We start from the raw sequence: 57055 nt of genomic DNA on the forward strand, positions 1-57055 counted from the left end.
TTCACTGGAGTAGGACATCCATACCCTTTGATAAAAATTGCCGCGCTTTAACGCCATCACTGCGAGCGTGCTGTATTCATGGACACGCCTGCGAATTTATTCCACGCCGATGCCCCAACGAATTTTATTTAGAAAGCCATAAAGATCGCGCCTTTCATCAAAACACAGAAAAACATCAACCTATATCTAATGAGAAATAGTGATTTGTTCTAATTCAACTCACCTCACCCGGCAATTTCAGAGCATGCCGGAGCGAGTGAAATGGATGAAGCGAATCATTCGGGAGATATTACGATCATTGTGACAAATGAAGGTGTAGGACTATTCCGAGAACCCGCTAGGAAAATTCCTTAAACTGTATTTTTTGCGAAGAAACAACTTAATAGCGAACTGCGTAGAGTGCGCAAAAAATTGCACGTTAAATTGTGGACAACCCTGTAGATGAATTTCTGCAGGGCTTGTATTTCATCACACACAGACACGTGCGCAAGAAGTTGTGCAGATCTGTGCAACTTTTTGCGCACTTTTCACCGACACCATCTGTATCAATCAGGAACTGAAAATTCGTTTTTCTCTGTATAAGCCTGATAAATAGGGAATTTAATTTAACTGGCATAAACCTTGATCGTAGCTTTGGAACCCACGACGCAATAAAGCCTGTGGGTTCCCTAATTTCAGCAAGGAGAGTATCCATGGCTATGCCCGCCTATATGACCATCAAGGGTACGACGATGGGTAATATCACTGAAGGAGCTTTCACCGTTGAGTCGGTCGGCAATATCTACCAGGAAGGTCATGAAGACGAGATTATGATTCAGGCCTTCAGCCACGAAGTGATCATTCCTCGCGATCCGCAATCAGGCCAACCGACCGGTCAACGCGTTCACAAACCGTTCAAAATCTCTAAGGTGTGCGACAAAACCTCGCCACTGTTGATGCAAGCATTGACTACCGGCGAACTCTTGAAGGAAGTTACCATCAACTGGTACCGCACCTCGGCGACATCTTCTCGAGAGCTCTACTACATCACGAAACTTGAAGACGCGATCATCGTCAACATCAAGGGCTATATGCATAACTGCCAGGACCAGACGACCGCGCACTTGACGCAGATGGAAGACGTGGAGTTCAGCTACCGAAAAATCACCTGGGAACACAAAATCGGCAATACCGAAAGCTCTGATGACTGGCGCACCCCCGCCGCTGCAGGCTGAAACTGACAGGTGGTTTCACGGCATCGACCTTTTTAGCGGTTGATGCCGTTTAAGGCGCCCTCCCAATCGACCATCAAGCCTGAGCCGCACGCACCTTCTCTGCGTTCAGTTCTTCCTTTCGCACAAACCGGTTCGCCCGCGCAAACGTGCCGAAATCATTAAACCGAACCCCCATTTCCCGCATCACCTTATGCCCCACCGGCACGGTCAGCTGGCGAATGTAGAACGGTTCCTTCACCACAAAGTGATGGATGCCATGACTGCTGCCGAAGTTGAAGCAGAACGCCTGCAACGGCCACAGCCACCAGGCGTTCAGCACCTGGCACTGTTGCATCACGTTCCCCGGCTCGATGTCGCCGTAGTAGTGCATGTTCGAGCTGATGAAGTGCAGGCAGAACGTGCGCAGCACGTTCGGGCCGATGATCACCACCGCCGCGATGTCGATCACGCTCATTACCGACAGCGTGGTCGCCGACCATTCAATCGGGGTGCCCAGCAGATGCGCGATGCCGTTTGCGGCGTGGAAGCCGAGAAACGCGTACCACGCCCCCCAATGCACCAGCGCCAACGGCGCATAGACCTTCAGCGTGCGTTTGATGATGCTGAATTTGTGGGCCCAGGTCTTGGCCCGCAACATGCGAATAAACGCCGACATGACGTTGTCGCCGACCATTAGCAGCCGCGCCAAGCCCCAAGGCTCGCCATTGGTGATCGCACGCTCTTCCATGTCGGTCTCGGAGCCGGAGACCTTGTGGTGGTTGAGGTGCAGGTGACGGCGAATCCAGGGGTTGATGGTGCTGGGTCGCGCCAGCCAGACCAGGCCCATCATCAGGTTGTGCGGCGCCTGCTGTTTGCGGAAGTACATGCTATGGATCAGGTCGTGCTCAAGTTCGTGGGTCAACGAAGCGAAGAACGCATTGAGCAGCAGACACGCCCACCAGGCCATGTGCCCGGTGATGTAGAGCGCCGCCGAACCGATCATCCCGGCCAAGGCGAAGGCCAGGATGCCCGCGCCCAGCGCGTCCTGATGCTTGAGTATCGGGTAGCGCTGACGCAGTTCGACGCCCTTGGCCAACACCACTTCACGAATATGCGCTGATCGCTGCGCTGCATTCAGTCGTTGGGGACTTGCAGAAGTACCGTGCATGCTTCCATCCTCTGGTTATTGATGTTCGCATCCTGCCCGCTTCACACTCCCGAAGCGGTAGCCGTGAACGCCAACCTGTTGACCGGAAGCGCCAATCAGCATGACTGAACCGACCTCCCTCGCCAGCTGGACCCGCGCCCTGCGCAAGCAACTCGACGCCCTGGGCCTCGACAGCACCGCCCTGTGTCGCCAGGCCGGGCTCGATCCGCAATGGATGGACGACCCGAACGCCCGATACCCGTTATCCGGTACCACGCGCCTGTGGGAACTTGCGGTGCAAGCCAGTGGCGACCCGGCGATTGGCCTGCGTGTCTCACGTTTCGTCAGCCCCACCACCTTTCACGCCCTCGGTTATGCACTGGTGGCCAGCGGCAGTTTGCGCGAAGTGTTCGAGCGCATCGTGCGCTATCACCAGGTGGTCAGCGATGCCCTGGAACTGGAACTGACCCGCGGCGAGGATCGTTACCGCTTCCGCCTGAAAGTTCCGATCGGCAATCCGGCCCCGGCCTACGAGGCCATTGATGCGTTCATGGCGATTTATGTGCGCACCTGCCGCAATCGCCTGGGCCGCGACTATGCCCCGTTGGCGGTTTACCTGCGCCGGCCGGAACCTGAAGACTCGCATCAATGGCACAAAGTCTTCCGCTCACCCGTGCACTTCGGCACCGACGAAGACCGACTGGAATTCGCCCTCGTTGACTTCGACAGTCACCTGGACGACGCCAACCCGGAACTGGCCGAACACAACGAAACCGTGCTGAAGCGCGCTTTGGCGCAACTCAAGCCGTTGACCTGGGAGCGCAAGGTCCGCGATGCCATAGAAGAGCAATTGCCGGAAGGTGAACCCAGCGCCGAGCACATCGCCAAGGCCCTTCACCTGAGCTTGCGCAGCCTGCAACGGCACCTGGCGGATGAGGGTTGTCGGTTCGATACGCTGCTCAATGAAAGCCGCGAGAACCTGGCGCTGCTGCACCTGCGTGATCCCCAGGTTTCGCTGAGCGAGATCAGTTATTTACTGGGGTTTGCCGATACCAGCAGTTTCAGCCGCGCATTCAAGCGCTGGACCGGGATGACGCCGGGGCAGTTTCGGGATGGGTTGCGTTAAGGACGTTGAAATCTTCGCTGGTTTTGCCGGCCTCTTCGCTGGCAAGCCAGCTCCCACAGGCTTTTCGGTTGACCAGACATTTAGGATTCACACAAGCCACTGAGCTGGCTTGCCAGCGATAGCGATTGTTCAGGCACCACAGAAATCACTACCGCCCCTGACCCCGCCGCAACAACTTGCGCACCCGTGCCACCAGCTCACTGACGGCGAACGGCTTGAGCAGGTAGTCATCTTCATGCAGCTCCAGCCCGCGCAGGCGATCCTCGATGCCGTCCCTGGTGGTGAGGAACAGCACCGGCGTTTCACCGAGCTTGCGGATCTGTTGCAGCAGCTGCCAGCCATTGAGCCCCGGCAGCATGACGTCGAGGATGATCAGCTCGTATTCGCCGGACTCAATGAAGCGCCGGCCGTCCATCCCGTTGACCGCCACATCCACCGCATAACTCGCTTCGCTCAAGCCATCGGCCAGGCGCTTGGCAGTCTCGGGTTCGTCTTCCACTAACAGGACACGCATTTGGCACACCTCGATTGTCGTCAGCACAGGCTAGGCGTGTTCGGGGATAAAGCCCACCTTTAAAAGATCGCCAGCGCCCGCAACCGTTCGATATCGAGGATTTCGATCTCGCCGTAGCCCAGATTCAAGATCCCCTGCCCCTGCAGATCCTTGAGCATTTGATTGGTGGTCTGGCGCGACAACGACAACATTGAAGCCAGTTGCTCCTGGGGCAGTTGCAGGCGCAGGCGTGGCGGGTCGATCTCGCCGTAGCCGTGGGCGATCATCAACAAGCGATGGGCCAGCCGCGTCGAGGCCGGCATCAGGCTCAGCTGTTCGAGGTGGATGAAGGTCAGGCGCAGTTTCTGGCTCATGAGCAAGGCCAGTTGCCGCCAGTACTCCGGTTGTTCGTCGAGCAACTTTTGCAGCGCCATTTGCGGGATGTGCAACAGGGTGCAGTTGCCCAGGCCGAACGCATCGTGGGTACGCGCCTGGCCATCGAACAGACAGATCTCGCCGAACCAGTGCGGCGCCTCCACCAGGCTGAGCAACGCTTCCTTGCCTTGCTCGCTGACCGTGCCAATGCGCACGGCACCTTCGAGCACCGCGTACAGACCACAGGGCGGATCACCCCGCTTGAACAAGCGCTGGCCCGGCGACAGGCGCCGGACCCTGGCGACGGCCAGCAGACTATCCTGAAAGGAAACAGGCAAATGACTGAACCACTGACCGTGCATCAGGCGTGGACGCCAGACCTGCATATCCATGAAAACTCCTAGAGATTGTCGCCTGGCTGACAGAGTGAGCAATGGCCCCGGGGCATGATCAATCACCCTACAGGAGGAATAACAATGAAAAGCCTCGTTGACCATCTCAGTCAATACGCCGCGTACCACCGTGACCCGCGCAACATCGCCACCCACTTCATCGGCATTCCGCTGATTGTGCTGGCGGTGGCTGTGCTGCTGTCTCGTCCGCAATGGGCCGGGGGCTGGCTTTCACCGGCGGTGCTGGTGTCGTTGGCTTCGGCGTGGTTTTACCTGCGGCTGGAGTTACGCCTTGGCGTACTGATGACGGTGTTGCTGGGGTTGTGTGTCTGGGCCGGTCATGCGCTGGCGCAGCAAAGCACTGGCATCTGGCTGGCCAGCGGCATTGGAATGTTTGTGGTGGGTTGGGCGATTCAGTTTGTCGGCCATCACTACGAAGGGCGCAAACCGGCGTTCGTCGATGACGTGACGGGGTTGATTGTCGGGCCGCTGTTTGTGGTGGCTGAGCTGGCGTTTTTGCTGGGGATGCGCCATGAGCTGAAAGAGCAGATCGAGGCGCGGGCGGGGGGTGTGCGGGTCAATCCGAAGCGTGCGGCTGTTTAGATCGCAATCGCGAGCAAGCTCGCTCCCACAATGGATCGGTGTTGAGTACAAAATCTGTGACCGACACCGAACCCTGTGGGAGCGAGCCTGCTCGCGATGCTCTTGCTTTAGAGGTTGGCGACCTTCTGCCAGACCTTCGGCTTGAAGAACAGCGTCTCGCCCTTGGCCAGCCCGATCAGGCTGTCGTGGTCCTTCACCACTTCGGCTTCGATCAAATCGCTCTGCCCTTCGACCTTCAGGGTCACCCGCGTGGTCGCGCCCAATGGACGGATATCGCGCACTTCGGCCGCATGGTGGTCTTCCAGTTCATGCCGCGAAAGCGACACTTCGTGCGGGCGGAACAGCACGTGATTGTCTTCGCCCAGATGCAGACGGTTCGAATCGCCGAGGAAGTGATAAACGAAATCGCTGGCCGGGTTTTCGTAGACGTCGCCCGGTGAGCCGATCTGCTCGATCACGCCCTTGTTCATCACCACGATGCGGTCGGCGACTTCCATCGCTTCTTCCTGGTCGTGGGTCACGAACACCGAGGTCAGGTTGATGTCTTCGTGCAGGCGCGCCAGCCAGCGGCGCAGTTCTTTGCGGACCTTGGCGTCGAGGGCGCCGAACGGCTCGTCGAGCAGCAGTACTTTTGGCTCCACCGCGAGGGCACGGGCCAGGGCGATCCGCTGACGCTGGCCACCAGACAGTTGTTCCGGGTAGCGATCCGACAGCCAATCCAGTTGCACCATGTTCAACAGTTCGTGGACCTTGGTCGCGATCTGGCTTTCGCTCGGGCGCTGGTTCTTGGGCTTCATGCGCAGGCCGAACGCGACGTTGTCGAATACCGTCATGTGGCGGAACAAGGCGTAATGCTGGAACACGAAGCCGACGTTGCGATCACGCACGTCGTGGCCGGAAACGTCTTCACCGTGGAACACGATGTTGCCCTGGTCCGGGGTTTCCAGACCGGCGATGATCCGCAGCAGCGTGGTCTTGCCGCAACCGGACGGGCCGAGCAGCGCCACCAGTTCACCGCTCTGGATGTCCAGGCTGATGTTGTCCAGCGCCTTGAACGCATTGAATTTCTTGCTGACGTTACGCACTTCGATCGACATGAATTATTCCTCCGCGGCGCTGGCGCGCAGGCGGTTAATACGGTTTTCGCTCCACTGCTTGAGCAGCAGGATGAAGAGCGCCAGGATCAGCAACAGGCTCGCCACGGCGAACGCGGCCACGTGGTTGTATTCGTTGTAGAGGATCTCGACGTGCAGCGGCAAGGTGTTGGTCACCCCGCGAATGTGCCCGGAAACCACCGACACCGCACCGAACTCACCCATGGCCCGCGCGGTACACAGCACCACGCCGTAGATCAGGCCCCATTTGATGTTGGGCACCGTGACGTGCCAGAACATCTGCCAGCCATTGGCCCCGAGCAAACGCGCGGCCTCTTCCTCCTGGGTGCCCTGCTCCTGCATCAGCGGGATCAATTCACGGGCCACGAACGGCACGGTGACAAAAATCGTCGCCAGCACGATACCCGGCAAGGCGAAGACGATCTGGATGTCGTGGTCCTGCAACCATGGGCCGAACAGCCCTTGGGCGCCGAACATCAGCACGTAGACCAGACCGGCGATCACCGGCGACACCGAGAATGGCAGGTCGATCAGCGTGACCAGCATGCTCTTGCCACGGAACGAGTATTTGCTCACGCACCAGGCGGCGCTGACACCGAACACCAGGTTCAGCGGCACCGATATCAGCACGGCGATCACCGTGAGTTTCAGCGCGGACAGCGCGTCCGGTTCAAAAATCGCGGTGAAGAACGCACCCAGGCCATTCTTCAGGCCCTGGGACACCACGATGAACAGCGGCAGTAGCAAGAACAGCGCAAAAATCAGCCAGCCGAGGCCGATCAGGACGCGCCGCGAAGTCGCACTGCCACGACGGGCAGCGTTGGCCGAAGAGGCGGCAGCAATGGACGATTGGGACATGTGTGCGCCTCCTTATGGGGTTTCGATACGGCGCTGCAGCAAGTTGATCAGCAGCAGCAGGACAAAGGAAACCACCAGCATCAGTACACCAATGGAGGTAGCGCCGGTGTAATCGTACTGGTCGAGCTTGACCATGATCAGCAGCGGCAGGATCTCGGTTTTCATCGGCATGTTGCCGGCGATGAAAATCACCGAACCGTACTCGCCGACCCCGCGGGCAAAGGCCAGGGCGAAACCGGTCAGCCAGGCTGGCAACAATGCCGGCATCAGAATATGGCGGAATACCTGCAACGGTTTTGCCCCCAGGCACGCCGCCGCTTCTTCCACCTCACGAGGAATATCGGCCAGTACAGGTTGTACGGTACGTACTACGAATGGAAGTGTCACAAAAGTAAGGGCAAGGGTAATGCCCAGGGGGGTGTAGGCGATCTTGACCCCCAGATCGGCTGCGAACTGACCGACCAAACCGGTGGGGGTGTACAACGCGGTCAGGGCAATACCGGCCACTGCGGTGGGTAATGCGAAGGGCAAGTCGATCATCGCATCGATGACTTTGCGCCCAGGGAAGGTATAGCGCACCAGCACCCAGGCCAGCAGCGTGCCGATGATGCCGTTGATAATCGCCGCATAGAGCGCGGTGCCGAAGCTGAGCTTCAACGCCGCCAGCACCCGTGGCGCGGAGATGATTGCCCAGAACTGATCCCAGGTGAGTTGAGCGGCATGCACGAACATTGCCGCCAGCGGTATGAGCACAATCAGGCTGAGGTACACCAAGGTGTAGCCCAGCGTCAGCCCGAAGCCGGGTATGACGGGGGAGATACGACGCGACATAAAAGTCCTTGGTTGAGAATGCGCAAAGCCCCGTCGCCAAGATCGGGGCCCGTTGGCCAAAGCCGGCCGGTTAAGGGCTTGAACACCGCAACTTCTGTGAGAGCGAGCCTGCTCGCGATACCGGTGGGCCAGCCAACATCCCTGTTGTATGTACCGCCATCATCGCGAGCAGGCTCGCTCCCACACGTTGCGCCCCTTAACTGACAGGCATCCGGCCGGTTGTCAGGTCTACTTCAGGTTATTGCGCCTGGTAGATCTGGTCGAACACGCCACCGTCGTTGAAGAATTTCGGTTGCGCGGTTTTCCAGCCGCCGAAGTCTTTATCGATGGTGACCAGCTCCAGTTTCGGGAACTGGTTGGCGTACTTGGCGGCCACCTCCTTGTCACGTGGACGATAGAAGTTTTTCGCCGCGATTTCCTGGCCAGCCGGGCTGTACAGGTGTTTGAGGTAGGCTTCGGCGATCTGCTCGTTGCCCTTTTTCTCGGCATTCTTGTCGACCACGGCCACCGGTGGCTCGGCAAGGATCGACAGCGAAGGCACAACGATGTCGAACTTGTCGGCGCCGCCGTCTTCTTTCAGTGCCAGGAAGGCTTCGTTTTCCCAGGCCAGCAACACGTCACCCTGACCGTTGTTGACGAAGGTGATGGTCGAACCGCGAGCACCGGTGTCCAGCACAGGCACGTGTTTGAACAGGGTTTGTACGTATTCCTTGGCCTTGGCTTCGTCACCGCCATTGGCTTTCAGGCCATAGGCCCAGGCGGCGAGGAAGTTCCAGCGTGCACCGCCGGAGGTTTTCGGGTTCGGGGTAATCACCGACACGTCATTCTTGACCAGGTCGCCCCAGTCCTTGATGCCTTTGGGGTTGCCCTTGCGCACCAGGAACACGATGGTCGAGGTGTAAGGCGTGCTCGCCTCCGGCAGGCGTTTTTGCCAGTCGGCCGGCAGGGTCTTGCCGAGCTTGGCGATTTCATCGATATCGCCGGCCAGGGCCAGGGTCACGACGTCGGCACGCAGACCGTCGATCACCGCCCGCCCCTGCTTGCCCGAACCACCGTGGGACTGCTGGATCTTCACGGTGTCGCCGGCATGGTCCTTCTGCCAGAACTTGATGAACTCAGCGTTGTAGTCCTGATACAGCTCACGGGTCGGGTCGTACGACACGTTGAGCAACTCGTAATCCTTGGCTACCGCGGAACCGGCAAAGAGGGCACTGGCCAGGGCGGCCAAAGCGAACTGACGAATCGACGACATGGTGAAAGCTCCTGGAATTCTTGGGTATTGGCTTTTTTTATGATCTGGAATCGGATGCTTGCTCAAAGATCGCAGCCTGCGGCAGCTCCCACACAATCCCCCGCAGAAACTACCGCAGGCTGTGATCTTTTGATTGGTTTCGCTTCAGCCCGGTTTGTTGCCCGGTTGCTGCAAGCGGAATTTTTCCTTGCGTTCGATCTGAACCACCTGGGCGTTGTGGACGGTGATTTCCACTGCGCCAAAACGCAGATCGCGCAGGGCGCTCTGGATTTCACGCAGGATGGTTGCTTCGTCCTGGCCGTCAACGCTACGTAGAGATGCGCTCATGGTGCTGCTCCTTCGACTGAGAGGTTGCCTGGCAGTGGCGGCACTGCTTGCGGCGTGAGACCAATAGTAGAGAGGCGCAGATATTCTTAAAAAGACTATTTAAGAATGTTTATATAACCAGAAGACATTATTTGATGGGCAAGGGTTTGCGAGGGGAATTCTGTAGGAGCGAGCTTGCTTGCGATGGACGCGAACGAAAACCAGGGCTGCCTGGATGAACGCGGCGCTTTTGCCACCATCGCGAGCAAGCTCGCTCCTACAGGTTTTGCGCAACAGATTCTTAATGGATTGACGGTGCATGCACCCAATTCAGTTGTCCGGGAGGCACCGGCCGCCCGAACCAGTATCCCTGGCCCAGATGGCTGCCATGTTCAAGCAGGAACGACGCCTGTTCGACCTGCTCGATCCCCTCGGCCTGCACCTGCATTCCCATGCTGTGCGCCAGGGCAATGATCACCCGCACAATGGCCGCGTCGTCTTCGTCCCCCGGCAGCCCGGCGACAAAACCCTGATCGATCTTGAGTTTCTGTACCGGCAGGCGCTTGAGCCGCAGCAGCGACGAATAACCGGTGCCGAAATCATCGATGGCCAGCCGTACACCCAACTCGCGCAGTCTGTGCATTTGCTCAAGCGCGACCTCGGGATCTTCCATCACTGCGCTCTCGGTGACCTCCAGCTCAAGATAAGCCGGGTCCAGTCCGGTTTCGCGCAGCACCTGGGCCACTTGCTGGTACAGCTCACGACCGGCGAACAGGCGCGATGAAACATTCACCGCGACGAACGACAACACCACGCCGGCCTGATGCCACTGGCACATCTGCTGACACGCTTGCTGCATGACCCAGGCGTCGATTTCGGCAATCAGGCCAGTGCGTTCGGCGACGGGAATGAATTCAGCCGGCGACACCAATCCCCGCTCGGGATGCTCCCAGCGCACCAGCGCCTCGACACCGATCAAGCGGCTGGTGGGCAAGTCATGGACCGGTTGGTAGTAAACCCGCAATTGCTGCTGCTCCAGCGCGCGACGCAATTCGAATGCAAGCTCGACCCGTTGCTGGGCGTGGGCCGTCAATTCTTCGGTGTAGAGGGCATAGCCATTGCGACCGGCACTCTTGGCCTTGAACAGCGCCGAGTCGGCGTTGCGCAATAATTGCTCAGTGCTCAAAGCATCGCCGGGGAACAGGCTGATGCCGATGCTGGTGTTCATGAACAGCTGATGCCCGTCGATAAAGAACGGTTCTTTGAGGCCATCGATGATCCGCTGGGCCAGCGCCGCGGCCTGGACCAGTTGCGGGCAACTCTCGGCCAGCACGGCAAACTCATCGCCCCCAAGCCGCGCCAGGGTAATGCCCGGCCCGAACATCGCGTCTAGACGCTCCGCCACCGCCTTGAGCAACTGGTCGCCGATGGTGTGTCCGAGGCTGTCGTTGATCATCTTGAAATGATCCAGATCGACCATCAGCAGTGCACACCCACGCTTGTGAGTCTGTGCCGAAGCCAGCGCCTGTTCGGCGCGATCGGTGAACAGCAGGCGGTTGGGCAGATCGGTCAACGGATCGTGGTGCGCCAGGTGCATCAGTTCGTGTTCAGAGTTCTTGATCGCGCTGATGTCGGAAAACACCGCCACGTAATGACTACGACGTCCCCGTTCGTCGTGAACGATGCGGATGGTCTGCCACTGCGGATAGATTTCGCCGCTTTTTCGACGGTTCCAGATTTCTCCGCTCCACTCGCCGTTACTGTCGAGTGTCGCGAACATCGCCTGATAGAAGGCGGCCGGATGACGGCCGGACTTGAACAAACTGGGCCGCTGGCCCAGCACTTCCTGGCTTTGATAACCGGTGATCTGGATGAAGGCCCGGTTCACATGGACGATCAACCCTTCGTGATTGGTGACCAACACGCCTTCACGGGTGCAATCAAACACGGCGGCGGCCTGACGCAGTCGCTCTCGGTCTTCACGGCGCTCACGCAATTTGGCCCCGATACCGAGACAACGGAGCAATCGCGCCCGGGCAATGAAGACCAACCCGGCACTGATCACCACCCAGACATAACCGTTGATCAGTTGCCATCGCGAAAGCTCGGCAGAACTATCGAAGAAGCTGTTCAATAAATAGCCACTGAGCTGCAGCCATATCAAGGAAAGCAAGAGGTAAAGCAGCGCTGCGCGCGAGGCTTCGCGATAGCTGGCAGACATAAGGCTGTCCATGTCCCTATACAAAAAACGGGATTATAGGTTAAAGACACATCCAGCCACTCATATCTGAAAGGGCGACTGGTTTTCTCTGTGGGCTTAGTGATAATGCACCGGCTGTTTTTTTCTTTATCGAGGGCCCTATAGCCTATGTGGTACGAAGGTTTTCTCGGCTTGTCGCCCTGGTCACTGGTGGCAGTCACCCTGCTGATGACCCACGTGACAATCGTCGGCGTCACGGTCTATCTGCACCGTTACTCAGCCCATCGCTCGCTTGAGTTGAATGCCGGCCTGAAGCACTTTTTCCGTTTCTGGCTGTGGCTGACCACCGCGCAGAACACCCGCGAGTGGACCGCCATCCACCGCAAGCACCACGCCAAATGCGAAACCGAGGATGACCCGCACAGCCCGGTCATCAAGGGTCTGTCCACCGTTCTGCGCAAGGGCGCCGAGCTGTACCGCGCCGAAGCGGAAAACCCCGAGACCCTGCGCATCTACGGCAAGAACTGCCCCGAAGACTGGATCGAACGCCATCTCTATACCCCCTTCCCGCTGCTGGGTGTGGCGATCATGGCCGTCATCGACCTGCTGCTGTTCGGCACCATCGGCATCACCATCTGGGCCGTCCAGATGATGTGGATCCCGGTGTGGGCCGCCGGTGTGGTCAATGGCCTGGGCCATGCCGTCGGCTACCGCAACTTCGAATGCCGTGACGCGGCGACCAATCTGGTGCCCTGGGGCATCCTGATCGGCGGTGAAGAACTGCATAACAACCATCACACCTACCCTAACTCGGCAAAACTGTCGGTGAAGAAGTGGGAATTCGATCTGGGCTGGGCCTGGATTCAAGTGTTCAGCTTCCTGCGCCTGGCCAAGGTCCAGCGGGTTGCGCCGATTGCCCATCGTGTCGAAGGCAAAGGCAACCTGGACATGGACACCGCCATGGCGATCCTCAACAACCGCTTCCAGATCATGGCCCAGTACCGCAAATTGGTGATCGGGCCGCTGGTCAAGCAGGAGCTGGAAAAGGTCGATCACTCGGTCCGTCACCAGTTCCACCGCGCCAAGCGGTTGCTCTCGCGTGAAACCAGCCTGCTGGACGACAAACACCATGTCCGCATCCAGACCATGCTCGAGCACAGCCAGGCACTGAAGGTAATTTACGAGAAACGCCTGGCCTTGCAGCAGATCTGGGTCAAGACCAGCTCAAATGGTCACGACATGCTGGCCGCCATCAAGGATTGGGTACACGAAGCCGAAGCCAGCGGGATTCAATCCCTGCGTGACTTCGCCAACCAGCTCAAAACCTACTCCCTGCGTCCGACCGCTGCCTGACTGTGGCGAGGGAGCTCGCTCCCGCGCGGCTGCGCAGCAGACGCATAATCGGCGACGCGTTTTAATCGAATAAAACGCGTCGCCGATACCGCCCAGCGGGAGCAAGCTCCCTCGCCACAAAATGTGGGAACTTCGCTTCAAATCCTCCCTCTCAAAGACACTTCGCCACCCAGGCGGGCTTCGTTGTGGCCGCTTTCGAATCCAGAGCGGTGCACGCCCTTTGAGATTTGTTCCCATGGTCATTAAAAACCAACAAGACTCATCCCCTTCGCAGTGGCCCGAGACTGCGCAAACCCTGCTGGCACTGATGCACGCTCAAGGTGAAGTGGCGCGACTGAGCGAACGCGAACAGTTGTTCAGCACCCTGCTGGTGAGCGTCAATGCCGTGCTCTGGGCATTCAACTGGGAAACCCGCCAGGTGCTGTACGTCAGCCCGGCCTATGAGCGGATTTTCGGGCGCTCCGCTGACCTGCTGCTGTCCGATTACAACCAGTGGCGCGACAGCATTTACCCCGACGATCTGGAATATGCCGAGCGCAGCCTGGCGGACGTGCTGGAAAAAGGCGCGATCGAAGACCGCGAATACCGGATCATCGCCGCCGACGGCCAGGTTCGCTGGCTCAGCGACAAATGCTTCATCAATCGCCAGGCCGAGCCGGGACAGCCAGTGATCATTGTCGGCATCGCTGAAGACATCACCGACAAGAAGCAGATGGAAACCGAGCTGCAACGCCTGGCGACCACCGACGCCCTGACCCAAAGCAGTAATCGTCGGCACTTCTTCGAAAGCGCTCATCAGGAATTCGAAAAGGCGCTGCAACAGGGCACGCCGCTGTCGTTCCTGATGCTGGATATCGATGACTTCAAAGTGATCAACGACACCTACGGTCACCAGGAAGGCGACACCGTACTGCAACGCATCGCCGAGAGCGGACGTGCGGCGTTACGCCGTGGCGACCTGTTCGGGCGCATTGGCGGTGAGGAATTTGCCGCAGTGTTCCCGGGCTGCACGCCAGACATGGCCCTGCAAGTGGCCGAGCGACTGCAACGGGAGATCCAGCGTTTGAGCTTCAAGCATGACGGCCAGACCTTTGGCATCACCGTCAGCCAGGGGCTGACCAGCCTGGTCGCCGGGGACGAAAACGTGGACAGCCTGTTTGCCCGCGCGGACGCGGCGATGTATCAGGCCAAGCGTGAGGGCAAGAACCGGATAGTGACGGCCTGAACGCCCCAACGCAAACCCTCGGTGGGTAAAGCCTTATTTCTTGCGCAGACGCACCAACTCCGGCAAGCCGATCTTGAGCAGGCGCGCCGTTCGGCTTTTGGCCAGGTCCTCAAGCCCCTCATGCTCGCTCAGGCGCGCCAGCTGTGCCGCCATGTTCATCACCAGTGCTTCGCGGGAGTAGACCCCGCCACCGAGCTGGTAGGTCGCGGCAATCAGCTCTCGCAGCTCCAGCGGCAGCCGCCAGCGGGTGCGCAACGCCGATCCGTAGGCCGCACTGAATTCGGCCAGCGCCTCCCCGACCGCCTCTTGGTCGTCCAGTTCGCCACCGCCCTGCTTCCACTCCTGCAAACAGCGCAACAACGCCAGATCGCCGAGTCGATGCAACATACCGGCGCAATAGCACCGCGCCTGATCCAGATCGAGCAGGCGCGCCAGCGTTCGCGCGTATTCGGCGGTGTGCAATGACAAGTCCCAATAACGCTCGGCATAGTCCGCCAGAGACGGATCACTGAGCCGTGCACTGCGCTTGAGGGCCAGCCCGAGAATCAGGTTCATGCTTTGTCCGGTGCCCAGTCGGTGCAACGCCTGAGCCAAGGTTTGCACGCCCGCACCATGGTGCTGGGCCGCGCTGTTGGCGGCGGCGATCAGCACGGCGGTGACCTGCGGGTCCGTGCGGATCTCATCTTCGAGCGCCGTCAGATCCAGACCATCAGGATTGAGGCTTCGCTTGACCGCCAGCTGCACGTCGGTCATGAGCGGCGCGCCCTCGGCCAGTTCGCGACGGCGCTCCAGGAATACGGACAAGGTCATGCCCGGTGCCAGCGCCGGCACTTCGCACGACACCTCTTCCCCGGCATCAAGCAGCAACCCCTGCAAGCGCTGGGTCAGGCTATCCATGTTCAGGGGCTTGGTCAGGTAGGCGGCAGGCGCCAGCGGCAAGGCTTCGCGTACGCTGGCGCTGTCGTTGCGGCTGCTCATCAGAATGAATGGCAATGGAGGATTACGTTTGCGCTGGCGAATACTGCGCAACACATTGAGGCCATCGACACCGGGCAGTTCCCAGTCGGCGATCACCAGATCGTACGGGTTGGCCGCCAGCAGCTCCAACGCCTGCTGGCCGTCGGCGCACAAATCGAGTTGTGCGTCACAGCGCACGTTCAACAACACTTCCTTGAGCAGATCACGGGACCAGGGGTCGGCCTCGGCAATCAATACTCTTGGAACCGCGGGTAAAATGACAGTCGTCATACAGCTCTCCCTGGCAATGCTCGAACCTTATCCAATGCCGCTCCTTCGAAATAGTAGCAATACGTCGTATCTGTTCTGGCAGGTATGAAAAAACCCGCCGAAGCGGGTTTTTTGTCGATCAGGTCACACTTTGCGATCAGAGTTCAGCGAAGCACTCTTCGATGATCGCCAGACCTTTGTCCAGTTGCTCGTCCGGCGCAGTCAGCGGTACCAGGACGCGCAGAACGTTGCCGTAGGTGCCGCAGGACAGCAGGATCAGACCTTTGTCGCGAGCCTTGGCCACAACGGATGCCACAGCGGCAGCGTTCGGCTTGTGGCTGTCGCCGTTTTCGAACAGCTCGACAGCGATCATCGCGCCCAGGGCACGGACTTCGCCGATTACCGACGGGTACTTGGCCTGAATGGCCTTGAGGCCAGTGACCAGACGCTCGCCGACTGCCTTGCAGCGGTCCAGCAGGTGCTCTTCTTCGAACACTTCCATCACGGCCAGGGCTGCGGCGCAAGCGATCGGGCTACCGGCGTAGGTGCCGCCCAGGCCGCCTGGAGCGATGGCGTCCATGTATTCGGCCTTGCCGCACACACCGGCCAACGGGAAGCCGCCAGCGATGGATTTGGCGAAGGTGGTCAGGTCGGCAGCAACGCCCATCTGTTCCATGGCGAAGAACGTACCGGTACGGCCAGCGCCAGTCTGTACTTCGTCAGCGATCAGCAGGATGCCGTGCTGGTCGCACAGGGCACGCAGACGCTTCATGAATTCTTTCGGCGCGACGTAGAAACCACCTTCACCCTGTACAGGCTCGATGATGATGGCCGCGATGTCTTTCGGCTCGGCGTCGTTCTTGAAGATGCGCTCAATGGAAGCGATCGAATCGTCGATGCTCACACCGTGCAGTTCGTTCGGGTACAGCGCGCGGAAGATGCCGCCTGGCATCAGGCCCATGCCGGCCGAGTAAGGCACGACTTTACCGGTCAGGCCCAGGGTCATCATGGTGCGACCGTGGTAAGCGCCGGTGAAGGCGATCACGCCGGCACGGCCAGTGGCGGCGCGAGCGATTTTCACGGCGTTTTCCACGGCTTCGGAACCGGTGGTGACCAGCAGGGTTTTCTTGGCGAAATCACCTGGCACCTTGGCGTTGATTTTTTCGCACAGTTCCACGTACGGCTCGTAGGCCAGTACCTGGAAGCAGGTGTGGGTCAGCTTGTTCAGTTGCTCGGTCACGGCGGCGATGATTTTCGGGTGCACGTGGCCGGTGTTCAGCACGGCGATACCGCCGGCGAAGTCGATGAACTCGCGACCTTCAACGTCGGTCACGGTAGCGTTCTTCGCGGACTCGGCGAAGATCGGGTGAATCTGGCCTACGCCACGTGGAACTGCAGCGGTACGGCGGGCCATCAAAGAAGCGTTAGTCTTGCTCATACATTCCTCATTCGCCGCTCATCGGTCGGCGTGATTCAAGGATTAAGCAGCGAGGAGGCAACCAGGGCAGCATGCGATGATCGACTGCCACAGCGTTCCCCGCCACAGAGAAAATTCCGTTTGAAGCACGCAAAGGGTCAGCGCTCTCGTGCCCTTTGCGTTTGAAGCAATGCCTTGCCGGGCTTAGATGCCCAGGCAGAGGTATTTGATTTCCAGGTAATCTTCGATGCCGTACTTGGAGCCTTCACGGCCCAGGCCCGAGGCCTTGATGCCGCCGAACGGCGCGACTTCGTTGGAGATCAGCCCGGTGTTGACGCCGACCATGCCGTATTCCAGGGCTTCAGCCACACGGAACACTCGGCCCAGGTCACGCGCATAGAAGTACGAGGCCAGGCCGAACTCGGTGTCGTTGGACATCGCGATCACATCGGCTTCGTCTTTGAAGCGGAACAGCGGCGCCAATGGACCGAAGGTTTCTTCCTTGGCCACAGCTGCGTTGTTCGGGACGTTGGTCAGGATGGTCGGCTCGAAGAAGTTACCTTCCATCGGCTTGCCGCCGGACAGCACGGTGGCGCCTTTGGCAACGGCATCAGCGATGTGCTCCTGCACCTTGGCCACGGCTTTTTCGTCGATCAGCGGGCCAGTGGTGGTGCCGGCTTCCAGACCGTTGCCGATCTTCAGCTTGGCCACAGCCACTTTCAGCTTCTCGGCGAAGGCGTCGTAGACCGCATCCTGAATGTACAGACGGTTGGCGCAGACGCAGGTCTGGCCGTTGTTGCGGTACTTGGAAATGATCGCGCCTTCGACGGCCTTATCCAGGTCCGCGTCGTCGAACACGATGAACGGAGCGTTGCCGCCCAGTTCCAGGGACACTTTCTTGATGTCCTTGGCGCATTCGGCCATCAGTTGACGACCGATTTCGGTCGAACCGGTGAAGGACAATTTGCGCACGATCGGGTTGCTGGTCAGCTCGGTGCCGATGTCGCCGGCGCTGCCGGAAACCACGCTGAACACGCCAGCCGGGATACCGGCACGCTGGGCCAGTTCAGCCAGGGCGAAGGCGGAGAACGGCGTTTGCGAAGCAGGCTTGAGCACCATGGTGCAACCGGCGGCCAGAGCCGGGCCGGCTTTACGGGTGATCATCGCAGCCGGGAAGTTCCACGGGGTGATGGCTGCGGTCACGCCGATTGGCTGCTTGATCACGATCAGGCGCTTGTCTGGCTGGTGGCCCGGAATCACGTCACCGTAGATGCGCTTGGCTTCTTCGGCGAACCACTCGATGAAGGAAGCGGCGTAAACGATTTCGCCCTTGGCTTCGGCCAATGGCTTGCCTTGTTCCAGGGTCATCAGGCGAGCCAGGTCGTCCTGGTTCTCGATCATCAGTTCGAACCAGCGACGCAGTTTGCCCGCACGCTCTTTGGCGGTCAGTGCACGCCAGGCCGGCAGCGCTTTGTCAGCGGCTTCGATGGCACGACGGGTTTCGGCAGCGCCCATTTTCGGCACAGTACCCAGAATTTCGCCCGTTGCCGGGTTGTTGACCTTGATCGTCTGACCATTGTCCGCATCAACCCAAGCGCCATCGATGAAGGCTTGCTGGCGGAACAACTGGGTGTCTTTAAGCTGCATGTCGGCTTTCCTTAACAGCACCGCAATGGATGCGGAGCAAATTATGATTGTAGAAAGGCGCCTCAGTAGGCTGCCGTCAGGGAAATCATTCACCGGGCTGAAGCACATAAATAGCGCACGTATTGGATTCGTGCGGTTCAGCACCCAGACAAGAGCGTTTGAAATCTCAAACGAATCCTAGGATCAAAGGGGGTAAAGGACAATAGGGCGTTCGAAAAAAAGAACGAAATCGACTTTTTTGCTGCGTTTTTCTGATCAACGTAGCAAACACAGGTTACGCTTTGGAAAAACGCAGACGATTCAGCAGCATGGACGCCTGCGGTGCATATGAGTATCATGGCGCCCGCGCTGCACCAGTAGCTCAGCTGGATAGAGTACTGCCCTCCGAAGGCAGGGGTCGTGGGTTCGAATCCCGCCTGGTGCACCATACGTAGAAACGAGAAAGCCTCAGACCGCAAGGTCTGGGGCTTTTTTGTGCGTGGAACTCATCAGATCCGGAAGCTGCCCACCAAATGCTTCAAGCGGCTGGCCTGCTGTTCCAGATCCGAACAGGCGCGCAAGGTGAACTGCAGGTTTTCCATGCCTTCCTGGTTCAGCGTGTTGATTTCATTGATGTCCATGTTGATCGAGTCGACCACCGCTGTCTGCTCTTCAGTGGCAGTGGCCACTGACTGGTTCATCCCGTCGATTTCACCGATGCGCTGGGTCACGCTGCCCAGGCGCTCGCCCGCCTGATTGGCAATCGACACGCTGTCCTGGCTGTGGCGCTGGCTTTCACCCATCGTATTGACCGATTCACGGGCGCCGACTTGCAGCTCCTCGATCATGTTCTGCACTTGCTGCGCCGACTCCTGGGTGCGATGGGCCAGATTGCGCACTTCGTCAGCTACCACAGCAAAGCCACGTCCCGCCTCGCCTGCACGCGCCGCTTCGATTGCCGCGTTGAGCGCCAGCAGGTTGGTTTGCTGAGAGATGCTGGTGATCACTTCGAGGATCTGACCGATGTTCACGGTCTTGCTGTTCAGCGTTTCGATGTGCGAACTGGAGGTGACGATCAGGTCCGAGAGGCGGCTCATGGCCTCAATGTTGCGATTGACCACTTGCTGGCCTTCTTCGGCCAAGTGGCGGGCGGAGCTTGCGTGTTGCGAAGCTTGCGCGGCGTTATGTGCGATTTCCTGGGCGGCAGCCCCCAGTTGATTGATCGCGGCGGCAACGCTGCTGGTACGGTTGACCTGCTCGTCGGAATTGGCCATCGAAGCGTTCGATGCACTCACGACACGCAGGGCCACTTCGTTGACCTGCTCGGTGGCCGACGACACTTCGCGGATCGAAGTGTGAATCCGTTCGACGAAGCGGTTGAAGGCGTTCCCGAGAATGCCGAACTCGTCCTGGGTATGAATGACCAGGCGCTTGGTCAGGTCGCCTTCACCTTCGGCGATATCTTCCATAGCCTTGCTCATGGCCTGCAGAGGTTGCAGCAGCAGACGAATCAGCATGCCCAGCAGGGCAATGATGAAGACTACGGCGATCACGGTGGCAATCACAGCCGAGGCGCGGAATTCACTGAGCCTGGAAAAGGCCTTGTCCTTGTCGATGGACAGGCCGATGTACCAGTTCACCGAAGGCAAGCCCTTGATCGGGGCGAAAGTGACGATGCGGGTCTGGCCATTGGCCTGGACTTCAGTTAACTCGCCGTTGATCCGTGGCGTGCCCTGCGGGAAGAGGTCGCTCAGGGTCTTCATCTGCATGTTTTTGTCGGGGTGGACCAACACCTTGCCATCGGAGCTGACCATGAAGGCGTAACCCACGCCGCTCAGATCCAGTTTGTCGATGATGTCGACCAGCGCACCGAAGCTCACATCACCGCCGACCACGCCGACGGTCTGCCCTGACTTGCGAATGGCCGCCACCATGGAGACCACCAGCGTGTTAGTGGCCATCTCGACGTAAGGCTCGGTCATGGCGACGGTATTGCTGGCCTCGGCAAGCTTGTACCAGGGGCGTGTGCGAGCATCGTACCCATCCGGCATCTTCGCATCAGGCAGGATGGCGAACTCGCCTGCTGCGGTACCGACGTAGGTGCTGGGGAAGCTCGACACCAGGGTTTTCTGTGCCATCAACGTGGTGATGCTGGCCATCTGTGGGTTCAAGGCCGCGTTTTGCGCCAGGTTTTCAACCAGCAAAGTGCGACCGTCAAACCAGTTCTTGATGTTGGCCGCCGTCATGTCGCCCATTTCATGGAGGTTGTTTTCCAGATCCTTGCGAATGGCGTTGCGCTGGAGGTAGTCGTTGTACAGCGTGAATAGCGCGAAGGCGGCTACCACGATCAGCGACGCCACAATGAGGATCTTGTGGCTGAATCGGAGGTTTTTATTCATAACGGGTCGTGTCCACGAAGGCGTTATTGTTGATTGGCACGAGCTGTATCGACCGCTTGAATAAAATACTGAACGGCTTTGTTCGTTTTTCTATACGCCGAAGGGTTCCCGGCAATTTCGACTTTGCTTCTGAATATTGGCTTTCGGGACTACGAAGGCAGGGGCGTGGGTTCGGATCCCGCCCGGTGCTCCATCCATAGAAACGAGAAAGCCTCAGGCCTTAGGGGTCTGGGGCTTTTTTGCGGGCACAAAAAAACCGCCTAAGCGGTTTTCTCATTCCGTCGTCCAATCAAACTCGTCGTATTCATCATCGTCCTCGTCATCCTCGAATACTTCATCTTCGAGCATGTCGTCTTCAACAATGTCTTCGTCCGGCTGATTCAGCAGAAAATCCTTGCGACTCTCGGTAATCGCTCGCCGTAGTTCCTCGCCCTTTTCCGGGCAGTTGAGCATTTGGGCGATGCGGTCGATTTTTTTTGTCACGGCATCCTCCAACGCATCGACTACAGGCTGATAGTGCGCGCTTTCGGGGAGGGATGCCAAATCCCCGGAAGGCCGCGCACTTCAGCTTTCTGCAAAGCCGCTGAAGTGATCAGGCTTCAGCGATGGTAGCGCCGGACCACGCTGCTGTTTTTCAGCACATGACCGTTGATTCTTTCCAGCAGCTGCGCACGGGTCAGGCCTGCCGGCAATGCGTCCGGGGCGAGGTCCAGGGCGTAGATCTGGATGATGTAGTGGTGCGCGCTGTCGCCAGCCGCCGGGCAAGGGCCGACGTAACCGGCCGTGCCTTTGCTGTTGATGCCGGCCACGCCTTCAAGCGTGGCTTTTGCGCCGACGCCGGCGGCAATCTGGTGGGTGGTGGCTTTGATGCCGTAATGCACCCAGTGATCGACACCCTGCCCTTTCTGGCCATCCGGATCGTGCATGACGATGGCGTAACTGAGCGTACCGGTCGGGCCGGCATTCCAGCTCAGTGCCGGTGAAACGTTGTGCCCGCCGCAGCCCGGGGCATCGCTGGCAGCGGCAGACGTGAACAAACGGTCATCCGACACGCCTGGGATGTTCAGGGTAAAACGCTCCTGGGTCGCCTGTGCCGCTTGCGCCGGCAATTGCACGCAAAGGGCGACTGCTATGGCCACTAGCCAAGGGTTCAGAGAGGTCAATCGGGTCATGCCGGAGTACCTTGTGCGGGTGGGGCCGTCGTCGGCGTGCAAACTATAGCTGGAGCTTTCATAGGGTGGCACCAGGATTTGGCGCAACCTTGAACAATTGCGCCGTTTTTTTTAAATGAAGCAGTGCATCTCAAATGCCGTCCTACAGCCGTATCTGAACACGGTGACGAGGATAGGATCGACCGCATCAACCACAGAAAGCAAAACGCCCGGCGCCAGCATTGCGCAGAGGCCGGGCGTTTCCTGAAGGGTTGCGGTTTATTGAACCTCGCCTGCGCCAGCAAATTTGCTCATGACGAAACCGACAAATTCTTCGACGGTCATTTTCTGGCCATTGAACTCGACCTGATTGTTGGCGTAGTGCAGTTTGCTGACGATGTTGCTTCCATCCAGTTTCGCCAGTTGCGAGCCGACGGCCATGCTGCCAAACATGTCGGCAGTGGCGGTGGCCTGATCGGCGATCAGCTTGGCATCGGTCTGGCCGTCGATTTGCGATTGCACGGTGAACACATCAACCAGCATTGGTTTGGACACTTGGACATTGATGTCCAACAGCGCAATCAACTGCCTGATCAGTTGGTCGGTCGGCAATTCGATCGATTGCGGCTTGGTCAGATCCAGCACCAGGTTGGCGCGGCTTTCGCCGTTGGTGGTCTTGAACGAGAGATTTTCCAGGGCCACCTGCGGGCCGGCCGCCAGCAATTGCTCCAGACCGGTTTTCAGTTGCGTCTCTTCGGCGTCGGTCAGCTTCAGTTCCGGCACCGGCTGACCCGCCTCGGCGGCCTCGGCGGCGAGCTGCTCGTAAGGTTGCAGCTTGCTCTGGTAAATCTGCATCAGCGACATCGTTGCCGGAATGTCGAGGTTCTTCAGGCTCATCGCCATCTGTGCCGAACCGACCGCCTTGCCGTTCAAGGACACTTCACCCACCTTGTAATCGGCACGTCCGGAGGCGCTGGTGCCTGATTCTTCGGTCTGGTTCTTCATTTCGAAATTCTTGAGGCCCAGCACTGACTGTTTGGGACCGAACGTGGTCTGGCTGTTGCTCAGCGAGACGGTGTTCTCGCCGGTGTAATAGCCGTAGGTGCTTTTGCTCAGGTTGCTGGCCAGGGTCAGGCCGTTCAATTCAACCTGCACCGGTGCCTGATCTTCGGAAACGGTGATCAGCTTCAGGCTGTCCATGTAGCCGTCGGCCTTGACCTTCTGCGCCTGGGCGCTGGCCGCGACATCAAGCTTCAGGCCGGAAAACTTCAGGCTGGACTTGTCATCCAGTGCCGTTTCCAGCGGCAGCATTTCCAGCGTGCCATTGGTGGAATTGTCGTAGCCGATATTGACCACGCCTTTGAGCGGAGAGACATCCTTGGCGGCGGCAAACCATTTTTCGGTGAGCGGTGTCTTTTCCAGTTCGTAGTGACTGGTGGCCATGACCGGCAACCACTTCAGCGATACCAGGCGCGAGAACGGCAGCGGACCGTGTTCGATATGATCCACAAACAGCAGCTCGACCGGCTCCTCGCCGAACATTTCACCCTCGCCCTTGAGGCGATAGTGCGCGGTGCTGCTGAACACGTGGCGCTCCAGCGATACCAGTTCCAGTGACGCCGTACCTTTATGACCGACCAGCGCGGCTTGCAGCTGCTGGTTGGCGTCAGCCAGGGAGGCGTTCACCACCCCTTCAATCTTGGTGCCGGTGTACCAGGCACCGCCAGCGCTGATAGCACCGATGGCAACGACGATTCCCAGAAGCACGCCTGCTGATTTATTCATGAATGACCCAATCAATGTCCGTTGTTTAAGGTGTAGTCGTCTTCCCTGAACCCATGGCGGGTTGCGGACGCGACAGCGCTGAAAGTGGGATGCAGAGTAGCATCAGGCGCGATGGACGGCCCAAGGATTAAAGGTGAAAGAGTGTCTATGGGGCTGCGTATGCAGGTAAGTATTCGATGTCCATGCGATCGCCATCGCGAGCAGGCTCGCTCCCACATTGGAATGCGAACTCCTGTGGGACCGAGCTTACTCGCGATGTCGTTCCGACGATGGCGTCAGACCTGACGACACAGAATCAGGAATACTGAACCTCGATCTCATCGAGCTGGTGATCAAAGGTCTTGAGCCGCGCGGTCCAGGTGTACACCAATACTTCAAAGTCGCGATTGATCACCGCCCCGCCCATCACTTCCCCCCGCGGGTCGCAGAAATCCAGCTGATAGCGTTCGCGGGCCATGGCGGTGGCGACATCGGCCAGTTCTCGCGCGTTGTTGAGCCAGTGCCAGCCGTCGTCGGCCACTTGCTTGTCGAGCTCCAGGCATTGCTTTTTCAAGGTCTCCAGGCTCTTTTCCAGCGGCGTGCCGGTCAGTTCGCCCATGACTTCCTGGAACGTGCGCCCCGGTTGCCAGTAGCTGCCCCAGAAATAGCGATCGAACACCGTTTCGACACGGCGCAGCGCGACCTTGGTGTCCCAGATCAGCACCAGGGTCTTGCCTTGTTCGAGTTGTCTTTTTTTGGTTCGCTGGTTCTGGACCGAAGCCCAGGCCACTACCGCGATGGACATCACGGCAATCAGCGCGGTGGCGCTGTCGAGAAACACCAGAGCCTTGTCGATCTGGAGGGTCAGCATGATGCCGTAGAAATAGGTGGCCGAAAGCAGCACCAACGCCACGACGGCGCACCAGAAACCGAGAGCATAAGGGTTTTTCATTATTGGTTTCCCCATGACCTGCGCGAGCCTTGTGCGAAGCAAGGGCGCTTTGCTCCAACGCCCCTCCAACACTTCAAAGCATAGCAACGGCCTCAGGGTTTGCCGGAGTTCGACGCTTGCGTTCGTCCGCTTTCCCAACCACCACCCAGGGCGAGGAACAAATCGATCTGGCTCATGGCAACTTGCGTGTTCGCCGTGGCCAGTTGCGCCGTGACGTCGGTGTAGGTGCGCGTCGCTTGCAGGTCCGCCAGGAACGACGCGCGGCCAGCCTGGAAGAAGCGGTGGGTCTGGTCGGCCGCCAGTTTCGCCGATTGCTCGGCATCGGCCAGGGCATCGCGGCGTTGCAGCAGCGCCGAGTACTGGGTCAGGGCGGTCTGGGTTTCGCGAATGGCGTTGAGTACAACGCCGTCGAAGTGCGCCAACACGCCCTGGGTCGTGGCTTCGGCCTCACGGATGCGTGCGCGGGTGCCGTTGGACGGTACGGTCCAGGTCAGCGACGGTCCGAAGCCCCAGCGATTGGTGGAGGGCTCGCCGAGATCACCGAGGATGCCGACGGTGCCGATGGTCGCGCCGATGCTGATGTTCGGGTACAGCTCGCCCGTGGCGATGCCGATACCGGCAGTCGCGGCGGCCAGTCGGCGTTCGGCCTGCCGCACGTCGGGACGACGCTTGAGCAACGCTGCGCCATCGCCCACGGGCACCAGTTGCGCGATTTTCGGCAGTTCGGCGCAGGTCGCGGTGCCCGCCGGTAATTGATCCACCGGTTTGGCCAGCAGCATCGATAAACGGAACAGCCCGGCCTGACGCGCCGCCTCATAACGTGGCATATCGGCACGCAATGACTTGAATTGGGTTTGCGAACGCGTGACCTGGGTTTCGTCGCCGCGTCCGGCGTCGCGCAAGCGCTGGATCAGCGTGGTGCTCTGGGATTGCAGGTCGAGCGAGTGCTGGGCAATCTCCCGCTCTTCGTTGGCCGCGCAGACTTGGGTGTAAGCGCGCACGACATCGGCTACCAAGGTGATGCGTGCGGTATCGGCAGCGGCCTGGGTGGCATCGGCATTGACCTTGGCCGCTTCGATGCCGCGCTGCAGCGTACCGAACAGGTCGAACTGGTACGACGCGGAAATACCGATATCGCCGATGTTGGCCACCGGCACCTTTTCCGGCAACAGGAAGGCTTGGCCGGACTCCTGCAAACGTTCGGCGCCCATTTTCACGCCGCCGCTCCAGCCACCGGCCGCCTCGGCCTCGTCCACTTGCGCACGCGCGCGCAACAGACTGGCCGCCGCCACGCGCAGATCAGTGTTGGAGGCCATGGCCTGCTGCACCAGTTGATCCAGGCGCGGGTCCCGATACAGGCGCCACCAATCGGCAGGCACCGGCGCCGAGACCACCGGCTTGCCCTCCACCGCCAGCTCGCCCTGCAAGTCCTCACGGTGGATGGCCGCCGCCTCCGGCAGGTGATAGTCCGGCCCGACCACCTGACACGCCGACAGCAACAGGCCTAACCCGGCGACCGCCAAACCCGAGGCTTTGCTCATTGCGCCGGCTCCTGGAACTGGTCGTCGATGATCGATACGGTCGCGGTGCGCCCGGCGATCATGCGGAAATCCGCCGGTACGTCATCGAAGGCGATCCGCACCGGAATCCGCTGCGCCAGACGCACCCAGCTGAACGCCGGGTTGACGTTGGGCAAGAGGTTATTGCCGCTGGTGCGGTCGCGGTCTTCGATACCGGCGACGATGCTTTCCACGTGGCCACGCAGGCGCGCGCGGTCACCGATCACCCGGATGTCGACGCTCTGGCCGACATGGATGCCGTCCAGTTTGGTTTCTTCGAAATAGCCGTCGATGTGAAACGAATTACTGTCGACGATGGACAGTACCGGCCGCCCGGCACTGACAAATTCCTGGGTGCGCGGCGCACGATCGTTGACGTAACCGTCCACCGGGCTGCGAATCACCGAGCGGTCGAGGTTGAGCTGGGCACTGTCCACTGCCACCTGGGCTTCCATCAACGCCACTTGGGCGCGGGCGACTTTGGACTGGCTTTCTTCCAGCTGTTCGGCGGGCACCAGATTACCCAGGCCCTTGTTGCGCTTGGCTTCACGCTGGGCCTGGGCCAGGGTTTCCTCGCGGTCGGCGACCGCGGCTTTCGCCTGGCGCAGGGCCAGTTTGAAGCGGTCCTGATCGATGCTGAACAGCACCTGGCCGCGCTTGACCGGCTGGTTGTCGCGCACGTCCACTTGCTGGATCAACCCGGAGACGTCCGGGGCGATCTGCACGATGTCGGCACGGATGTGACCGTCGCGGGTCCAGGGGGCAAACATGTAATACATCACCATGCGCCAGACCACGACTACGGCGAAGCTCACGATCAGCAGAGTCAGGACCACGCGGCCGATGGTCAATAAAGGTTTTTTCATGTCATCAGGTATCGACTGAGTGAGTCCACGACGCCAAGCAGCAAGGCGTAGAGAGCCACGTTAAACAATGCCCGGTGCCAGACCAGACGGTAAAAGTGCAGGCGCGTGAGCACCCCGTGCACCAACAGAAACAACACATAGGTAATGCCCATCAGCACCAGCAGCGTGGGCAGGAACACCCCGCTCAGATCCAGATCACCAATCATAAAGGCGCTCCATCGATGCCATGGGGAAGCGGTTCTTCGAGCTCGGCGGACCCGACAAATTCGACGCCGGGCAACAACGCCAGGCGCAAGCCACTCAAGGCGTGCAACAGATGCAGGCGGGTTTCGTCATCGCCCGCACCGCCAAGCGCGCGACGGGTACGGTCCATGGTCATCAGCAACGGGCTCGGCGCGGGCAAGCGCTCGCCAGCCTTGAGACACGCCTTGAAGTATTCGCCAACCTCGGCCACCACCTGACGCAGCAGCGCGTTCGGCACCCCGTCGATACGCGGCGCGTAGGCGAGCAGATCGAGCATGTTCAACGCCACGCGGACTTCCCGCAGGGCTATGCCGGTGTCCTGGCCGGTCATGGCCAGACGCGGCAAATGCTGCATCAAGCGGTCGAGCATCTGCACGCCCAGGTGCCGGTGCTCGGCCAGCGTGGCGGGCTCGGACAGACCGACAATGTCGCGCCAGCTGAAACGGGTCAGACGCTTGGCCGCCAGCTCGGCGCCGAAGGGCCGGGCGATCAGGGTCCAGACGAATGCAAACAGCAAACCCACGGGGCCGGCCAGATTGGAGTTGGCAAAGCTGAGGAAGTCCGCGTCATACGCGCCCTGAATACTGATGAAGGACGAGGTGTTGACCAGCGTCAGCAACATGCCCAGGTAAAACTGCGGTTTGACCGTCAGGGTACCGACGACGATGAACGGCACGGCGAACGCCAGCACCAGCATTGGGAAATCGTGCAGGTTGGGCAGCACCAGAAACAGGTAAAGGCTGGCGAACAACACCGACATCGCCGTCCAGAAAAAGAACCGGTATATCTGCGGTGCGGGGTCGTCCATCGAGGCGAAGAAACTGCACGCCACCGCCGCCAGAATCACCGCGGCACCGCCGTCGGTCCAGCCCAGCAGAATCCACAGCACCGACGCGACAATGATCGCAGTGACGGTGGACGCCGCTGAATAAAGCATCAGGCCGCGATCCAGAAAGGGCGACAGCCGCCCGAGGCGCCAATGCCGATACACCGCGCGCCAACTGTCCAGGTTTTCGCATTGGATGGCGATTTGCAGACTGCGGCAGTCCTGCCACAGATCAATCCACTCGCCGAGGCGGTACAGCGCGTTGGAGAACAGCAGCTGCTTGCGATCCTGCAGCGCCCCGGCACTGGGTTGCAGGGCTTCGAGCTGGTCTTTCAGCGCCTGCCAACGATGGATGTCCGCGTCCTTGTGTTGCAGCCATTCGCTGGCGGCGCCGAGGAGTGGCGCGAATTTATCCACAAGTTCGGGGGTGCGCCGTTCCAGGGCGTAGAGCGCATCGTCAAGGGCGTCGACTACGGTCAGCAGGTGAATCATCCGCCCGCGCAGTTCCTTGGTATTGCGCACCGTTTGCGGCCGCGCGCCTTCATGGGGCAACTGGCCGATCATCAGTTCCAGACTGTTGAAAGTCGTCACCATCGCCGCACGCAACGCACTGATTTCGCCGGGCTGCACCTGACGACTGAGGAATTGCAGGCTGTAGGTCGAGGCATCGGCAAACCATTTGCTCACCGAATCGTTGAACACCGGGGCCAGCCGCCGCGGCCAGAACATCGCGCCGACGACCGCCGCCACAGCGATACCGAGGAAGATCTCCTCCGTGCGCGCCTCGGCCACGTCCCACACGGCCAACGGGTTATTCACCACCGGCAGGGCGATCAGCGGCAAGGTGTAACCGGCGAGCATCAAGGCGTAGTTGTTGGCGGTGCGCAGGTGCAGGGACAGAAACAGCAGAATCCCGGTCCACAGCGCAATGACCAGCACCAGCACATAGGGGCTCTGGACAAACATCGGCACGAAAAAAACCGCAGCGGCAGCGCCGAGGAAGGTCCCCACAGCGCGGTACAGCGCCTTGGAACTGGTGGGACCGACAAACGGGCTGGAAACGATATACACCGTGGCCATCGCCCAGTAAGGACGCGGCATTTGCATGAGCAAGGCGATGTAGAGCGCGATCATCGAGGCGGCGAACGTGCGCACGCCAAAGAACCAGTCCCGCGCCGGGGGCATGCCGGTAAAAAAGCCGTTCAAGGGTTGACCACCGGAAACGGAACGGCCAACTCAAAGGCCTTCAAGACACGCAACGTGGCTTCCAGATCGCGCTGATCGATGCCCTCAAGCACCTCATTGCGCAGGCGCACCAGTTCAACTTCGACGGCTTGCACCAGTGTCCGGCCGCTGTCGGTAAGGCTCAGGCATTTGGCGCGGCGATCCTGAGCATCCTCGGTACGACAGACGTAGCCGGCATGACACAGCTGATCGAGCAAACGCACCAGGGACGGACTCTCCATCCCTGCCGCCTGCGCCACTGTCACCTGCCGCACACCCTCGCCCAGGCGCCCGATCATCAACAACGGCACGGCACAGGCTTCGGAAATTCCATAGTTGACCAGCGTGCTCTGGCAGATCTTCCGCCAATGCCTGGCGGCCACCACCATGGAGCTGCTGATGTTCATCTGGAGAGCGTCGAGGTTATTCGGCACGGGAGAAAACACACACTGTTAGTTTGCTAACTATCAATATGACATTGGAGAGGTTTTTCCGTCAAGTTTTGAAACAAATTGGTTTCCGACCGTCGCAAGCAGAACGCGATGGACCAGACAACGTACTGATGATGTATATACTTTCTTAGTACCAGATCCAGGAATACTCACCATGTCAAAACAAGCCGTTTTTACAATGAAACTCGAAGCAGATTTGCGCGAACAATTCATGGCCGAAGCAGAAGCCGCTCATCGTCCTGCCTCACAAATCGTCCGGGAAATGATGCGCCAGTTTGTCCAAACGCAACGAGAATCTCGTGAATACGAGGCCTTCTTGCAACGCAAAGTGGACGTCGCCCGCACCTCGATGCACAGCGGCAACGGCCTGACGAATGAGGAAGTGGAAGCAGCGTTCGCCGCCAGGCGTGGGAAGGCAGCCACAGAACAATGAAGATAATCTGGACGCGAGAAGCCGCACAGGATCGTGCAGATATTTGGGACTACCTGTATGCCAGCAACCCGAAAGCGGCCATCGACATGGACAATCGCTTCAGCGATGCGATATCCAGGCTTGCTCAACACCCTGAAAGCGGCCCTGCCGGAATCATTGCAGGCACTCGCGAACTGATCCCACATCAGAGTTATCGCATTGTTTATGAACAGGCAGTGAACGCAATCTGGATTCTGGCTCTGGTTCATACATCCCGTCAGTGGCCGCCAGAGAATTGAACGTCTACAGCCCCCGCCCCTTCCTCAACATCACATCCAGCTGATCCACCACCTCCGCCCAATCGGCATCCTCCAGAATATCGTCGCGCAGAAAATCCGCCTGGCTCTGGGTCCAGAAGAACGCATCCGCCAAATGCAGTTCCGGTTTGAGCGGCGAATGGGTGGCGATGAATTTATCGATGCTTTCGGCGTCGTCGGGCAGGCCGAGTTGTTTGAACAGCGATGGGAGGCTGTGGGTCGGGTTTTCCATGGCTGGCTCCTTGGGGAAGGCTTGAATGGGTGACCGCTGCGCGGTCAATCGCGGGCAAGCCCGCTCCCACAGGTTCAGTGTTGATCACAAATCTGCGGCTCAAATCAATCACTGTGGGAGCGAGGCTTGCCCGCGATGACGGCGGCACTGGCGTCGCGAAACTCAATGACTCAACTCCCGCACCTCGGCATGCGGCACCATTTTCAGGAACTGCGGCATGTCCATGTGCAGCAGGTTGATGTGATTGCCGGCTTCCAGATAGATGTCTTTTTGCCGGGTCAGCAGCGGGTCGATGACCACGTCCAGCCCATAAGCCTCACCCAGAGCAGGCACGGCGCCGCGTTCGCAGTCATCGAACAGGTGCGGCAGATTGCTTTCCCGGGAGACCTGCCATTCGCCGCTGCTGCGGACTTTGCTCAGGTCCAGGTGGCGACTGGCGGGCAACACGGCCATCAGGTAATGACCGTGGTGGTCGTCGAGGATGACCGACTTGGCTACCCGCTCGGCAGGAATGCCCGCGACTCGCGCCGTTTCCAGGCTACTGGCCGAGTGAGGGTGGGTGACGATGTCATATTCGCATTGAGCCTTTTCCAGGCTTCTCTGCACGGTTCTTGCCATACGCATGATGCACCTCGGTGTCCGCAACAACGTCTGGCGGACGATGGTTGACGCTTTTCCACGTAGTGAAAGTCTAGGCCCGCCGGGCCAATCCGGTGGGAAATCCGCCCATTGGACACGTCGACATCTGAACAAAATTCATACAACCAAACGGTCAACTAAACTGTATACAGAACCGCCCACGACTCTCCCGGAGGGTGACGTGAACACGCGCTGTTGCACCGTTGCACTGCTATTGGCGTTGAGCGCATCGGCCTTCGCCGCAGACACTGTCGGGCTACCGGCGACCAACCCCGCCGGCGTCTGGTTGATCACCTTCGGCCTCGCGTTCCTGATCGCCGAGGCGACCCTGCCCAATTACGGCGTGATTGGCCTGGGTGGAATCGTGATGTTCGTGATCGGTGCGCTGATCCTGACCAATGCCGAACTGCCCGCTCCGTTGATGATTGTGTTGGGCCTGATCAGTGCACTGCTGCTGGCGTTCCTGCTGATCCGCGCCCTGAAGACCCGCCCGCGCCATACCATCAGCGGCGATGCCGTGCTGGTCGGCAGTGTGACCCCGATCACCTCATTGCAGGCCGACGATGCCTGCCACGGCTGGGTGCATTTACAGGGCGAATGCTGGCAAGTATCGAGCGCCAAGCCCCTGCAGATCGGGCAAAAGGTACGCGTGGTGTCGCGCAAGGGATTAATGCTGAAAGTGGCCGCGACTGACGCGGTGCCGGCGGGAGAATAGTCATGGGTCTGCAATTGGGTTTTGCCGCGCTGCTGTTACTGCTGATCGCGCTGGCCGGTTCGACCTTCCGCATCCTGCGTGAATACGAACGCGGGGTGGTGTTCCAGCTCGGACGCTTCTGGCAGGTCAAAGGCCCGGGCCTGATTCTGTTGATTCCGGTGGTTCAGCAAATGGTTCGCGTCGACTTGCGCACCGTGGTGCTCGACGTCCCGCCGCAAGACGTGATCACCCGCGACAACGTCTCGGTCAAGGTCAATGCCGTGCTGTACTTCCGCGTGCTCGATCCACAAAAGGCGATTATCCAGGTCGAGGACTTCCTGATGGCCACCAGCCAGTTGGCGCAAACCACCTTGCGCGCGGTGCTGGGCAAGCACGAACTCGACGAGCTGCTGGCCGAGCGCGAACGGCTGAATCTCGATATCCAGCAAGTGCTCGACGCCCAGACCGATGCATGGGGCATCAAAGTGGCCAATGTCGAAATCAAGCACGTGGACCTCAATGAATCGATGATTCGCGCCATTGCCAAACAGGCCGAAGCGGAGCGTGAGCGCCGGGCCAAGGTGATCCACGCCGAAGGCGAATTGCAGGCCTCGGAAAAACTCATGCAGGCCGCTGAAATGCTCGGCCGCCAGCCGGGGGCCATGCAACTGCGCTACATGCAGACGCTCAGCTCGATCGCCGGCGACAAGAGTTCGACCATCGTCTTCCCACTGCCGATCGAGCTGCTCAAGGGCATGGCGGACCTGTCGTCGAAATCTTGAGCACCGTCACTCACCCGCCATGACAAACAACCGTGCCCGAGTGTTCCCGGCAGCGGTCTCGGCGACTTTCTGCCAACCGCCGGGCAGCGGGGCGAATTCGTCGGGTTGATCCGCCGTGCTGATCAACCACACGCGACCGGTTCCCCTGGGCAGTTGACTGAGCTGGTCGAGGTAGATCCTTGGCGCATCACCGTTGACCAGCGTGCCAAAGCCATAATCATTCGGGCGGCTGGATGTTCCGTTGGCCAGGGGCGGGGTGTAGAGCAGCGGTTCCGTATCGGTGCGGTTGTAGTAGACGTAGCTCATGTACCAGAGCATGTCGCTGATGACGATTCGGTCACCGGCCACGTAGTGCTGGTTGACGAACTCGACCATTACACTGGTCTGGTCATTCACATCCACCGTGGCATTGGTTTTCAGCCCGACCAGCTCGGCGCCGACAAACAGCACCAGCAACCCGAGCGCCAATACCCGAAAGCCGCCCAGCAAGCGGTCGATGGCCAGCGCCATGATCAGCGGCAGACCCAACGCATAGGCGTTCAAATAACGCTCGATGAACACCGGCGAAATAAACGAAACCCCATAAACCAGCAACAACGGCAGCACGGTGTAGAGCGCCAGCAGCGCACTCCAGCGATAGCGGCTGCGATCACGCCAGACCGTCAGCAGGATCACGCTCAGCAACAGCACTGGCATCGCGACGAACAGGAGCCGGGGCAAGTTATCCCCATCGTCCTGGATCAGAAAATCCCAGACCATCGACGGCAGGGAGCTGAGGGTGACCGGCGACTCCCAACCCACGTCGCCGCTGGCCTTGAGCTCCTCCATGTGCCGGGTCAAATCGACCAGGCCAGGGATCCACGGAGCAAACAGCACCACAATGGCCACATTGCTCAGCCACCAGGCCGGGCGAGTGATGTAATGGGAGGGTTGGTCCGGGTTCAGGCGCAGCACCAGCAAGTACGCCCAATGGACGAGCACACAGAGCGCGGTGAAATAGTGGGTGTAGAACGCGGTGGCCATCAGCAACGCGTAGATCACCAATGCATGGGTGTGGCGAGGCTGCCTGACCCAATGCACCAGCGCAATGGTGGCGCCGAGCAGCCACACCCCCAGCCACGAATACATCCGCACTTCCTGGCTGTAACGCACCGCCGTGGGCAGCAGCGCCAGCATCAACCCGGCCAGCAGCGCCGCGCGCGGATTGGCGATCAGGCGGACCAGCCACATGCCCAGCATGACCGACGCCACACCCGGCAGCGCGCTCAAACTGCGTATCGAAAAAATGCCATCGCCAAACAGCCCGATCCAGCCGTGCAGCATCATGAAATACATCGGCGGATGGACGTCATGGGCGGCATGGGCCCAGATGCCGTCCAGGGTGTAGCGGCTCATCAACAGGCTGGAACCTTCATCGCCCCAAATCGCGGCATCGGTCAGGCCATAAAACCGCGTCACGATAGCCAGCACCAGGATCAACAAACCGCCGCCATACCAAAGCATTCGCTGCCTTGAGTCGGACACTGCCAAATTCTCGGGCGCTGGCCGGGATTTGACCAACCGCTCTTTTCTTTGCGCCTCCACTACCACTCTGTTCACCTGCACTGCCGAAACGTTCCGCTCACTTTAGGCTAATGTCAGTCGCCACGGCCAGCGGATACACCGACGCTACCGGCCATCCCTTCCATATACCGCTGTCGCGTCGTCCGCAGGGCGTTCTGATTCTGACGAACGGCGTCGGCCAGGCTGTCGATACCGGGCGCTCCAGCCAAGCAGGATGTGAGCCACCAAGACCTAGCAGTTCTGATAGTTCTCAATCGTGAGCGCCGCGAGTAGAACTAAACGCCAACATGGCCCTGGCGGAATTCGCTGTATGACTCAAGCAAAAACCATTCGGCAACGCGTGATACTGCTGGCCACCAACAGCAGCCAATCGATCATTGTCGAAAGCGTCGAGGGCAAGATCAACAACATCGGTTACACCGCCTACGGCGAACAGTCCGCGCAGCAGGACGTCGCGACGGCGATGGGTTTCAACGGCCAATTACGCGAAGCCCGGCTCGGCTGGTATTTGCCGGGCAACGGCTACCGCGCCTACAACACGCGATTGATGCGTTTTCACAGTCCGGACAGTTGGAGCCCGTTTGGGCGGGGCGGGTTGAATGCGTATATGTATTGCGTGGGGGATCCGGTGAATCGGGTGGATCCGACGGGGCATATGTGGGATGCCATCAAGCTTTTTGTTCGGGAGAACTTTAGATACCGAACACCCCAAACACTCGCCATTGCCAACGCCAGGGCAATCGCAAGACAGGAAGCCATTTCGCCCCTTAGTCGGAGCTCCCGTTCAGTGGAACCGTTGAAACCGAGTCGCCAGTCTGACGCTGTGTCTGCGATAGGCGGCTATATCATGGGAGCCCCTGGCGCTAGAAATCCCACTCCGTCGCCAGGCGGTGATCTCGCGCCCCAGAACATAAAAGGATGGGAGCGCCCACTTCCCGGCCAAGGCAATTCTTGGAAAGTGAGCTCCACAGCGCAGCAATCTCATTCGCCGGGAGCGCGTCGCGGGGGCGGAAGCCCTTCTGCAGGACCGACTAGACCGATGCCTCCCCCAACGTATGAGGAGGCAACATCCATGAATAAGTTCTGGGACAATAATTCTGTTGCTGCAGCGATGCAGCCTCCCGTCTTTGAGGTATACAAAATGACTGTAAGCCGTACGGACAATTTGGCAACTGCTGCCCCCTACCAAATGCCTGCAGGAGCGCACCCACCTCAACCGGCACCTTTGGTGAGGGAACATGATCGGCTTGTTCAGCAGCTTGCCGAGCTAAACAATATGCAACGGGACGTGATTCGAGAAAGAGCCAACAACATTAGATGTAGGATCCTTTGAAACTGTTACGGCACTGCGGGTCCCCCTCTATACAGCGCTTCGACTGTCTGCTCGAAAGCGGGCAAGATCTCACCGCACAATCCCCCACCGCTTCACCGTCACCCGCTCCAGCGAATCAAACACCAGATTCTCCACCAGCAGCCCAATCAAAATCACCACCGCCAACCCGGCAAACACCTTGTCGGTGTACAGCTCATTGCGATTCTGAAAGATGTACCAGCCCAACCCGCCCTTGCCGCTGGTGGCACCAAACACCAGTTCGGCGGCGATCAGCGTGCGCCAGGCAAACGCCCAGCCGATTTTCAGCCCGGCGAGGATCGACGGCAGTGCGGCGGGAATGAGGATGAACAACACGAAGTGCATGCCCTTGAGACCGTAATTGCGCCCGGCCATGCGCAGGGTTTCCGAGACGCCGAGAAACCCGGCGTAGGTGTTCAGCGCCAGGGCCCAGAGCACCGAATGCACCAGCACGAAAATCAGGCTGTTCTGCCCCAGCCCGAACCACAGCAGGGCCAGCGGCAGCAGTGCAATCGCCGGCAGCGGGTTGAACATCGAGGTCAGGGTGCTGAGCAGGTCACGACCGAACTGGGTCGACACCGCCAAGGTGGTCAGGGCGAACGCCAGGACGATGCCGATCAGGTACCCCTTGACCAGCACCACCAGGGAAATCCACACCTTGCCCAACAACTCGCCACTGAGCAGGCCGTCATACAGCGCGTGGCTGGTTTGCAGAAAACCCGGCAACAGCAAATCGTTGTTCTGATATCGGGCGACGGCTTCCCACAGGACGGCGAGCAGAATCAGGATCAGGCTTTTGCGTAACCAGCCCTGTTGCCACAGGCGCTGGCCCAGCGGTAACTCTCGCTCCAGCGGCACGCTGGTCAGCGGTTGCAGGACGATTTCGAACTCTTCACGCGGGGATGATAAATGGCTCATCGGGCCCTCCTCTCAACTGGCTCAATAAGCGATGCGGATGTCAGCGAAATCCAGCGCGCGCTCGGTTTCCGGCGACTGACCTTCATCAAACAACAATCGATGGATACGCCGCGCCGATTCCTGGAACGCAACGCCGCCAAGGCTGTGCAGATCATATTGATGGCTGTGGACTTCCGCGCGCACCCGCCCCGGATGCGGCGACAACAGCAGGATCCGGTTGCCCACCACCAGCGCCTCTTCGATGGAGTGAGTGACGAACAACAGCGTGAAGCGCACCTCCTCCCAGAGCAGCAGCAACTCTTCCTGCATCTTGCGTCGAGTCAGCGCGTCGAGGGCGGCGAAGGGTTCGTCCATGAGCAGGATTTTCGGCTGCATGGCCAACGCCCGGGCGATGGCGACCCGCGCCTTCATGCCGCCCGACAGGGTATGCGGATAGGCATCGGCAAACGCCGCCAGACCGACCTTCTCCAGGTAGTGCAGCGCCCGCTCTTCCGCCTCTTTGCGCTTGAGGGTTTTGGAGGCCAACAGCGGAAACATCACGTTCTGTTTGACGGTTTTCCACGGCGGCAGTTGATCGAATTCCTGGAACACCACGATCCGGTCCGGCCCCGGCGCATCGACGCGCTGGCCTTGCAACCGGATCTCGCCTTCGACGGGCTGGATGAATCCGGCGGCGGCCTTGAGCAAGGTCGACTTGCCGCAACCGGACGGGCCGAGCAGGACAAAGCGGTCCGCCGGATCGATTTCGAAGCTGACCTGGTGGGTCGCTCGCACCACCCGTTGCGGCGTGCGGTATTCGAGGCTGACCTTGTCGACCGACAGCAGCGCCTGGGCTGCCGCGGCCGGTTTGCTGACCGTGTGGCCTTGCAAAGGGGCGTTCATGTCGGTCAGCTCCCTTGCAGCGGTTTGGCGTCCTGGAAGAAATAATCCTTCCATGAATCCGGTTTGTTTTTGATCGCCCCCACGCGGTACAGGAACTCGGCCAGCGGGTAGGTATTTTTCGGCGTGACGCTGAATTCGAACTGCGGGTTGTCGATGATTTTCAACAAGGCCGCACGGTCGATCTTGGCCTTGGTCACGCGGATGTAAGTGTCCGCCGCCGCGCCTTTGTCGTTCTGCGCGAATTGCGCGGCTTCGGTCAACGCCTCAACAAAGGCTTTGTAGGTTTTCGGGTTTTCATTGCGGAATTTCTCGGTGGCGAACAGTACCGTCGGCGAGTTCGGGCCAAGCACGTCATAGGAGTTGAGCACGACGTGGACGTTCGGGTTTTCCAGCGCCTGATCCTGGAACGGCGGGTTGGAGAAGTGTCCGGTCAATTCGGTGCCACCGGCGATCAGCGCTGCCGTGGCGTCGGGGTGCGGCACGGCGATGGTGTACTTGTCGAGGCGATTGAATTCCTTGTCACCCCACTGCTTGGCGGCCGCGTATTGCAGGAAGCGCGACTGCACCGACACGCCCACGGCCGGCACCGCGATGCGGTCCTTCTCGGTGAAGTCGGCGATGGTCTTGACCTTCGGATTGTTGCTCACCAGGTAGTACGGAAAGTTGCCCAGCGAGGCCACCGCCTTGACGTTTTGCTTGCCGTGGGTGCGGTCCCAGATGGTCAGCAATGGGCCGACCCCGGCACCGGCAATGTCGATGGAACCGGAGAGCAACGCATCGTTGACCGCCGCACCGCCGGAGAGCTGAGTCCAGTCGACCTTGATGTCGATGCCTTCCTGCTTGCCGTACTTCTCGATCAGGTTTTGGTCGCGCACGACGTTGAGCAACAGATAAACGATGCCGAACTGTTCGGCGATGCGGATCTCACCTTCGGCGTAGGCCACGGTCGGTGCCACCAGGCTACCGGCGATCAGGCTGAAACCCAGGCCGATGGCTGCGGCCAGCGGGGCCAATGAAAGACGTTTGGACATGATCAGATCTCCGACAAATCAGAAAGGCGCGTCGCCCTGGATGGTGGTGCGATACAGCTTGCGGCGCAGATAGCTTGGGCATCCGGCGGCGAGGTGGATCAGCGAACGGTTGTCCCAGAACACCAGATCATGGGCCTGCCATTGATGGCGGTAGATGTTTCGCGGCAACACGCTATGGGCGTAGAGCTCGTCGAGCAGTTGCTTGCTCTCGTCTTCGGGCAAACCAACGATGCGGGTGGTGAAGCCTTCACTGACGAACAGCGCCTTGCGGCCGTTTTCCGGATGGGTACGCACGACGGGGTGAATCACTTCGGCGACCTGGGCCAGTTGCTCCGGGGTCAGGGTCGGGCGCCAGTTGCCTTCGAATTTGGTCTCGCTGTAGCGCGCCGTATAGGAGTGCGCGGCCGAGCGACCTTCGACCGCCTTGCGCAGCGCCTCGGGCAGGTTGTCCCAGGCTTTGTGCATGTCGGCGAACAGCGTGTCGCCGCCTTCCGACGGCAGCTCCTGGGCGTGCAGCATCGAGCCCAGGCTCGGCAGCTCCTTATAGGACAGGTCGGAGTGCCAGAACTTGCCGGCGTCACCGAGGCCGATGTTCTGGCCGTTCTCGACGATGTTGGAAACGATGAGGATTTCCGGGTGACCGGCGAGCAGGAATTGTTTGAGCACATGGATCTGCAACACGCCAAAACGGCGGCTGAAATCGATTTGCTGCCGGGGAGTAATGCGCTGGTCGCGGAACACCACCACGTGATGATCCAGGTGCGCGCGGTGGATGCGGGCGAAGTCCTGATCGTTGACCGGGCGGGACAGATCAAGGCCGATGATTTCGGCACCCACCGCACCGCTGAACGGGCGGATTTCAAAAAATTGTGGCGCGATGCTTGGCGATGCGGATGTTGCAGACATAAATCACTCCCACGCACGGCACGCTCAAGGGCGCGCGCGTCGATCAGAAACACACGGATGTCGTGTTGGTTCGTGTCGTGCGGCGCGCCGATTGGTCGGCAGGTACGCAGGGGAGTGACTTTATAGGTATAAGAAAGCTAATTTAAATACCGTTAAAGAATAACGATATGGCCTTTGGAAATGCGCCATGCCGGTGCAATGCCTTGGCGGGCAATCCCGCTCCCACAAGGTACTGAGTCAGGTCTTCATTTTGTGATCAACCCAAACCCAATGCGGGCGCTGACTTGCCAGCGATGAGGCCATCAGCCTCACCCTTTATTTGGCCCAGTTGATGACTTCACTGTAAGGCGTCTGCAAATCCCGCTCGGGAATCTCCCAGATCACCAGCTTCGGCGGCGTCTGCTTGAAGGCCGGGTTGTCGAAGTAACCATTGGCGCCGCCGGAGAATTCACCTCCGTCCTTGGCGAAGTTGCCAATCGGTGCGCCCAGGGCCTGTTGCAAGAAACCGGCAAAGTTGGAGTTGCGCGAGAACGAAGTGCCGATCAGCGCCACGTTCGGCAAATTGTCATCGCCGAACAGGTCGTCGAGGTTGTCGCCGCCGCTTTGCGCCTGGGCAACCTTCTCGCTGATCCGGGTGGCGGCAACGGTTTCCGCCTGCGGTTGCCAGTTCACCGGCAACCATTCCAGCCCGGCCAGTCGCACCAGGTCGCCAGGGCGGCGGGCCGGGTCCTGGACCTTCACATCGAAGTCTTTGTGCGGGGTCGCGCTGATGCCCATGGCTTGTACGTGTTGGGCCACGGTCTTGGCCGCCGCCGCCGAACCGGTTTCGCTCCAGTGGGTATCGGTGCGCAGATAGGCATCGGCACCCAAGGGTTGCAGGGTCGGCGCAAGATCAATGGCGGCGACACCGGCCTTGTTCAAGCCATCGACCCAATCCACTGCGCGCTGTTGCAATTGCAACGGACGACGCAGGTCGCACAACTGCGCACTGGCGATGCGACTCTTGTCCGGCACCACCGCCACCAGCAACGTAATCCCGCGCTTGGCCAGGCGCTGCTGAACCTCTCGCACCACACCGGCCTTGGTCTCGGCATTGCCTTGAGCGTGACGGTTGATGCGCAGCTCGTCGGTCAGGAACAGCCAGCCCGGGCAGCCGGAACGCACCCGCGGCCCGGTGTCGTGCAGCAGCAACCAACTGGCGCCACGTTCCAGGTCGGCCGCCTGTTCCGGCACCGCAGCCTTCGACAGCTGCTTGGCGACCTTGTGGGTGACCTCGCCATGCAACGCATCATCGAGGGTCAGCCTGGGTGGCAGCATCTCGACTTTGCCGCTCAACAGCAACCAGACGCAGGAGACGAAACCGATCGCCAGAAAAGCCACGAAAAACACACCCGATGCCTTGCTGACAGGGGCAGTCACTTCGCTGGATTGGGCCGGTACATGGGACAAGGAAGTCATGGGCGCGGTCATCAGAACTGGAAGTACAGGAAGGGCACCGACTCACGGCTCGCGACCAGGGCGAACGCGAGCAGGAAACCCATCATCGGTGCAAATAGCGCATGGCCGACAAGCCGCGGCTCATAGCGGCTCTGCAGCACGGGCGCAATGATGTACAGCACGCCGAGCAGCGCCGCGATGCCGTGGACCGGACGCAGCGTCACCGCCAGCGCCTCACCCAATGCAAACCCGTGCAGGCCGAACTGCCCGGCATACATGGTCATTGCGCTATGGAAATCCGGAGCACGGAACAAGGTCCACGCCAGGAACACAAACAGCAGCGTCAATGTGTGCGACAGCAGTGGCGGGATGCTCGGCAGACTGGAACGCGACCACCAACGATCGACGCACAAGGCGATGCCGTGGGCCGAACCCCACAACAGGTAGTTCCAGCTATCGCCGCCGTGCCACAGGCCGGCGATGGCCATGGTCAGGAACAGGTTGCGATAGGTCTTCCATACGCCTTTACGGTTGCCACCAAGGGCGATGTACAGGTAATCGCGCAACCAGCTCGACAGCGACAAATGCCAGCGCCGCCAGAAGTCCTGGATGCTGCTGGCCAGGTACGGCCGGTTGAAGTTTTCCGGGAAGTGAAAGCCGAGCATCAGGCCCAGGCCGATGGCCATGGCGCTGTATCCGGCGAAGTCGAAAAACAGCTGCAGCGAGTAGGCCAGGCAGCCGATCCAGGCGTCGACGAAGGAAGGGTTTTCCAGATGGAAAGCGACGTCCACCAGCGGTGAAAGGGTATCGGCCACCAGCACTTTCATGCACATGCCGATCATGAAACGGCGCGCGCCCAGAGAAAAATTCTGCCAATTGAAATAGCGCTGGTTCAGCTCACGGCGCACCCAGTCATAACGAATGATCGGCCCGGCAATCGAGTGGCCGAACATCGAGATGTAGGTCGCGTAATTGATGAAGCTGCGCTCCACCGGCACCGTGTGGCGATGCACGTCCACCAGGTAGGAGATCGCCTGCAACACGATGAACGACAGCCCCGCCGGCAAGGCCACCCGCTGCCACTCCAGCGGCATGGCGCCGTAGTAAGTGATCAGGTCACTCCAGGTCCCGGCCAGGATGTTGGCGTACTTGTACCAGCACAGCACCGCCGTGTTGAACACGATCAGCGCAATCAACAGCCTCACCCGCCCTTTCGAACCCTCGCGGGCGCGATCCACCAGCAGTCCGCCGACCCAGGCGACGATGGTCAGGACCACGTGCAGGCTGAGGAACAGCGGGCTCAACCAGCCATAGAACAGCCAGCTGCCGATCAGCAGGATGACGTTGCGCCAGGCCGGTCTGGCCAGGGCATACACCAGCAGAAACGCAGGCAGAAACAGCGTCAGGAACTCGAGTGAGGCGAAGACCATGGCAGCGGCAGAATCCGATCAGTGGGACAGAGTGTCCGTGGCGTTCAGAAGACGCGGCCCGGTCGCCGAAGGCACCAGCAGCACGCTGTAGCGCTCGCCCGCTTTCAGCTCGCCCAGGTCCAGCGGCGCACCGACATTGGCGTTCGCGCACACCAGTTGCACCGACAGGCTCACCGGGTTGATAGAACGGCGCTGGACGCTGTCGACCGGCACGGCCTTGAACAGATCGGCGGTACGCCCGGCAGGACGCAGGCTCGCATCGGCACACGCGGCATCGACGTTAAAGAACGCCAGTGAGGCTTTGAGGCCATTGAAGTCATCCGGTTGCTCGCGCACGGCGACTTGCTTGATGCCATTGCCGTCCGGCAACGCGACCACGGTGGCGAATTCACCGGGCTCGATCTTCATGTCCATGGCCAGTTTCTGTGCGCCACTGACCAGGGTGCCCTTGACCGGGCTGCTCGATTGCACCGGGAAAAACAGTGATACGGGTTTGGCCGCTTCCAGGCGCATCGGTGGCTGGCCGGCCTGGGCGATCACGTCCAGCGGTGCGCTGCTGGCGTTGACGAAACGGATGAACGCCGCGTCTTCGCTGGGGCCGGTGGGGTACAGGGCAAACTCAGCCGCCAGGGCGTTCACGCTGGAAAACAGCGCCGCCACGGCGCACACCGCAGACAGGGCACGCATCACTGCTTGGCTCCCTTGTTGCTGACCGCGTCGGCCGGCAGTTTGGCCAATGCGCCACCGATGGCGTTGGCCCAGGATTTGTAACCCGCCACGGTGAAGTGCTGGCCGTCGGTGGTCACCCACTCGCCCGGCTTGGAGAAGGTCAGCGAATCGATGTAGGTGCAAGGCGCCACGTTGCTCGCCAGGAACGCCGACATCAACTTGGTGCGCGTGTCGTTCTTCTTGTACATGCCGCCTTCCTTGCCCCACGCCGGGCCGACCCACGCGCACTTGGCGCCGTTAGCGGTGATTTCCTTGGCCAGGGCGGTCACGTTCTGCCAGGCCCAGGCTTTGGGGAATACCGGTTTGTCGTAGGACGCCATGGTGTCGCCGATGACCAGCACGACCAGGTCAGGCTTGTCGGCGGCGATCAGATCCTTGATCGGCGTAGTGGTGGCTTCGCGCCCCTTGATGACGATCTTGCCGTCGCCTTTCTGCTCGGCGCCACAATCGACTTTCTTGGTGATCAGCCAGTCGCCGGCACTGGCGCCGCATGCGCCGATCGAATGCACGATCGCGCCCTGCTGGGTCAGGTTGGCTTGCAGCGGCTCCATCAAGTGGTCCGCCAGGCTCATGTGGCTTTCCCCGAGTACGAGAAGGGTCATACCGGCGAGAACGGAAGAAGGCATTTAAGTCTCCAGGAATCAGTTGGAATAAGGGGAACGGTAGGGGCTGACCGGCAATTCCATCGCGCCGTTCATGTCTTCGAACATGTAACGCAGGTACATGGCCCCCGTGAATTGTTTGTAGTCCTGAGCGTTGTCCAGGCCGAGATTGCCGCCGAGGAAGAAATTCGAACCGAATTTGTATTCCCCTGCACCGCTGAGGCTGTAGCCCACGCCGGTCTTGCTCTGGCCTTTGTAGCGCTGATTGTTGGCGGCCTGCAGGTCTTTGTCGTTCGGGAAGTAATCCGCCGCGTCCTGGTCGAAGTACTGCACGCCCACCGAGCCTTTGACCTGATAGGAGAACCGGTCGCCGCGCTGCGCCCAGGTCACTGGCACGCCTAAAGCGAAGTAGCTTTGCGGGCTGAAGTAACCGCCATGGCCGTAGGTGAAGAAGTCCTGGTTGTTCTCGAAGCTCAAGCCGGTGGCACTCAGGCCGAGGGTCAGCTTGCTGTCTTCGGCGTTGTGCAGATACCAATACACGCCGCCACCCAGTTCGGTGCGACTGTTGGATTCGACGTTGTGGCCGAGCAACTTGTGCCACGAACCGTAGCCGTAGGAGCCAACCTGCTGATCGTCATAGCTGAGCTGAGCACGGGCGCCATTGGCTGTCACGCCGCCCCACGATTGGCCGGTGCGTTCATCAGTAGTGCCGGCAAACGAGGCCACGCTGTCCGTCACCGGACGCCGCGAGACATTGACGCCATAACGCACGTTGGAGTTGTCGGCGAACGGCCGATCCACACTCACGCCACCGGCTGCGGTGCTGTACTTGAAGCCGATTGGCGTGGTGCCGAGATCGGCCTTGACGCCTTCGTCCGGGCGGGCATAGGCCACGCTCAAGCCCACGCCTTTATCCCGCTGGGAACCGGCACCGTCCGGCGACGCTCCGCCCCCGCCGAAGCGGGCCGCGGAGTCGCTACCGACACTGCCGGCATTCAGCGACACCGGGGTCACGCGCACGGCATAGCGGTTTTCGCCTGCCGGTATGTTGATCTCCAGCGGCGTTTCAACGTCGGTCATTTTGCTCAGACCTGACTCGCTGTCGTTGCTGCGGATGGTCACACCCTGGGTCACATAGCCACTGCGCTCCTGCAGGATATTGTCGAGCGCACGCTGGGCGGAACTGGCTTGATCCACCGCAACGTTGACCGTGCCCTGCGGCGCGAACGGATTACCACCGGCAGCGGCAAAACGCCCCGCCGGCAACGTCTGGCGTCCGGCAACGGGCGCTGCCATACGAGGCTGGGCTTGCCCCGGATAGGCGTCGGCCGGCAGTGCGTCATTGCTGGCCACCATGACCGGCGTGGCCGCTTCAAGCTGCGCCTGGGCCGGCGCGGGAATGCTGTCCACCGGTGCGCGGCTCACTTGATTGCGCTGGCCCGGCAAACCCACAAAGGGGTTCGGCGCGACGTTGAGGCTGTTGGCCTGGGCCGTCAGGCTGCGTTTCTGTTCGTTTTGCTCGATGGCAACGGCCTTGCGCAGCAACTCGGTGGCCTGGCTGGACTTGCCCATGCTGCGGTAGATCCGCGCGGCTTCGGTCAGCGATTGCGGATCGTAGGTTTCCAGTTTGAGGAACTGTTCCAGCGCCCGATCGGCATAGCCGTTGTCGTGGGCCTGAACCGCCGCATCGGCAGCGTTGAGCAAAATCTGCGGATCGTTGGGCTGACGCTGCAACAACGGTTTGTACAGTTCAAACGCCTTGGCATTGTCGCCATTGCTGGCGTACATGCGTGCCAGTGCCGAGACAGCACCCGCATCCCCCGGACGCGAAGCCAGAGCCGGTGCCAGGGTGTCATAGGCGGCGGCCAGATCGCCGTTTTCGCGCAGGATATCGGCCTGGCGAATGCGGTACTGATACAGCACGTCATCAAAGCGTTTGCGCGTGGCCACGCTCATCGGCTGGTTCTGCAAGCCATGCAGGATCGAGTTGACCTGTGCATCGTCACCGGTCTTGAGCAGCAGGCTGGCGTACTGCAGCATCAGGTCGGCAGACGGCGTCGGCGTCTGGGCAATGACGTCGCGCATCATCTGTTGCGCGTGTGCCGAATCCCCGGCGTCCACATAGGCCGCGGCCAGGGTCGCCATGCCGTCGGGGCTGCGGCTGGCTACCGGTTGCAAGCGGTCGAGCAAGGCCAGGGCTTCCTGGCGCTGGCCACGCTTGGCGATGCTCGCCGCCAGTTTGATTTGTACTGTCAGGGTGATCTGGTCGGCCAACTGATTCATGTCCGCCGTGCGACGTTCGGCCGGAATGCGGCTGATGGTCGCTTGCGCGGCGTTCCATTGCTCCATTTCCACCGAGAGCAAGGCACTGGTGTACAGCGCATCGATGTTGGTCGGATGGGTTTTCAGGTAGCTGTCGATCAGGTCCCGAGCCTTTTGCGGCTCGCCGGCCTTGAGGTACAGGCGCGACAGATCGAAGCGGGTCCAGACGTTATCCGGGTCGTCTTGCACCGCTTGCGCCAGGGCTTGCTGCGCAGCGCGATTATCGCCGCGCTGTTCGGCGAGTTTGGCCGCTTGCGTGGAGCGCAAGGCGCGCAGACGAGCGCCGCCGCCCATTTCGGCCTGTTGGGCCGGGGTCAAGGTGTCGAGCAGGCGCAGCGCCTCATCGGCCTGACCGGTTTGCGCCAGCACATTGACCAGACCCTGCACGGCCTGCGGGTTGCCGCGTTGCACGCTCAGCACCTGGCGATAGTTGGCCTGGGCGGCGTCCAGTTGCCCGGCCTGGGCCTGAATGTCGGCCAGGGCCAGACGCGCGTCGATACCTTTGGGGTTCAAGCGCATGGCCTGGGCAATGCTCTCTTGCGCCTTGGCCGGCTGCGTCCTGGCTTGATCGCGGGCCTGTTGCAACAATGCCCAATAGCGCACGTTGTCCAGCGCCGACTTCCAGCGGGTGCCGCCATTGGCGATGGCACGGTTGAGCAATTGCTCGGCTTCGCCGAAACGGTTTTGTTGCTGACGCACCACGCCGAGGCCACCGAGGGCATCGGCGTCGTCGGGTTTGTTTTTCAGGCGGGCGGCAAATGCCTGTTCGGCACCCGATTGATCGCCCTTCTGCAGCGCTTGCAGCCCACGCGCCACCAACGGATCTTGCTGCCAGGCCGGTGCACCGGCGGTGGTCGACTGCGACTTGCCCTTGTTGAGCAGGTCACGGATTTCCTGGTCGTCGGGATGCACTTTCAGGAAGTCATCGAACAGCGACACTTGTGAGGCGTTCGGCGGCCCCATCCACACCAGCGCCAGACGCCAGCTCTCATCGGCGTCACCGGCAATGTCGGCACGGGTCGACAGTTTGGCCAGCGCCCGGATGCCTTCCGGGCGGCTGTCTTCGTGGCGCACCAGGTGTTTGGCCAGGAACAGCGCGACAATCGAGTCGTTCGGCGTTTCGCGCAGCAAGCGTTCAAGGCCTTTACGCGCCTCGGGCCAGCCGGCGTCATTGAATGCCAGGTTGGTGTAGAACTCGCGACCGATCTTGCCTTCGGGCGTGCGCCCGGCAAACAGCTGGCGGAACACTACGGTGGCTTTGTCACGCTGGTCGCCGTCGGCCAGGCGCCGTGCCTCGTCCAGCAGGGCAATGTTCTGCGGGTCGGTCAGGGCGATGTCCTGTTCCAGTTGCGCGGCCTGCCAGGGGCGCGGCGACAATGCCTGCAAGCGCATCAGATACTGTTGTGCCTGTTGCGGTTTGTTCTGTTTGACGCCGATCAGCCCCATGCCGTACAGCGCATCGATCTGGTTGGGGTCCAGACGCAGCACCTTTTCCCAGGCTTCTGCCGCACGCGCAGCGTTATCCCGGCTCTGCCAGTATTGGCCCTGCTCCACCAGACGCGTTTGTGCGTCATTGGTTTCGGCGTGGGCAGCGGTGCCGATAAGCGCGGCGAGAATACCGACGGCTAGCGTGTGACGGCGCGGGTGCATGACGTCTCCCAAGTCAGTTTGAGCGTTCCGTCATCACGAAACTGATAGCGTTTTTCAGCCCAGCCCAGTGCGAACAGACTAAGCATGGCGTTGTAGTACAGCGGTTCGGCACGTTCGCCATCGGCTTTGGCCAGCGCCGCGTTCAAAGCCGTTTCGGCCCGACGCTGCTGCTGTTCGGCCAGCCAGGGTTGCCCCTTGGCCTGGAAGTACGGAATCAGCGCGGCAGAGTACCCGAACGGGCCCTGCCCTTCGAGCACGCCACTGATGACCTGAACCTTTTCCGGAGGAATGCCGGTGGACGCGGTGCTGTTCGACATGCCGTCCAGACGTGCCAGCAGCGGCGCGGCCAACGGGTCGGACTTGGGTGTCATGCCAGCCCACAGATAGACGCGAATCGCGTCATAACTGCCCAGCTCACCCTTGACCGGATCGACCACAAACAGGCCGGCCTTGGGCGCTGTCGCGCGATAGCCGATCCAGTCCGCCACATAACCTTTCGGGCTGGAGGCGCTGACCATTTTCACGGTGTTTTCGGCGATCTCCTTCCACGGCCCGGTCGGTGCTTCCTTGGCCAGCCGGCGCAACAGCGGCAGCGGCAGATAACTCGGGTTCAGGCGCCACAGGTGATCGGGCTGGGTGAAGCCTTCGGGGCCTGGCAAAACCATTTTGCCCAGGCCGGGCAGACTCACCACCAACTGGGTTTCGATGTTCTTGAGCAGGTGCAATGCGTCTTCGCGGTAATCCGGACGCTGCCACAGCCGCGCCGCTTCGAGCAGTGAGTAGGCGATCCAGAGGTCCGAATCGGATGCGGAGTTGGCGTCCTGCAATTGCCATTTGCCGTCCTTGCCCTGCCCCCACAACCAGCCCGGCAGACGATTGCCGATATCGGCACCGGCCATGTTGGCGGCGGTCCACTTCCACAGCGCATCGAAACGCTCGCGGTCGTTGCCGATCAGCGCAAACAGCATGCCGTAGGACTGACCTTCGGAGGTGCTGTGATTGGCCTCGACGCTGGACTCCAGCATGCGCCCGTCGTTTTGCACGAAACGCGTGGCGTAGGTTTGCCACAGCGGCCAGTCGACGCTTTTGCAGGCTGCCTGATCAGCCATGGCCGGTGTCAGGCTCAAGGACGCGAGTGTGCCGGCCAGCCAAAATACGGCCCGGCGCCAGCGGCGCTCGGGGGCAGAGTTGCATCCAGGTGTCCCGTGGCTATTCATGGCGATCTCAGTTGCTCAACCGCTGTTTGGCACGCGAACGCAGCGACAGATAGGCCAGGCAGCTGAGCAGCACGACACCCAGGCCGGTCAGCAGCAGCGTCAGACCGACGTGGCGCGACAGCATCCATTCCAGGCGTTTGAACGGGCCCAGTTCGCCGACGTAGTACTGCTCGTCCGCCACCAGGGGCTCGATGGTTTTGCCGCGCACCACCACCAGACTGCCCTGGATCGACTGGGTGTAATCCTCGCCACCGATCAGGGCATTGGTTGCATCGGCCAGGCCTTGCGGCTGGCCGCTGGCGATCACCACCACACTGCGACCGCTTTTGAGCGGCGATTCGAAACCGGTCAGGTATGTGCTGCGCGCACCGCCGGAGAAGGCCATGGCCAGACGAGCCTTGCGCTGGTTCGCCTCAGGATCCGGGCTGAACCAGTCACGCACACGCATCGGCAGATCGGACAGGTGGAAGCTTTGCTGGTCGCCGATATCGGCAGCCGGCAGGCGATCGGCCCACTGGGTCAGCAATGGCTGATTGTTGCCGGCCGCAAACACCAGCAAGTCTTTATCCGCCGCCGCCTGGACCTGCGCCGCCTGCATCACCTGCACGCCAGTGGCCGGGTATCCGGTGGACTGGCCGAAGCGGCCGAGCACCGTCAGGTACGCATCCAGCTCGGCAGCGCCGGCGTTGTCCGGCAGCACCACGGCGGTCTGCGACAGATCCGCCAGACGGGTGAACGGGAAGCCTGCGTCCTTGAATACGCCGAGGTTCGGCATGGCCATGAAGTGGTCGTAGCCAGTCAGGTCCAGGGTCGATTCCGGATCGACGCTGCCGCGCATGTTGTCGATGATGATGTCGCCACATTCGCCCTGCTTGATGTAGTCGAACATGAAGCGCAGTTGCAGGCGCGATTGCAGGGCCACCGAGTTCAACGGCAGGCGCACGCGGGTTTCGCGGTTCAGCGTGTCGTCGTTGATCTTCAGGGCTTTCAATACGCTGCTTTCGAGTTTGTCCTGAGGCAGCAGGTTCTGCGACTGGATCAAGCCATCGTTGAAGCTGACGATGAACGAGGAGTTGCTCGATTTTTCCTGTGGTGTGTAGCGGTATTTCAGGTTCAGCGGCGCCCCTTCATCACGCCAGGTAAACAGGTCTGGCGGGAAATTCAGCGGCACGGTGATGTCGCCCGGGTTGTAGCCCGACACATTGAATTGTTTGGCCGGCAGCAGCTCGCCGAGTTTGACCGGACGATCGCTCGGCAACCAGTTCGGGGCATCGTAAGGCTTGCGTGGTTGCACGGTGTCGAGCCGGTCAATCACCACGCTACTGCCCGACAGGGCCTGACTGCCCAGCACCAATGCGGTGGTGGCGGTCTTCAATTCGGCGGCGTCGCGACCGCTGATCACCAGCAACTTGCCGTTGGCGTCGTTGGGGTTGGTCATCACGCTCAGGGTCGGGCCCTTGGCCGCGGGCAGGCTCAAACCGCCGATTTGCAGCGCCTCGGGACCGCTGAGCAGCAACACGGCGTTGCCGTGGGCGGGGATCTGGTTGATCTGCGTCGAGAACCTCGCACCGCGATAACTGGCCTGGGCACCGAACCACGATGACAGGGCACCGGCCGCTTCCAGTGTGGTGTTGTCAGGCGCGCTGGCGAACACGAACGGCAGGCTCAGGGTGCGTGCATCGCGGCGGTCGAAGAATGGCAGCGGCATGATCGACAAATCGTTGGGCAGCGCCAGCGGCGACACGTCAATGCTCAGCGCGGTGGCGTTGCTGATCTTCGCCCACAGGCTGGAGTGCGTCGGATCTTCGCAACTCATGGTGTAGTGACCGACGAATTGCAGGCTCAAGCGGTTGAACTCGGTGATCAGCTGCGGCGGAATGCTGACCTCCCGGGTTTGCAATTGCCCGGCGTTTTCCTTGGGCAATGGCAGGCTCGCGGCCACTTCATCGTTGACGATGACGTTGATCTGCGACAGATCAGCCAGCAAGGCCGGTGAATAGGTGTACTGCAACTTCAGTCTGGCGCCGGTCACGATGGAATCGGCGCGCACATCGAAGTTGACGCTATCGGTGGACTCCACGCCGCGCAGGCTCATCGGATAATTGCGGCCCAGTTGCTTGAGCGTCACGCTGTAGCTGTTGGCGCCGGGCGCGACATCCGCTGGCGCAGTCTCGGCGAATGCCGACGCGCCACCACCCATTGCCAGCAAGGCGCACGTCATGCGTACCAGGGCGCGGCGAGGCTCGCGCAGGTTACCGAAAGCGAAAGACTTCGAGTTCATCACTTGTCCAAAACGTTTTCCAGGGTGGACGGGGAGACGTGGCGACGGCGGAACAGGTTCCGCACTTCCATGACCGTTGCTTTGAAGAGTTCGTAGATACCGCGAAGACCAATGCCGCTGACATCGCGCAAGGCAGCCAGCGGTGTATCGACCTGGCCATTGCCCCAGGTCGATGCCCAGGTGTCGGCGCGGGAGAATGTCAGGCGAATCAGCTCGCTTTGCTGACGCAAGGTCAACTGATCGAATTGCGCGCCCAACAGCCCCTCGCGACTGAATACGACGACGGCAGGGAACACACTCAGCTGTTGATTGCGGAACAGCGATATCTGTACCCGTTCGCCCTTGGGAATCTCGATGCCTTCCGGCAAACGGAACCCCAGGCCTTTTTGCGAGAAGTCCTGCGTCACGCCTTCCATCACGGTGCCATCGGCGCGAGTCAGACGCATCGGCAGGGCCGCCGCCACCCGTGGTTCGGAACGCACCTGGCGGGTTTCGCTGGCCACCGCCACCGAGGCACTGGTGATGATGAGGTTGTAGACCGTCCACGCCAGGTTGATCAGGATGGTGGTGGTGGCGCCCTCGGCACCTTCGATCAGGCGCACCACGCCATAGATCAGACCCGCGGCGTTCAAGGTCAGCAGCACAATGTACGGGCGTGCCAATTTCCACTCGAAATATTTCTTGTCGATTACGCCACCCTTATCGGTCACGTTAAAGCCACCGAACTTGGGGTTGACCAGCGCCATCAGCACCGGGCCCATGATGTACCAGGCCAGTACCGTCTCGTAGACCTCGTTCCAGAACGAGTGGCGGAACCGCCCCTGGATACTGGAGTTGGTCAGGCTGGCGTGCAGAATGTGCGGCAATACGTAAGCGGTGATCATCAACGCCGAGGCGTGGAAAATCTGCGCATCGAAGAACAGGAACGCCAGCGGCGCGGTGAGAAAGGCCAGGCGCGGCAATCCGTAGAAAAAGTGCAGCATCGCGTTCAGGTAGCACAGGCGCTGACCCAGGTTCAGGCCTTTGCCGAACAGCGGGTTGTCTGTGCGAAAGATCTGCGCCATGCCACGTGCCCAGCGAATCCGCTGGCTGATGTGCCGCGACAGGCTTTCCGTGGCCAGGCCTGCGGCCTGGGGAATGGCCAGGTACGCGGTGTTGTAGCCGGCACGGTTCAGTTTCAGCGCGGTATGGGCGTCTTCGGTCACGGTTTCGACGGCAACGCCACCAACTTCCAGCAACGGTGCACGACGGATCACGGCACAAGAGCCGCAAAAGAACGTCGCGTTCCACAGGTCGTTGCCGTCCTGCACCAGGCCATAGAACAGTTCACCTTCGTTCGGCACGGAGCGGAACGTATTGAGGTTTTTCTCAAACGGGTCGGGCGAGAAGAAGAAGTGCGGCGTTTGCAACATCGCCAACTTCGGGTCCTTGATGAACCAGCCGACACATACCTGAAGGAAGGAGCGGGTCGGCACGTGGTCGGCGTCGAAAATCGTCACGAACTCGCCGCTGGTGACCTTGAGGGCTTCGTTCAGGTTGCCGGCCTTGGCGTGACGGTTGTTGTCCCGGACGATGTAACCCACGCCGATCTGTTCGCAGAACTCGCGGAAGTCTTCACGGCGGCCGTCGTCCAGGACGTGCACGCGCAGTTTGTCCTGCGGCCAGTCGATGGCCTGGGCGGCGAAGATGGTGACTTTCACGATGTCGAGGGTTTCGTTGTACGACGGGATGAAGACATCGACCGTAGGCCATTCGCTTGGCGGCCCGCTCATCAGTACCGGTTTGCGGCGCAGGGGCCAGGCGGTTTGCACGTAACCGAACACCAGCACGATCATCGCGTACAACTCGGCCAGGACCAGGCCGTAGCCGAACAGCATGTCGACCCAGCCCTCGAAACCCAGGGTGGAGGTAAGTCGCCAGTACAAGTAGCGCAGGGAAGCGGTCAACGACAGCCCGATGAGTATCAGCACGGTCAGGCGCCCGGGAATCTTGCGCAGCACCATTGCCGCAATAAAGCAGCCGAGGGCGAAAGCGCACTGCGAATACAACTCGAACGGCACCGTGATGATGAACAGCGCCAACAGGCCGCACAGCAGCATCACGATGACGCTCAATGCTCGACGCAATGCGGCTGGCAGGCTCTCCAGGCGATCGGAGACCGATTGTGCCCAACGCTGTGTGCGGGTTTGGTCGGCAGTGTCTGGGGCTGAGGTGTTGATCACGAGGCGTAGGACTCTGCAGCTTCCATGGATTTCAGCTGTGCCATGAGCCGGTCACTCAGCAACAGCATGTCGCGGCAAGCCTGGGACGATTCGGCCGTCAGCAGCGGGTTTTGACCATAAGCCAGTGCTTCGCCAACGGCATGGTCGAGCGTCACGACGCCCAGCAGGCGTGAACCCAGGCGGCGCTTGAGCACTTCGTGCATGTCGCTGCAGAACAGGCGAGAGCTGTCGAACTGATTGATCACGTAATTGCACAGCGGCGCCTGGCCGAGGGCCGCGCGCTCCGCCAGTAAATGCTCCATCTGGTCCAGCGTGACGAAACACGCTGCGTCGGCCGTCAGGACGACGAGCACCTGATCCGCCACCATCAAGGCCTGCGTCAGATAAGCGGTACGACCCGGTGGCGTATCAAGGACCACAACATCGTTTTCGTTCAGGTCCATGCTTGCCAGTTGCCGGGCGAGCCAGTAGCGGTCGTTTTCCAGATAGCGCTCGAGGGTGCGGCGCTCGTCCTCCGTCACCGAGCCGTAAGGCAGCAGCAATGAACCGGCCGAGCCGGCCAACAACAGTGACTTCCAGTTCTCACCCTTTAGGCTGGCGTAACCCAGGCCCGCCACGTCTGGCTCCGCCCCCAAGTGGTGTTGCAGGGCGTTTTGCGGATCGAGGTCGATGGCCAGGGTCTGCCCGCCCTCTATACGCAAGGCGGTGGCCAGTGCAGAGGCCAGCGTACTTTTACCAACGCCCCCCTTGGCCGACACCAGGGCAATTACGTGAGCCCTGGTTTTGGCCGGGCGACCCTGTGGCAACACTTGGCGCAGCGCCTCTTCGTTGCGCGCTTGCGCTTCGGCCTGACGCGCCAGCGCGACTTCAGCCAGCAGGTGGCGAAGCGGTGCGGCAGGTGTGGCAGGTGCCGGGGTATTAACAGGCGCCAAGGGAGCTTCGACGCCCTGCAAGGAATCGGCAGAAGCCTGATCGCCGGGCTGTAGCGCCGGTTGATCGGCTTCAACGACAGGCACCCGCTCAGGAGCCGTCGGCACCAGCGCCAACGGTTTTTCTTTGTACTCGAAATGGCTACCGAACTCGAGATAGCTGTCCGCACTTGCTCCGAACCTGTTGAATAGGTTCGATATATCGTCTGTACGTTTCATAAAAGACTATCCGAGGCGCTGGCACATATTGGGGAGCACGCTGCTCAAGAACTCATCGAAGCTAGCCATCAAAATGGTATCGTCAATATTTTGAACGCCGCAAGTGTAATAGTTGAACGCGATTAAAAAAACCTTTTTTATCGCCATAAAATTGACGAATTAGTGGCTTTTTTATTTGGCGCGTCCTGTTTGCTCTGGCTGCCCAACTGTGCCGCAGGCGAATAACTACGGGGGCTGGCGGCGGCGCGGGATTATCCAGTAAGCACCGGAAAGGCGCACATGGTTTGCGCCGGATGGCACCTCGGTAGATGGACGGCAATCTGAAGATATTGCCAACTCTCAAAGCAATTCGCGGACCATATGAACTATGGTTATAGGCTACATTGTTTGGAATTCAGATATATATGTTCCAAATCAATGTCTTAGTTCCAACGTGGGGATTTTCTTTCCGACAACGACCTGCACGTGATGACACTCAGTGCAATTGTGAGAGCAAAGAGTGTGCGGTGCGCCCTCTATCAGCGCGATGTTGGCTATGCTGCTGACAGCATGACGCTGTTCACTTATGAGGGAAGTTCGATGTTCTACGTGCAACGCGATTCAGACGGCCAACTGCTGCGCGTGGAAGCCGAAGCTTACGCCGGGTCCACGGAAACGCTGCCGGCCGACCACCCTGACCTTCAGGCCTGGTTCGCCAACGAAATCATGGCCACCAGCCACAAGCAACTGCAGCAGATCAAACAGCTCAAGCAACTGCGCCAGAGCGACCTGGAAATGATCCGGGTACTCGACGACTTGATCGCCGTACTGATCAACAAGGGCGTGATCCTGGTCACCGACCTGCCAGCGCCGGCACAGGCCAAACTCATGGACCGCAGCCAGGCCCGTGAGGCCTTGGGCGGGTTGAGTCAGCTGGTTGAGGACGATGAGGAAGGGTTTATCTGATGCTTCGCTGGCTGTACCGACGCCATCGCGAGCAAGCTCGCTCCCACCCTTGCGCGGTGGCGGTCGCAGGATGTGCGAGCAATACACAAACCTGTGGGAACGAGCTTGCTCGCGATGGCGGCATCACTGACGACACAAACCCAACGCCCTAAGCCCAAGGCTTGGGCTCACCCAACAGCCGCCCCTGGACGCCATACACCCCCATTTCCCGAATCACCCTCAACTCCCCTTCGGTCTCGACCCGCTCGGCAATCAATGGCAAATCGATACTGTGGGCGGCGCGCTGAACCGCTTCGATGAACAGGCGCTTGTCGTTCTCCTGATCAATCGCGCGGATGTAGCTGCCGTCGATTTTCAGGTACGCCAACCCCAGACGCGCCAGGTTACCGATGATGCTGAAGCGGCCGCCAAAGTGCTGCAGGCTCAGCGAGAACCCGAGCTCACGCAAACGCCGCGTCAGGTCTTCGAGCATAGCTTGCTCCGGCAATTGCTCTTCGCCGATTTCCAGGGTCAGCCGCGGCCCCAGGCTGGAGTGCGAACGCAGTGTCTCGAAGAGGGCATTCAACGCTTTCGGGTCGTCCAGGGTCGCCGATGACAGGTTCAGTGCCAGCGACTCCTCGTGATCGCCCATCTGCTCCAGCACCAGCTCCAGCATCAGCCGGTCCAATCGTGACACCCAGCCGAACCGTTCGAGCCACGGCAGGAAGCCTCCAGCCGGGATGATCTGGCCCTGGTCGTCGATCAGCCGCGAAAGCACTTTGTAGTGCAACACCAGTTGAGTGTCCTGGCTGGCCACCACCGGCTGAAAATACAACTTGAATCGCCGCTGGGTCAGCGCCTGATCCAGCAGGTTGTGCCAGGTATGATGGTCGTCGCCGACGCCGGCCAAGGCACTGCGATCCAGGCAGACCCAGTGCGTGTCGGTCTGACCTTCGGCCTGCGCCAATGCCTGATCGGCCAATGCAAGCACCGCCTGCGGAGTATCGCCATGAATAAACGGCGCCAGCCCGATCGCCGCCACCGAGGCGACGTCCGTGGCACCGGTCGCATGCAGGCTGGCCAGGGCGATGTCGAGATGCTGCGCCAGTTGCAGGGCTTCCTCACGCACCAGTCCTGGCGCCAGCACGGCAAATTCGCCCCCCCGAATCCGCGTGACGAGGTTGTGCGTCT

Annotated in this window: 51 protein-coding genes, 1 tRNA gene and 1 pseudogene (2 of these 53 running past the window's edge); 12 read left to right on the plus strand and 41 right to left on the minus strand. The window is 60.3% G+C overall.

Annotation, left to right across the window (positions count from 1 at the left end; all coding sequences use genetic code 11):
- Window positions 1-18, minus strand: the start of a protein-coding gene (gene tssA / locus ACVWYU_RS07770; protein ID WP_248916120.1) for a type VI secretion system protein TssA. Its footprint begins 1539 nt before the window's first position; the window shows 18 of its 1557 coding nt (coding positions 1-18); it begins with the start codon at window positions 16-18; the stop codon falls past the left edge of the window.
- 674 nt (window positions 19-692) lie between these two features.
- Here tssA and ACVWYU_RS07775 point away from each other — a divergent pair.
- On the plus strand, window positions 693-1214 hold the full coding sequence (locus ACVWYU_RS07775) for an Hcp family type VI secretion system effector (RefSeq protein WP_248916119.1): 522 nt from the start codon (window positions 693-695) through the stop codon (window positions 1212-1214).
- Between the two features lie 73 nt (window positions 1215-1287).
- Here ACVWYU_RS07775 and ACVWYU_RS07780 read toward each other — a convergent pair whose 3' ends face one another.
- Entirely contained in the window at window positions 1288-2361 is a 1074-nt protein-coding gene (locus ACVWYU_RS07780) for a fatty acid desaturase (protein WP_457372364.1), read from the minus strand.
- Between the two features lie 100 nt (window positions 2362-2461).
- Between ACVWYU_RS07780 and ACVWYU_RS07785 the strand changes: the two genes are divergently transcribed.
- Window positions 2462-3466 (plus strand): AraC family transcriptional regulator, encoded by a 1005-nt coding sequence (locus tag ACVWYU_RS07785; RefSeq protein WP_247256721.1) that lies wholly within the window; start codon window positions 2462-2464, stop codon window positions 3464-3466.
- Between the two features lie 148 nt (window positions 3467-3614).
- On the opposite strand, the gene ACVWYU_RS07790 is transcribed toward ACVWYU_RS07785, so the two are convergent.
- Complete coding sequence (locus tag ACVWYU_RS07790) at window positions 3615-3980, minus strand: response regulator (RefSeq protein ID WP_090327778.1); 366 nt, start codon at window positions 3978-3980, stop codon at window positions 3615-3617.
- A gap of 59 nt (window positions 3981-4039) precedes the next feature.
- Entirely contained in the window at window positions 4040-4726 is a 687-nt protein-coding gene (locus tag ACVWYU_RS07795; RefSeq protein ID WP_457372365.1) for a Crp/Fnr family transcriptional regulator, read from the minus strand.
- An 84-nt stretch (window positions 4727-4810) separates the two neighbouring features.
- Between ACVWYU_RS07795 and ACVWYU_RS07800 the strand changes: the two genes are divergently transcribed.
- Window positions 4811-5329: an Mpo1 family 2-hydroxy fatty acid dioxygenase gene (locus ACVWYU_RS07800; protein WP_090327773.1), complete on the plus strand. Its 519-nt coding sequence runs from the start codon at window positions 4811-4813 to the stop codon at window positions 5327-5329.
- A 107-nt stretch (window positions 5330-5436) separates the two neighbouring features.
- On the opposite strand, the gene ACVWYU_RS07805 is transcribed toward ACVWYU_RS07800, so the two are convergent.
- The 6 genes from ACVWYU_RS07805 to dibA form a co-directional block, all read right to left on the minus strand.
- The gene (locus ACVWYU_RS07805; protein WP_457372366.1) at window positions 5437-6426 is read right to left on the minus strand and encodes a sulfate/molybdate ABC transporter ATP-binding protein; all 990 of its coding nucleotides are present in this window, start codon (window positions 6424-6426) and stop codon (window positions 5437-5439) included.
- Between the two features lie 3 nt (window positions 6427-6429).
- Window positions 6430-7302, minus strand: a complete 873-nt coding sequence (cysW, locus tag ACVWYU_RS07810; RefSeq protein WP_390958048.1) for a sulfate ABC transporter permease subunit CysW — start codon at window positions 7300-7302, stop codon at window positions 6430-6432.
- Between the two features lie 12 nt (window positions 7303-7314).
- Entirely contained in the window at window positions 7315-8133 is an 819-nt protein-coding gene (gene cysT / locus ACVWYU_RS07815) for a sulfate ABC transporter permease subunit CysT (protein ID WP_457372367.1), read from the minus strand.
- Between the two features lie 238 nt (window positions 8134-8371).
- A complete protein-coding gene (locus ACVWYU_RS07820) occupies window positions 8372-9385 on the minus strand; it encodes a sulfate ABC transporter substrate-binding protein (RefSeq protein ID WP_090327762.1) in 1014 nt (337 codons plus the stop codon).
- Window positions 9386-9529: 144 nt separating this feature from the next.
- Window positions 9530-9712: a sulfur starvation response protein OscA gene (oscA, locus tag ACVWYU_RS07825; RefSeq protein ID WP_007975618.1), complete on the minus strand. Its 183-nt coding sequence runs from the start codon at window positions 9710-9712 to the stop codon at window positions 9530-9532.
- Between the two features lie 280 nt (window positions 9713-9992).
- A complete protein-coding gene (gene dibA / locus ACVWYU_RS07830; RefSeq protein ID WP_248916116.1) occupies window positions 9993-11912 on the minus strand; it encodes a phosphodiesterase DibA in 1920 nt (639 codons plus the stop codon).
- Between the two features lie 147 nt (window positions 11913-12059).
- Between dibA and desA the strand changes: the two genes are divergently transcribed.
- Together desA and ACVWYU_RS07840 are read left to right on the plus strand one after the other, a co-directional pair.
- Window positions 12060-13244 (plus strand): delta-9 fatty acid desaturase DesA, encoded by a 1185-nt coding sequence (desA, locus tag ACVWYU_RS07835; protein ID WP_390958043.1) that lies wholly within the window; start codon window positions 12060-12062, stop codon window positions 13242-13244.
- A 235-nt stretch (window positions 13245-13479) separates the two neighbouring features.
- On the plus strand, window positions 13480-14469 hold the full coding sequence (locus ACVWYU_RS07840) for a GGDEF domain-containing protein (RefSeq protein ID WP_248916115.1): 990 nt from the start codon (window positions 13480-13482) through the stop codon (window positions 14467-14469).
- 33 nt (window positions 14470-14502) lie between these two features.
- Here ACVWYU_RS07840 and ACVWYU_RS07845 read toward each other — a convergent pair whose 3' ends face one another.
- The 3 genes from ACVWYU_RS07845 to gabD form a co-directional block, all read right to left on the minus strand.
- On the minus strand, window positions 14503-15717 hold the full coding sequence (locus ACVWYU_RS07845) for an HDOD domain-containing protein (protein WP_390958041.1): 1215 nt from the start codon (window positions 15715-15717) through the stop codon (window positions 14503-14505).
- A 136-nt stretch (window positions 15718-15853) separates the two neighbouring features.
- On the minus strand, window positions 15854-17134 hold the full coding sequence (gene gabT, locus ACVWYU_RS07850) for a 4-aminobutyrate--2-oxoglutarate transaminase (RefSeq protein WP_457372368.1): 1281 nt from the start codon (window positions 17132-17134) through the stop codon (window positions 15854-15856).
- Window positions 17135-17317: 183 nt separating this feature from the next.
- Window positions 17318-18760 (minus strand): NADP-dependent succinate-semialdehyde dehydrogenase, encoded by a 1443-nt coding sequence (gene gabD, locus ACVWYU_RS07855; protein WP_390958039.1) that lies wholly within the window; start codon window positions 18758-18760, stop codon window positions 17318-17320.
- A gap of 350 nt (window positions 18761-19110) precedes the next feature.
- On the opposite strand from gabD, the gene ACVWYU_RS07860 reads away from it, so the two are divergent.
- Window positions 19111-19187 (plus strand) — tRNA-Arg (locus tag ACVWYU_RS07860).
- A gap of 61 nt (window positions 19188-19248) precedes the next feature.
- On the opposite strand, the gene ACVWYU_RS07865 is transcribed toward ACVWYU_RS07860, so the two are convergent.
- The 11 genes and pseudogenes from ACVWYU_RS07865 to ACVWYU_RS07915 form a co-directional block, all read right to left on the minus strand.
- Window positions 19249-20013 carry a methyl-accepting chemotaxis protein gene (locus ACVWYU_RS07865; RefSeq protein WP_457372399.1) on the minus strand — a complete coding sequence of 255 codons (765 nt, stop codon included), beginning with the start codon at window positions 20011-20013 and terminating at the stop codon, window positions 19249-19251.
- Window positions 20014-20106: 93 nt separating this feature from the next.
- Window positions 20107-21138, minus strand: a pseudogene (locus tag ACVWYU_RS07870) (HAMP domain-containing protein); the annotation flags it as partial.
- A 273-nt stretch (window positions 21139-21411) separates the two neighbouring features.
- Entirely contained in the window at window positions 21412-21681 is a 270-nt protein-coding gene (locus ACVWYU_RS07875; RefSeq protein WP_245706758.1) for a hypothetical protein, read from the minus strand.
- 56 nt (window positions 21682-21737) lie between these two features.
- On the minus strand, window positions 21738-22310 hold the full coding sequence (locus ACVWYU_RS07880) for a YbhB/YbcL family Raf kinase inhibitor-like protein (protein ID WP_457372369.1): 573 nt from the start codon (window positions 22308-22310) through the stop codon (window positions 21738-21740).
- Between the two features lie 258 nt (window positions 22311-22568).
- Window positions 22569-24074: a YdgA family protein gene (locus ACVWYU_RS07885; RefSeq protein ID WP_457372370.1), complete on the minus strand. Its 1506-nt coding sequence runs from the start codon at window positions 24072-24074 to the stop codon at window positions 22569-22571.
- Window positions 24075-24369: 295 nt separating this feature from the next.
- Window positions 24370-25005: an NADH:ubiquinone oxidoreductase subunit N gene (locus tag ACVWYU_RS07890; protein WP_090327733.1), complete on the minus strand. Its 636-nt coding sequence runs from the start codon at window positions 25003-25005 to the stop codon at window positions 24370-24372.
- 92 nt (window positions 25006-25097) lie between these two features.
- Window positions 25098-26546: an efflux transporter outer membrane subunit gene (locus tag ACVWYU_RS07895; protein ID WP_457372371.1), complete on the minus strand. Its 1449-nt coding sequence runs from the start codon at window positions 26544-26546 to the stop codon at window positions 25098-25100.
- On the minus strand, window positions 26543-27430 hold the full coding sequence (locus tag ACVWYU_RS07900; RefSeq protein WP_457372372.1) for an efflux RND transporter periplasmic adaptor subunit: 888 nt from the start codon (window positions 27428-27430) through the stop codon (window positions 26543-26545). The genes ACVWYU_RS07895 and ACVWYU_RS07900 overlap by 4 nt, the downstream gene beginning before the upstream one ends.
- Window positions 27427-27636 (minus strand): DUF1656 domain-containing protein, encoded by a 210-nt coding sequence (locus tag ACVWYU_RS07905; protein WP_047536034.1) that lies wholly within the window; start codon window positions 27634-27636, stop codon window positions 27427-27429. The genes ACVWYU_RS07900 and ACVWYU_RS07905 overlap by 4 nt, the downstream gene beginning before the upstream one ends.
- Complete coding sequence (locus ACVWYU_RS07910; RefSeq protein ID WP_457372373.1) at window positions 27633-29705, minus strand: FUSC family protein; 2073 nt, start codon at window positions 29703-29705, stop codon at window positions 27633-27635. The genes ACVWYU_RS07905 and ACVWYU_RS07910 overlap by 4 nt, the downstream gene beginning before the upstream one ends.
- The gene (locus ACVWYU_RS07915) at window positions 29702-30130 is read right to left on the minus strand and encodes a MarR family winged helix-turn-helix transcriptional regulator (RefSeq protein WP_090327720.1); all 429 of its coding nucleotides are present in this window, start codon (window positions 30128-30130) and stop codon (window positions 29702-29704) included. Before ACVWYU_RS07915 ends, ACVWYU_RS07910 begins: the two co-directional genes overlap by 4 nt.
- A gap of 199 nt (window positions 30131-30329) precedes the next feature.
- Here ACVWYU_RS07915 and ACVWYU_RS07920 point away from each other — a divergent pair, with 199 nt between their 5' ends.
- The gene (locus ACVWYU_RS07920; protein ID WP_390958027.1) at window positions 30330-30608 is read left to right on the plus strand and encodes an antitoxin of toxin-antitoxin stability system; all 279 of its coding nucleotides are present in this window, start codon (window positions 30330-30332) and stop codon (window positions 30606-30608) included.
- The gene (locus ACVWYU_RS07925) at window positions 30605-30886 is read left to right on the plus strand and encodes a type II toxin-antitoxin system RelE/ParE family toxin (RefSeq protein WP_457372374.1); all 282 of its coding nucleotides are present in this window, start codon (window positions 30605-30607) and stop codon (window positions 30884-30886) included. Before ACVWYU_RS07920 ends, ACVWYU_RS07925 begins: the two co-directional genes overlap by 4 nt.
- A 4-nt stretch (window positions 30887-30890) precedes the next feature.
- Here ACVWYU_RS07925 and ACVWYU_RS07930 read toward each other — a convergent pair whose 3' ends face one another.
- Both ACVWYU_RS07930 and ACVWYU_RS07935 read right to left on the minus strand, forming a co-directional pair.
- Entirely contained in the window at window positions 30891-31136 is a 246-nt protein-coding gene (locus tag ACVWYU_RS07930; RefSeq protein ID WP_390958025.1) for a DUF2789 domain-containing protein, read from the minus strand.
- A gap of 162 nt (window positions 31137-31298) precedes the next feature.
- Window positions 31299-31760 (minus strand): aminoacyl-tRNA deacylase, encoded by a 462-nt coding sequence (locus ACVWYU_RS07935; RefSeq protein ID WP_047536019.1) that lies wholly within the window; start codon window positions 31758-31760, stop codon window positions 31299-31301.
- Window positions 31761-31956: 196 nt separating this feature from the next.
- Here ACVWYU_RS07935 and ACVWYU_RS07940 point away from each other — a divergent pair, with 196 nt between their 5' ends.
- Window positions 31957-32490, plus strand: a complete 534-nt coding sequence (locus tag ACVWYU_RS07940) for an NfeD family protein (protein WP_457372375.1) — start codon at window positions 31957-31959, stop codon at window positions 32488-32490.
- A gap of 2 nt (window positions 32491-32492) precedes the next feature.
- Window positions 32493-33251: a slipin family protein gene (locus tag ACVWYU_RS07945; protein WP_090327704.1), complete on the plus strand. Its 759-nt coding sequence runs from the start codon at window positions 32493-32495 to the stop codon at window positions 33249-33251.
- 6 nt (window positions 33252-33257) lie between these two features.
- On the opposite strand, the gene ACVWYU_RS07950 is transcribed toward ACVWYU_RS07945, so the two are convergent.
- Window positions 33258-34754: a glycosyltransferase family 39 protein gene (locus tag ACVWYU_RS07950; protein ID WP_457372376.1), complete on the minus strand. Its 1497-nt coding sequence runs from the start codon at window positions 34752-34754 to the stop codon at window positions 33258-33260.
- A 370-nt stretch (window positions 34755-35124) separates the two neighbouring features.
- Here ACVWYU_RS07950 and ACVWYU_RS07955 point away from each other — a divergent pair, with 370 nt between their 5' ends.
- Window positions 35125-36147 (plus strand): RHS repeat-associated core domain-containing protein, encoded by a 1023-nt coding sequence (locus ACVWYU_RS07955; protein ID WP_457372377.1) that lies wholly within the window; start codon window positions 35125-35127, stop codon window positions 36145-36147.
- A gap of 69 nt (window positions 36148-36216) precedes the next feature.
- Here the strand turns inward: ACVWYU_RS07955 and ACVWYU_RS07960 are convergent, their stop codons facing one another.
- The 13 genes from ACVWYU_RS07960 to bcsQ form a co-directional block, all read right to left on the minus strand.
- Window positions 36217-37083, minus strand: a complete 867-nt coding sequence (locus ACVWYU_RS07960; RefSeq protein ID WP_457372378.1) for an ABC transporter permease — start codon at window positions 37081-37083, stop codon at window positions 36217-36219.
- A gap of 21 nt (window positions 37084-37104) precedes the next feature.
- Window positions 37105-37965 carry an ABC transporter ATP-binding protein gene (locus ACVWYU_RS07965; RefSeq protein WP_090327694.1) on the minus strand — a complete coding sequence of 287 codons (861 nt, stop codon included), beginning with the start codon at window positions 37963-37965 and terminating at the stop codon, window positions 37105-37107.
- 5 nt (window positions 37966-37970) lie between these two features.
- Window positions 37971-38996 carry an ABC transporter substrate-binding protein gene (locus tag ACVWYU_RS07970; RefSeq protein WP_457372379.1) on the minus strand — a complete coding sequence of 342 codons (1026 nt, stop codon included), beginning with the start codon at window positions 38994-38996 and terminating at the stop codon, window positions 37971-37973.
- An 18-nt stretch (window positions 38997-39014) separates the two neighbouring features.
- Window positions 39015-39902: a TauD/TfdA dioxygenase family protein gene (locus tag ACVWYU_RS07975; protein ID WP_457372380.1), complete on the minus strand. Its 888-nt coding sequence runs from the start codon at window positions 39900-39902 to the stop codon at window positions 39015-39017.
- A gap of 315 nt (window positions 39903-40217) precedes the next feature.
- A complete protein-coding gene (locus ACVWYU_RS07980; protein ID WP_457372381.1) occupies window positions 40218-41360 on the minus strand; it encodes an alginate O-acetyltransferase AlgX-related protein in 1143 nt (380 codons plus the stop codon).
- 11 nt (window positions 41361-41371) lie between these two features.
- Complete coding sequence (locus tag ACVWYU_RS07985; protein ID WP_457372382.1) at window positions 41372-42769, minus strand: MBOAT family O-acyltransferase; 1398 nt, start codon at window positions 42767-42769, stop codon at window positions 41372-41374.
- Between the two features lie 18 nt (window positions 42770-42787).
- On the minus strand, window positions 42788-43456 hold the full coding sequence (locus ACVWYU_RS07990) for an alginate O-acetyltransferase AlgF (protein ID WP_457372383.1): 669 nt from the start codon (window positions 43454-43456) through the stop codon (window positions 42788-42790).
- Window positions 43456-44124: an SGNH/GDSL hydrolase family protein gene (locus ACVWYU_RS07995; protein ID WP_077186205.1), complete on the minus strand. Its 669-nt coding sequence runs from the start codon at window positions 44122-44124 to the stop codon at window positions 43456-43458. The genes ACVWYU_RS07990 and ACVWYU_RS07995 overlap by 1 nt, the downstream gene beginning before the upstream one ends.
- A 15-nt stretch (window positions 44125-44139) precedes the next feature.
- A complete protein-coding gene (locus ACVWYU_RS08000) occupies window positions 44140-48072 on the minus strand; it encodes a cellulose synthase subunit BcsC-related outer membrane protein (protein WP_457372384.1) in 3933 nt (1310 codons plus the stop codon).
- Window positions 48048-49289 (minus strand): cellulose synthase complex periplasmic endoglucanase BcsZ, encoded by a 1242-nt coding sequence (gene bcsZ, locus ACVWYU_RS08005; protein WP_457372385.1) that lies wholly within the window; start codon window positions 49287-49289, stop codon window positions 48048-48050. The genes ACVWYU_RS08000 and bcsZ overlap by 25 nt, the downstream gene beginning before the upstream one ends.
- A gap of 7 nt (window positions 49290-49296) precedes the next feature.
- On the minus strand, window positions 49297-51570 hold the full coding sequence (gene bcsB, locus ACVWYU_RS08010) for a cellulose biosynthesis cyclic di-GMP-binding regulatory protein BcsB (RefSeq protein WP_457372386.1): 2274 nt from the start codon (window positions 51568-51570) through the stop codon (window positions 49297-49299).
- Window positions 51570-53792: a UDP-forming cellulose synthase catalytic subunit gene (bcsA, locus tag ACVWYU_RS08015; protein WP_457372387.1), complete on the minus strand. Its 2223-nt coding sequence runs from the start codon at window positions 53790-53792 to the stop codon at window positions 51570-51572. The genes bcsB and bcsA overlap by 1 nt, the downstream gene beginning before the upstream one ends.
- Window positions 53789-54940, minus strand: a complete 1152-nt coding sequence (gene bcsQ, locus ACVWYU_RS08020; RefSeq protein WP_457372388.1) for a cellulose biosynthesis protein BcsQ — start codon at window positions 54938-54940, stop codon at window positions 53789-53791. The genes bcsA and bcsQ overlap by 4 nt, the downstream gene beginning before the upstream one ends.
- Window positions 54941-55519: 579 nt before the next feature.
- Here bcsQ and ACVWYU_RS08025 point away from each other — a divergent pair.
- On the plus strand, window positions 55520-55885 hold the full coding sequence (locus tag ACVWYU_RS08025) for a tryptophan synthase subunit beta (RefSeq protein WP_457372389.1): 366 nt from the start codon (window positions 55520-55522) through the stop codon (window positions 55883-55885).
- A 148-nt stretch (window positions 55886-56033) separates the two neighbouring features.
- Here the strand turns inward: ACVWYU_RS08025 and lapD are convergent, their stop codons facing one another.
- Window positions 56034-57055, minus strand: partial view of a cyclic di-GMP receptor LapD gene (gene lapD, locus ACVWYU_RS08030; protein WP_457372390.1) — the 3' portion only. Its footprint extends 925 nt past the window's final position; the window shows 1022 of its 1947 coding nt (coding positions 926-1947); its start codon lies beyond the right edge, outside the window; the stop codon is at window positions 56034-56036.

Source organism: Pseudomonas sp. TE12234 (assembly GCF_054061835.1).

Coding starts and splice junctions, on each gene's coding strand:
- ACVWYU_RS07880 (WP_457372369.1), bottom strand. CDS start 22,310: ATGACCCGATTGACCTCTCTGAACCCTTGGCTAGTGGCCATAGCAGTC.
- ACVWYU_RS07785 (WP_247256721.1), top strand. CDS start 2,462: ATGACTGAACCGACCTCCCTCGCCAGCTGGACCCGCGCCCTGCGCAAG.
- cysW (WP_390958048.1), bottom strand. CDS start 7,302: ATGTCCCAATCGTCCATTGCTGCCGCCTCTTCGGCCAACGCTGCCCGT.
- ACVWYU_RS07965 (WP_090327694.1), bottom strand. CDS start 37,965: ATGAACGCCCCTTTGCAAGGCCACACGGTCAGCAAACCGGCCGCGGCA.
- ACVWYU_RS07780 (WP_457372364.1), bottom strand. CDS start 2,361: ATGCACGGTACTTCTGCAAGTCCCCAACGACTGAATGCAGCGCAGCGA.
- ACVWYU_RS07800 (WP_090327773.1), top strand. CDS start 4,811: ATGAAAAGCCTCGTTGACCATCTCAGTCAATACGCCGCGTACCACCGT.
- ACVWYU_RS07845 (WP_390958041.1), bottom strand. CDS start 15,717: ATGACGACTGTCATTTTACCCGCGGTTCCAAGAGTATTGATTGCCGAG.
- ACVWYU_RS07775 (WP_248916119.1), top strand. CDS start 693: ATGGCTATGCCCGCCTATATGACCATCAAGGGTACGACGATGGGTAAT.
- ACVWYU_RS07975 (WP_457372380.1), bottom strand. CDS start 39,902: ATGTCTGCAACATCCGCATCGCCAAGCATCGCGCCACAATTTTTTGAA.
- ACVWYU_RS07805 (WP_457372366.1), bottom strand. CDS start 6,426: ATGTCGATCGAAGTGCGTAACGTCAGCAAGAAATTCAATGCGTTCAAG.
- ACVWYU_RS07865 (WP_457372399.1), bottom strand. CDS start 20,013: ATGGCCAATTCCGACGAGCAGGTCAACCGTACCAGCAGCGTTGCCGCC.
- ACVWYU_RS07915 (WP_090327720.1), bottom strand. CDS start 30,130: ATGAACATCAGCAGCTCCATGGTGGTGGCCGCCAGGCATTGGCGGAAG.
- desA (WP_390958043.1), top strand. CDS start 12,060: ATGTGGTACGAAGGTTTTCTCGGCTTGTCGCCCTGGTCACTGGTGGCA.
- ACVWYU_RS07945 (WP_090327704.1), top strand. CDS start 32,493: ATGGGTCTGCAATTGGGTTTTGCCGCGCTGCTGTTACTGCTGATCGCG.
- ACVWYU_RS08000 (WP_457372384.1), bottom strand. CDS start 48,072: ATGCACCCGCGCCGTCACACGCTAGCCGTCGGTATTCTCGCCGCGCTT.
- ACVWYU_RS07960 (WP_457372378.1), bottom strand. CDS start 37,083: ATGAGCCATTTATCATCCCCGCGTGAAGAGTTCGAAATCGTCCTGCAA.
- ACVWYU_RS07790 (WP_090327778.1), bottom strand. CDS start 3,980: ATGCGTGTCCTGTTAGTGGAAGACGAACCCGAGACTGCCAAGCGCCTG.
- ACVWYU_RS07985 (WP_457372382.1), bottom strand. CDS start 42,769: ATGGTCTTCGCCTCACTCGAGTTCCTGACGCTGTTTCTGCCTGCGTTT.
- cysT (WP_457372367.1), bottom strand. CDS start 8,133: ATGTCGCGTCGTATCTCCCCCGTCATACCCGGCTTCGGGCTGACGCTG.
- oscA (WP_007975618.1), bottom strand. CDS start 9,712: ATGAGCGCATCTCTACGTAGCGTTGACGGCCAGGACGAAGCAACCATC.
- ACVWYU_RS07925 (WP_457372374.1), top strand. CDS start 30,605: ATGAAGATAATCTGGACGCGAGAAGCCGCACAGGATCGTGCAGATATT.
- ACVWYU_RS07885 (WP_457372370.1), bottom strand. CDS start 24,074: ATGAATAAATCAGCAGGCGTGCTTCTGGGAATCGTCGTTGCCATCGGT.
- ACVWYU_RS07840 (WP_248916115.1), top strand. CDS start 13,480: ATGGTCATTAAAAACCAACAAGACTCATCCCCTTCGCAGTGGCCCGAG.
- ACVWYU_RS07970 (WP_457372379.1), bottom strand. CDS start 38,996: ATGTCCAAACGTCTTTCATTGGCCCCGCTGGCCGCAGCCATCGGCCTG.
- ACVWYU_RS07950 (WP_457372376.1), bottom strand. CDS start 34,754: ATGCTTTGGTATGGCGGCGGTTTGTTGATCCTGGTGCTGGCTATCGTG.
- ACVWYU_RS07895 (WP_457372371.1), bottom strand. CDS start 26,546: ATGAGCAAAGCCTCGGGTTTGGCGGTCGCCGGGTTAGGCCTGTTGCTG.
- ACVWYU_RS07955 (WP_457372377.1), top strand. CDS start 35,125: ATGACTCAAGCAAAAACCATTCGGCAACGCGTGATACTGCTGGCCACC.
- ACVWYU_RS07900 (WP_457372372.1), bottom strand. CDS start 27,430: ATGAAAAAACCTTTATTGACCATCGGCCGCGTGGTCCTGACTCTGCTG.
- dibA (WP_248916116.1), bottom strand. CDS start 11,912: ATGTCTGCCAGCTATCGCGAAGCCTCGCGCGCAGCGCTGCTTTACCTC.
- gabT (WP_457372368.1), bottom strand. CDS start 17,134: ATGAGCAAGACTAACGCTTCTTTGATGGCCCGCCGTACCGCTGCAGTT.
- ACVWYU_RS07995 (WP_077186205.1), bottom strand. CDS start 44,124: ATGCCTTCTTCCGTTCTCGCCGGTATGACCCTTCTCGTACTCGGGGAA.
- bcsQ (WP_457372388.1), bottom strand. CDS start 54,940: ATGAAACGTACAGACGATATATCGAACCTATTCAACAGGTTCGGAGCA.
- gabD (WP_390958039.1), bottom strand. CDS start 18,760: ATGCAGCTTAAAGACACCCAGTTGTTCCGCCAGCAAGCCTTCATCGAT.
- ACVWYU_RS07920 (WP_390958027.1), top strand. CDS start 30,330: ATGTCAAAACAAGCCGTTTTTACAATGAAACTCGAAGCAGATTTGCGC.
- ACVWYU_RS07935 (WP_047536019.1), bottom strand. CDS start 31,760: ATGCGTATGGCAAGAACCGTGCAGAGAAGCCTGGAAAAGGCTCAATGC.
- ACVWYU_RS07905 (WP_047536034.1), bottom strand. CDS start 27,636: ATGATTGGTGATCTGGATCTGAGCGGGGTGTTCCTGCCCACGCTGCTG.
- ACVWYU_RS07820 (WP_090327762.1), bottom strand. CDS start 9,385: ATGTCGTCGATTCGTCAGTTCGCTTTGGCCGCCCTGGCCAGTGCCCTC.
- ACVWYU_RS07930 (WP_390958025.1), bottom strand. CDS start 31,136: ATGGAAAACCCGACCCACAGCCTCCCATCGCTGTTCAAACAACTCGGC.
- ACVWYU_RS07890 (WP_090327733.1), bottom strand. CDS start 25,005: ATGAAAAACCCTTATGCTCTCGGTTTCTGGTGCGCCGTCGTGGCGTTG.
- ACVWYU_RS07990 (WP_457372383.1), bottom strand. CDS start 43,456: ATGCGTGCCCTGTCTGCGGTGTGCGCCGTGGCGGCGCTGTTTTCCAGC.
- ACVWYU_RS08025 (WP_457372389.1), top strand. CDS start 55,520: ATGTTCTACGTGCAACGCGATTCAGACGGCCAACTGCTGCGCGTGGAA.
- bcsZ (WP_457372385.1), bottom strand. CDS start 49,289: ATGAATAGCCACGGGACACCTGGATGCAACTCTGCCCCCGAGCGCCGC.
- ACVWYU_RS07795 (WP_457372365.1), bottom strand. CDS start 4,726: ATGGATATGCAGGTCTGGCGTCCACGCCTGATGCACGGTCAGTGGTTC.
- ACVWYU_RS07980 (WP_457372381.1), bottom strand. CDS start 41,360: ATGACTTCCTTGTCCCATGTACCGGCCCAATCCAGCGAAGTGACTGCC.
- bcsB (WP_457372386.1), bottom strand. CDS start 51,570: ATGAACTCGAAGTCTTTCGCTTTCGGTAACCTGCGCGAGCCTCGCCGC.